The sequence below is a fragment of the Massilia sp. DJPM01 genome, assembly GCF_030348125.1.
GTDB lineage: Bacteria > Pseudomonadota > Gammaproteobacteria > Burkholderiales > Burkholderiaceae_D > Telluria_A > Telluria_A frigida.
In genome coordinates, this window is the sequence record NZ_JAQOZV010000042.1 from 1 (window position 1) to 56669 (window position 56669).

The window sequence follows — 56669 nt, forward strand, 5'->3', positions numbered from 1 at the left end:
ATGACTTGGAACAGGCGATTTCAGTAAGCGGCCGACGCGCCCACCTTCCATTGGCGCTTAGCGCTGTGTAGAGTTTGCGAACGGTAGCAGCGAATCGATCTTACTGTTCGGGCAGGTAGGAAGTTTTTCGAGAGTGTCGGCCAGCCAGCGTGCAGGATCGAGACCATTGAGTTTGGCGGTAGCGAACAGGCTCTGGATAGCGGCGGCGCGGCGGCCGGCCCGCTCGGAACCGGCAAACAGCCAGTTCTTCTTGCCGATGGCAATGGGGCGTATCGCGTTCTCGACCGGGTTATTGTCGATCGGCAGGCTGCCCGAGCCGGCATAGCGCTGCAGCGCTGGCCAGCGCTTGAGGGCGTGCTCGATGGCCTTGGCCGTGCCGCTGCCGACAGCGACGCTGCGCTGGGACGCCAGCAGCCAAGCATGCAGGTCGACCAGGACTGGCCTGGCGTGCTGCTCACGCAATGCGGCCCGCTGTGGTGGCGGCATACCCGCAGCCTGTTGCTCGACAGCGTATAGCTGCCCAATGCGCCGCAGCGCGTCTGCTGCCACTGGGCTGCCACTGGCGGCATGCACGTCGAAGAATTTTCGTCGAATGTGGGCCAGGCAAGCGAGCTCGGTGGGGCCTGCCGTACACAGCGCCTTGTAGCCGACATAGTCGTCCACCATCAGATGCCCGCCCCAGTCTTGCAGGAAGGCGCGCGCATGGGCACCGGCACGGCTGGTTTGGTAGTCGAACACGACCATCGACGGCCCGTCGTCGAGCGCATTGGATCGGTAGGCCCACAGATAGGCGTACTTGGTCTTGCCGCTGCCGGGATCGAGCTGGCGCACTGGTGTTTCGTCGGCATGCAGGCAACTTCGTTCCCGGAGTAATTCCGCTAGCCGGTCAGCCAGCGGCTGCAAAGCCACGCCGATGCGCCCGATCCACTCGCCCAGTGTGGAGCGGGCCAGCGGCACACCGTCGCGCGCCGCGATCTGCTCGATGCGATACAGCGGCAAATGATCAAGATACTTGCACACCGCGATCCAGGCCAGCAGCCCAACGGCGGCCATGCCGCCGTCAATGACAGCAGGCGGGATCGGCGCCGCCGTCACCGTCTCGCACGGTCGGCCCGCATACTGCGGGTGGATATGGCGATGCACGAAGAAGCGTGCAGGTTCCACGTCCAGCTGTTCGCTGATGTCCTCGCCAATCTTGACCAGGTCGGCGCCGCATTGGCCACACTGGCACGGCTCAGGCTCATGGCGGTGCTCGATACGCTCGAGATGCGTTGGCAGCGGCTGGCGGCCGGCGCGCTTGCGCTGCCGTTTCACAGGCGCCTGCGCTTCCAGCTCCTCGTCGATGGCTGCAAGATCCGTATCGACCGTTTCCTCAAACAGCAGCAGGCGCTGTTCGCCGACGAGTGCTTCGCTAGCCTTGCCGAAGCGAACTCGCTTGTAGTAGGCCAGCTCGTGCGTTAGCGCGGTGATCTTGAAATCTTTCTCAGCCAGCACAGCATAGCGCTGCGCCAGCTTGGCCTGCTGCTGCGCGAACAGCGCCTGCACTCTCGCCATGGCGGCAGGGGCGATGTTCAGATCGGCAAGTTCGTTGAGCAGGTCCATGGCTCAGTAGTTTACAGAGCATGGGCAATGTTTACAAGCGAAACAGTTTACGTCCTTACAGGCGCCACTGCGCTGGTGCCGGTGCCGACAGGCGCTGCCAGTCCACGCCAGCGACCAGCCATTGCCATTGTTCGACGCTCATCTGCCAGCAGGCGTCGTCAAGTTGAGGCCAGACGAACTGGCCACGGTGCAGGCGGCGCAGGCACATCCAGACGCCAGTGCCATCCCAGCAGACCATCTTCAGGCGTGTACGACGGCGGTTGGCGAACACATACGCTGTGCCATCGCAGGGTGGCCGCCCCAGCGCCTGCTGCACATGCAAGGACAGTCCATCGATTCCGGTGCGCATGTCCACCGCCGCCGTCGCCAGCCAGATTGCATCGGCCGACAGTTGCATCAGAGCGCCTTCTTCAATTCGGCCAGCCAGTTGGCTGGTACATCGCTGGGCAGCGTCAAGGTCCAGCCCCGCTCGCTGCGCAGGCTGATCGCCAGCGCCGGAGCAGCCACCGACGTTACCCGCACTGGTAGCAGCGCCGGCACCGCTTGCTCGGCTGTCAATCGCCGGACCCAATAACCGACCTGGCGTACCGGGAAACCCTGCTCGATGGCATAAGCACGCTGAGACAGGCCGCTTGCCTGCAACTGCGCTATGCGCTCCTGCCACACCTGCTCGCGCTCCGTGTTTTTCACTGTCGTCCTCCAAAAAATTCGAGGAGTGCAGTGTGGCCGGGTCAATCAGGAATTCATAGGTGGAGGCGCTGGCCGCTTACCCCGAAATAACACGTACCTATGTTTGGTGGCCGGTACAAACCTTTTTTGCTTGATCCCAGGACAGAGCGCAGAAGATTTTGAAGTTAGCCGGAACGTCGCGTTCTCCATGCGCAGTCAGCCCGGCGCTATAGATCGAATGCGCGGGAGCCGTCGTCCTACGACCTGGCGGGCGCGTTGTGGCGACGTTCGTCGCCTTTGATAGGCGCTCAGAGCCTCGCGCGTGCGAGATCGATTACAAGCGTCGGCGTCCTGAGGCGGCCTTTGCGGCGAAGGCTTGAGATTGCACCCGTCGTGTCGTACATCAGTTGGTAATGATAGTAATTGATCTGTTCGAGAATCGCGCCACCGAGCAAAAAACCCGTCCAGATGAGATCTGCATGATTGACACCCCTAACTATTGCCATAGTTAGCGCTAGCGACATACCTATTAGAAGCACTATGTTCGACCACTTGAAGGTACTGTATAACGAATGGAAGTAAGGCGGCAGTGGTTTCCTTTCAGTGAGTGCTACCAATTTTAAGTGCCAATACCAAGCACCTTGAAACAAAAGATAACTCACCAATAACATAGCAGGCACCCTCAGCTCCCATCCCACTGGCTCCGACGATTTTTGCCACAGGTACAAGAAAATTGCAGGGAAGGCGAAAGCAAAAGCGGCCTCCATACGCCTAAGGAACTTCATACGATCGCTGATACTTGGCATCTGTCTACCCTAAAATATTATACTTTAGCATTCTGGCCGGATATGGCACAGTTCAGTTTAAATTCTCAGGAGGCCATTCGCCCGCCACGGCCTCAGCCTACAAAAAATTGAGCCATAGCGACTACGGTTATCGATGCCGCTGGAATCGTAGGATGCGTTATGTAATTTGTTGACTACACAGGAGCTCCGAATGCACGTGGAAAGTCGAGTCACAATCTCTGTGTCACCCGAGAAAATATTCGAGATTTATGCGGATGTCCCTAACTGGAAAACTTGGGACCCAGATACCAAAGAGGCGTCGATTGACGGGCCATTCCAGACAGGGAGCAAAGGCAAAATCACTCCGCCGAAAGGAATCTCTGTCCCCATGAATTTCATCTCGGTGGTTCCCAACAAGTCGTTCACTGTCGACTCGCAGATTCCACTCTTCCGTATGGTTTTTGAGCACGAGCTCAACGTCACTGCTGCCGGTACCGAAGTCGTTCATAGAGTTACTTTTTCCGGGGCATTGTCTTTTCTGCTGGGCCGTATCGTCGGCAATCCGTTGCGTACTGGGCTTCCAATCACCTTGGCATCCCTCAAGCGACTAGCGGAGACTGGCAGCGTTGCTGACTAACCGGCGGCAGGAGCCGACGTTCTTCGGCCAGTGGCCGCTGTTGGCCGAACTCGATCATGCGCTGACAGCGTCAATTAGTACCTTTCCAAGGCTTTAGGAGACGTGAACTTCTCGCTTCTCCAGGCCATATGTAGAGGCAGTACAGGTCATCCGCAGGTTCGCATTCCGCCGTAATTGTATGAACTCCGCTTACCAAGTAAAGGAAACGGTAACTGCCGGGCGCGATTTCAAATCGTGACGCGTCAGGAAAATATTCCGTGCACCCCATCACCACGAGTTTGCCAGTTGGCACCGTAAATGCCCCTTCCACGGCATGGTCATACCCCTCAAGCAAAGCGGCCGGTTCTACACCGAGTACATGGACTGCGACGGAAACATCCACGTTTCGTAGCGTCCCTAGGCAAATCGCGGTCTCGCCTACTGCAATCATGTGGTTGAGAGCTTCCTTCGTCCAAATTGAGCCGAAGTCGTCCTCAGAATTTTCATCCTGCACAATAAATTGAAAGTAATCAGCAAAAATACTGAATCGATGGACACTTGGCATATCTTTTACTTCCTCACTTGTGTTCCGTAGAACAGCTAGCAGAGATGTAGGGTATCTCCACTGGCCGCTCTTGGCCGATCTCTGCCTCAAAGCGGAGCTTGCACCAAACTCAAGCTGCCCGTCGTGCGATTACAGTAGAAAAGCGCTTGATGGTGGACCTTGGTGCGTCGAAATCATCGACTGAATCAACTAGTATTCCCCAACCAGTGAAGGCCCTTCTCAGCTCACCCGGCTTAAACAAGTAGTAGGACTGTGCGTCGAACATGTCAAGAAAAGTGGTGCCCTCTACGAGCACATTGATTGCTGCGACCCCACCCGGTCGCACGCTCGTCATAAGCTGCGTCAGCTGCGACAACGCTGTGTTTTCGTCGAGGAACATTAACAGCCCAATCGAGACGACAGTATCGTAAGTGCCATCAATACGGAAAGTTCTGAGATCAGCCTCGACAGCGGTAAGCGGCAAGCCCTGTTCAGCAGCCAACTTTTGTAGGTACGAGATCGCAGTAGGCGCCGCGTCCAACGCCAATACGCGACAACCGCCTTTCGCTGCTACGATTCCAAGATTTCCAAGACCGCAACCGTAGTCAAGTACGTCGCCAAACAAGTAAGGTTGGGCCATTAACTCGAAAGGATTGAGCTGCTTCTCCCCCTCGCGTACCTGCACAGAAAATTGTTGGTCAAAAAAATCTACGCTCGTGTTCATCGGTTTTAGATAAGAGTCATGGGTTCTGGGTGTGCTCGCAAGGCACGAACAGGTGAATCTTCAAGGTCCGCTCCTGGCCGGCAACTGCCGATTGTACTCGACAGTTGCCTTGCGCTCGGACCTCGGCCGCTGCCGCCACTCGACGAACGTCCGCAAGCCCGCAAGCCCGCCAGGTTAGGACACTTTAACCAACTTTGAACTAAACCGGACCAGGTCAATATCCAATCGAGACAAGAAAACTGGGATACAAACCGTTCAGTCATCACCCAGCGTATCGAGCGTTGTCCGAAGCCCCCTGCCGGATTCAGCAAAGTCGTCACCAGCGTCGGCACCATTCCGATACTGCCTGGAGGGCTTTTCTGGCTTGCGGTGCATAGCCAGCACGATGAGGGCCCCGATTGCTGGAACGAACCAAGCCAACACCAACTGCGCCACTTTCTGGCCACGCTCTGAATACGGATCGCGTATGACGACCGACGTTGCCCAAAGCGATACCACGACATACGTCCCTATGATCAGCGAAACCAACAATGTAATCACTAACTCTCCCAAGTTGCGAAATCCTGGTAACGGTAACAGTCCTGGCTCCCGGCGCGTCGGTCAGTGGCGGCTCCTGGCCGATAGCGAACATCCGGAACGGCTCAGTGTACGCGGTTGTTGCTTTCACGGCAACGGCAAGGTTTTGTCAGGCGCTCTAACTTAGCGCTATCGGAAACCGGCCTCTGCCTTTGCACAGTTCCAGGACATTCGAGGAGTTTCCTTGAAACCGGACGCTACGCGGGAACGACCGTGGTTTTTCGTAGTGCCTCAACATCGCTGCGCAACTGCGCCGCCAGTTCATCGGCCTGCGCCTTGTCGAAATCCGCATGCATCCGCTTGCGCACCCCGAATTCATTGAGCATCACATGCTGGTCCGGCACCACGCCATGCTGCGCCAGGCACTGGCGCGCGCACGCGAGCGGACAGCCGTCGATGGCCAGCACCGGCCGCCCCGAACGCGCCAGCTTGACCAGCGGCGCCACGCCGCCGCCCACGCCGGCAATGCACGACATTTCGGCCGCCCCGCTGCGGTCGAGCGCAAGCGCCAGATGGTTGGCCATCTGCGCCGCGCTCGAACACCCGGAACACGAATACACCAGCGGCAGCGCCGCCCGGTCGGCATCCATCATCATTCTCCTTTAGTTTGCCGACGCACGCCTCCAGCGCGCCGGCAGCAGGCGCTCCGGGTCGAACAGCGCGACATCGATCGCATCGAGCGTGTTCTTCACCAGCAGCCCCAGTTCGGTATCGCCTTCCATGCTCAGGCGGCGGGCGAAAAACAAGGTGTCCGGATCTTCGCGCCGCTGCGCCAGCAGCAGGAAGTCGCGCGCGCTGGCGCCGATCGACAGGTCCGCTTTATCGGCCCCCGACAGGGCCACGAAGCGCGATCCGCGCCAGCTCACGTCGAAGCGCACGCCGGCGTCGGTGACGCCGATACTGATCGAGCGCCCTTCCAGCGCGGCGCGCACGTCGCCCGGCAGCTGCGGCCCGAGCACGCGGGTCAAGGCGGCGGCGAACAGCAGCGAGCCGGGAAAACGCGGCAGGCGCCCCAGCGCCCGGGCCAGCGGCTTTGGCAAGATCGGATACACATGTGCTTTCATGCCGCCTCCCGCTTGTCGAACGCCATGCCCGGCTTGCCATGCCAGTAGCCGTCGCAGGGCGGCGCCGGCATCAGCGGCGCCAGGCCGGCCAGCGCCTGCGCTGTGTCGATCCGGCCCTGGCGCGCCTGGTCGAACAGCGCGAGCACGGCATCGGTATGCTGGGCCTGGGGACTGATGCGCATCACATCGACGCCCATCGCCTGCATGTCGGCCATCTCGCCGAGCAGGTTGTACACCAGGTGCGACTGGATCTGGGTGCCATTGAGGATCAGGAAGGTGTCGGCGTCGCGCGTGCGCAGCTCCAGGCCGTCCGGATGCGCCATGCAGCTAAACTGGCAGTCGTCCTTGCCCAGGTTGCGGTGGCGCGCCGTGAAGCAGCGCGCCGAAAACGCCAGCGGCATGCGGCCATACGCGAACACCTCGGTTTCCAGTCGCGCCGGACGGCTTTGCTGCATCACCGCCAGCGCCGCGCGTCCCATTTCGAGCGGCATGACCCAGCGCCGCGCGCCCAGCTGCGCCATCATGGCCACGCTGTCTTCGTTGTACAGGTTCAGGTGCGGGCCGGCCACGAACGGCAGTTCGCCCTCGAGGCAATGCACGGCGCCGATATCGTTCGCTTCGACCGCGAAGCGGCCGTTCGAGGTCAGCTTGCGCAGGGTGGTCAGATCGCTGCCCGATTCGAGCAGGGCCTGGGTCGACAGCACCACCTCCTTGCCGGCGTCGGCCAGCATGGCGGCCAGCGCCAGCCAGTCGGGCATGCGCAGCTCGTGGCGGCGCGAGCACACCGTTTCGCCCAGGTAGACGATATCGACCGGGCTGGCCGCCACCGACTCGTAGAACGCCATCATCGTATCGCGCGGCCAGTAGTACAACACCGGTCCGAGTGCCAGTTTCATCATCGTGCCTCCCTTATTTCCATGAGCGGTGGTAGGCGCCCAGCGTATGCTGCTGCCCCTCTGCCACCTTGTTCAGATCGGCCATCCAGGCCTGCCTGGCCGAAAAACGCTTCGGATTGGCGCGGTACTGGTCGATCGCCTCGCGCCACACGCGCGTTACCTGGGCCACGTAGGCCGGACTGCGCTGGCGCCCTTCGATCTTGATCGCGCTCACGCCCAGCTCGATCAGCCGGGGCAGCAATTCCAGGGTATTCAGGCTGGCCGGTTCCTCGATCGCGTAAAACTGTTCGCCGGCGACGTCGAAGCGGCCCTTGCACAGGGTCGGATAGTTGGCCTGTTCGCCATCGGCATAGCGGTCGATCAGCACCTCGTTCAGGCGCGCCTCCAGCCCGGCCGGGGTCTGTTGCCAGCGCACCGCCTTGGCCGGCGAGCACACGCCGTGGGTGTTGGGCGATTCGCCAGTGGCGTAGGACGACAGCGCGCAGCGCCCTTCGACCATCACGCACAGGCTGCCGAAGCCGAATACCTCGATCTCGACCGGGGTATTGCGCACCACCTGCTCCACCTGGGCCACCGACAGCACCCGTGGCAGCACCGCGCGCGCAATGCCGAAATGGCGGTGGAAGAAGTTGATGGCCTCGTAGTTGGTGGCCGAACCCTGCACCGACAGGTGCAGCCGCAGCGCCGGATAGCGCTCGGCGGCGTAGCGCATCAGGCCCGGGTCGGCCAGGATCACGGCATCGATGCCGGCGCCGGCGGCGCGGTCGATGGCGCGCCGCCACAGCGCGCCGGCGGCCGGCTGCGGATAGGTGTTCAGCGCAAGCAGGACCTTGCGCCCGCGCGCATGGCTGTAGGCGATGCCCTGTTCGATCGCGGCCTCGTCGAAGTTCAGGCCCGCGAAATTGCGCGCGTTGGTAGCGTCGCGAAAGCCGAGGTAGACGCAATCGGCGCCGTTGTCCACGGCCGCCTTGAGGGCCGGCAGGCTGCCGGCCGGGCACACCAGCTCGAACGGCGTGGCGCCGTCGGAAGAATTTGACATCATAGTTATTCGTCGTAAGGTGGGGACTGCACTGTAGCCCGACGGCACTCCGAAAATCTTTGACGTGCATCAAGGATTTCCGGCATGCGATGCGGCGACAATGGCGCCATCCACAAACAGCAGGAGGAAACGATGGACACTATCGGCAGCTATCTCGAAGCCGACCATGTGCGTTGCGACGCGCTGTTCGCCGACGCCCGCCAGGCCGTGCGCGTCGGCCTGTGGCGCGAGGCGGGCCGCGCCCTGGCCACCTTCCGCCACGCGCTCGAACGGCATCTGCTGATCGAGGAGCGCATCGTTTTCCCGGCCTTCGAAAACGCCGTCGGCACGACCAGCGCGCCCACCGCGGCGATGCGCAGCGAGCACCTGCGCATTCGCGGCGTGGTGCAGCGCCTGGCCAACGCGCTGACCGAGCGCGATACCGAAGCCTTCCTGATTCACGCCGACACCTTGGGCATCGTGCTGTACCAGCACAGCGAAAAAGAAGAAGGCGTGCTCTATCCGATGATCGAACGCGTGCTTGCGGCCAGCTGCCACAGGCTGGTGGAGGCCATGCAGGCGTTCGGCGCGATGGACGAACTGGCCAGCGCCGCATGAACGCCGCCACGCCCATCCTGCACCAGCTCGACGTGCGCGGCCTGGAGCCGCCCGAGCCGATGGAACGCGTGCTCGAAGCGCTCGACAGCCTGCCGGATGGCGACCATCTGTGCATGCTGATCGAGCGCGAACCGCGCCCGCTGTACCGCATCCTGGCGCACAACGGCTATGGCTACAACACCACCGTGCTGCCCGACTTCCTGTACCAAGTGCGGATCTGGCGCCGCGCGCCGGAGCCGGACGCCTGACCCATGCAGCGCACCCTCTCGCTCGAACAGTCGCCGCCGCTCGGCGCGGTGCTGCGCTACTTCCTCGCCACGCCCATCTTCGCGCTGCTGGCCGGCGCGCTGCTGCTGTGGCAGGGTGCGCCGGCGCTGGCTTCGCGCTGGTCGCCGCCCACCCTGGCGCTGACCCACCTGCTGACCCTCGGCGCGCTGGGCATGACCATGGCCGGGGCGCTGATCCAGATCCTGCCCGTGGTGGCCGGCGTCACCCTGCCGCGCGCGCGTCTGCTCGCGCCCGGCGTGCACGCGCTGCTCGCCGCCGGCATCGTGGCGCTGGCCGCCGCCTTCCTGCTCACCCGGCCATGGCTGTTCCAGCTGGCGCTGGTCCTGCTGCTGCCCGGCTTCGCGTGGCTGATCGGCGCACTGACGCTGGCCTTGTGGCAGATGCCGCCACCGGGCGCGCTGCCGATGACGGCCACCGTCAGGCTGGCCCTGGGCAGCCTGGTCGTCACGGTTTGCCTGGGCGCCCTGCTGGCGGGCGCCTTCGCCTGGCCGGCGGCGCCCGCGCCGCTGCCGCTGATGCTGGCCACCGACGTGCACGCGCTGTGGGGCGTGTTCGGCTGGGCCGGCATGCTGCTGGTCGGGGTATCGTTCCAGGTGGTGCCGATGTTCCAGGTGACGCCGCTGTACGACGCGCCGCTGCCGCGCGTGCTGGGCGTGACCATCTTCCTGCTGCTGGTGACGTGGACCGTGAGCGCCACGGCGCTGCGCGCGCGCCTGCCCTGGATCGACACGCTGGCCGGCGCGCTGCTGCTGGGCGCCTACGCGCTGTTCGCGCTGGCCACGCTGCGCCTGCTGGCGCGCCGCAAACGTCCGCAGGCCGACGCCATGACCCTGTTCTGGCGCCTGGCGATGGCCTGCATGCTGGCCTGCGCGGCGCTGTGGGCGGCGCCAGCCCAACTGGCGGGCGAAGGCCGCAGCCTCGCGCTGGGCGTGCTGGCACTGGTCGGCTTCCTGTACTCGACCATCAATGGCATGCTGTACAAGATCGTGCCCTTCCTGCTCTGGCGCGACATGCAGGAGCGCGCCGCCGACGGCCAGCGCGTGCCGCCCATCAAGGCACTGGTCGCCGACCGGCAAGCGCAGCGCCAGTTCTGGCTGCACGCGGCGGCGCTGGCCCTGCTGGTGGCGGCCTGCTGGTGGCCGGACCTCCTGGCGCGGCCGGCTGCCGGCGCGATGTGCCTGTCGGCCGCCTGGCTGTTGCTAAACCTGGCGCTGGGAGTGCGGCGCGCCCGCACGGCGCTGCGCTGCGGGGTGGCGCCCGCTGCCTTGGACGCGCGCCCGGCGCTGCGCCGGCGCGCTGAATAATTAACATACAGCAATTAACCCCGCGTGTGCACTGGCACTTCCGGGTTACACACTTAATTTTCCCTGATTTAAGAACCGTGCAGCAACACGTCCGAATGGAAATGTTATATCTTGACGCGTGGCGCCGAGGTCCCCCCGCGCCGTCCAACCACGTGGTATCAATGCTTGAATCAACTTTGCTTTCCGGCGCAGCTGTCGCCGCCCATCCCGACATTCTGTACGGGCTTGCGGAACCCTCCCTGCTCAAACACGAAATCCTTGCCGACCTGCTCGAAGCGAGTGCGCGCCGCACCCCGGCCCAGGTCGCGCTGATCTATCAGGAACGCAGCCTCACTTACGCCGAACTGGACCATCTGGCCGATATCGGCGCCTCGCGCCTGATCGGCCTGGGCGTGCGTCCCGGCCGTATTGTCGGGCTGTGGATGATGCGCGGCATCGAACTGCTGGTGGCGCAAGCCGCCATCGCCAAGGCCGGCGCCGCCTGGCTGCCGGTCGACCAGGATACCCCCGTCGAGCGCCTGCAAGTGTGCGTGGACGACGCCAGCGCCATCGGCGTGGTCACCAGCGCGGCATTTGCCGCCCAGCTGGCCGGCGGCGCCACCCCCGCCTGGTGCGCGGAAACCTTGCTCTCCCCGCTGGCGCCGGGCGAAAGCGTGCAGCGGCGCGGCGCGGTGTCGCCCGACCAGCCCGCCTACGTCATCTATACCTCCGGCTCGACCGGCAAGCCGAAAGGCATCCTGATTTCCCAGCGCAGCATCTGTCACTTCTTGCGCAGTGAAAACGCGGTGCTGGGCGTGCGCGCCGACGACCGCGTGTACCAGGGCTTTTCGGTGGCGTTCGACATGTCGTTCGAGGAAATCTGGATTTCCTACCTGGTCGGCGCCACGCTCTGGATCGGCCCCAAGGACATCGCGGGCGATCCGGAAACCTTGCCGCGCATGCTGGCGGCGAACCGGGTCAGCGTGCTGCACGCGGTGCCGACCCTGCTGGCCCTGTTCAGCGAAGATGTGCAGACCTTGCGCCTGATTAACCTCGGCGGCGAAATGTGCCCCGAATCCGTGGTCGAGCGCTGGGCCAGCCCGGGCCGCCAGATCTTCAACACCTATGGGCCGACCGAGGCCACCGTCTCGTGCAGCCTGGCACGCCTGGAACCGGGGCGCGCAATCACCATCGGCACGCCGCTGCCCAATTACGGTCTGCTGGTGATCGGCACCGAAGGCCCGCTGCTGGCCTTGCAGCCGCGCGGCACCACGGGCGAGCTGTGCATCACCGGCCCGGGCCTGGCGGCCGGCTACCTGGGTCGGCCTGACTTGACTGACGAGAAATTCCTCGCCAATCCCTGGACCAGCGGGCCGCACGACGCGCGCCTGTACCGCACCGGCGACCTGGCACGCATCGCTGCCGATGGCGAAGTGCAATGCCTGGGCCGCACCGACGACCAGGTGAAAATTCGTGGCTTCCGGGTGGAACTGGGCGAAATCGAAGCCGTGCTGGCCCAGCAGGCCGGCGTGGGCACGGCCGCGGTGCTGCTGCGCAAGGACGATGGCATCGACCAGCTGGTCGCCTATCTGGTCGCGGCCAGCGGCGCCAGCGACGGCGCGATTTCCGGCGCCACCCTGCGCCGCGCGCTGTCGGAACACGTGCCGGCCTACATGGTCCCGAGCCGCTACGAAGCGCTGCCGCTGATGCCGCGCTTAACGTCGGGCAAGATCGACCGCAAGGCGCTCAAGGCCATGCCGCTGGCCGCGCCCAGCGGCGCCGCCGATGGCTCGGACCAGCCCGAAACGGTAGCCGAAGCCGCGCTGTTCAAGGCGCTGGCCACCCTGTTCCCGGGCCAGCCGATCCGGCGCGAGGCCGACTTTTTTGCCGACCTGGGCGGCCACTCGCTACTGGCCGCGCGCCTGGCCTCGGCCTTGCGCACCGATCCCGCCTTCGCCCACGTCACCGTGCGCGATATTTACCAGCAACGCCAGCTCGGCAAGATCGCCATCGCCCTGGCCGACGCGCCCGCCGCCGGCGCCGCCGAACAAGACTGGACGGCCCCCTCGGCCACCCGGCGCTGGATCTGCGCGGCCGGCCAGGCGCTCGCCATTCCACCCATGGTCACCCTGCGCATGGCGCAATGGCTGGCGCCTTTCTTTACCTATCACTTCTTCACCGGCGAAGCGGGCGACTCGGTGGCGCTGGCCGTGACCGCCTCGATCGGCGTGTTCCTGTTCGCCACGCTGATGGAATTTGTCATCGCCATCGCCGGCAAGTGGCTCATCGCAGGGCGCCTGAAAGCCGGTTCCTATCCCCTGTGGGGCTGGACCTATTACCGCTGGTGGCTGGCCGACCGGCTGGTCGAATCGGCGCCGGTGTACCTGCTGAGCGGCTCATCGCTATACGTGTGGTGGCTGCGGGCACTCGGCGCGCGCGTCGGCAACGAGGTGCTGGTCGGTTCCATGACCCTGCGCGCGCCGGACTTGCTCGACATCGCCGATGGCGTGAGCATCGGCAACGCCGTCAACCTCGAAAACGCCCGGGTCGACCGCGGCCGCCTGCTGCTGGGCGCCATTTCGCTGGGCAAAAACGCGTCCGTGGCCTCCTACGCCGTCATGGAAGGCAACACCGCCATTGGCGCGCTCGGCCACCTCGAAGGCCAGGCCGCCATGGCCGATGGCAGCCGGGTGCCGGAAGCGCGCGTATGGGGCGGCTCGCCCGCGCGCGACCAGGGCGCGTTCGTGTCCAGCCTGCCGCCACGGCCACAGGTCAGCCGCGCGCGCCTGGCCGGCGAAGCCGTGTTCTTCGTGCTCGGCATCTTGCTGGTCACCACCGTGTTCTTCATGCCGGTCTTCCCGAGCTTCGTGCTGATCGACTGGCTCGATGAAATGGCAGTCATGCCCTGGCTGCAAGGCAAGCAGGTCACGACCCAGCTGGTGCGCTACTTCCTGCTGGCGTTTCCCGCCAGTGCCGTGCTGATCGTGCTGACGGCGCTGGTGTCGGCCGCGATCCGCTGGGGTGGACTGCCGCGCCTGCAACCGGGGCGCTCTGCGGTCCATAGCAATATTTACTGTGCCAAATGGCTGGTCAGCCATATCCAGGAATCCAGCCTGAACGTGCTGCACGGCATCTACGCCACCGTGTTCGCGCCCTTCTGGTATCGCCTGCTGGGCGCCAAGGTCGGGCGCGATGCCGAGATTTCGACCGCGCTCGGCGTGGTGCCCGACATGCTGACCCTGGGCGACGAAACCTTCATCGCCGATGCCGTCATGCTGGGCGACGAACATATCGATGGCGGCTGGATGACCATGCAAGCGACGGTCATCTCGCACCGCAGCTTCGTCGGCAATGGCAGCTACATTCCGGATGGCACCATCCTGCCGGAACGGGTACTGGTCGGCGTGCATACCCATGCACCCGAGAACGATCGCATGCAAAGCGGCGACACCTGGCTCGGATCGCCGGCAATCCACCTGCCGGCGCGCGAACAGGTGAGCGGCTATCCCGAATGGCTGACCTACCGGCCATCGGCGCTGCGCCGCATCGGACGCACGCTGGTGGAAACGTTCCGCATCGTCGCCCCGCATGCGCTGGTGATCGCGGTCGGCTACACCGTCGTGCTCGACGTCATGCCGGAAGCGGCCGCCGGCCAGTGGAGCGACGTCATCGCCGACCTGGCGCTGGCCGGGCTGGGGTACGGCATCGGCAATTATTTGTTCGTACTCACGCTCAAATGGCTGCTGCTGGGCCACTACCGCAAGCGTTCCGCGCCGATGTGGACCCCGTTCGTATGGCTGTCGGAAGGCGTGACCAATCTGTACGAAGGCATTGCCGTGCCCAATTTCATGCGCTATCTGCGCGGCACGCCGTGGTTGCCGGTGGCGTTCAGCTTATTGGGATGCAAGATGGGGCGTGGCGTGTACCTGGACACGACCGACATTACCGAGTTCGACTGCGTATCGATCGGCGATTACAGCGAGCTCAACGCATTCGCCTGTCCCCAGACCCATTTGTTTGAAGACCGGGTAATGAAAATCGACCACGTGGAGATTGGCAGCAAGGTAACGATGGGACCGCGCAGTTCCGTGCTCTACAGCGCCAAGGTCGGCGACAATGCCCGCCTGGGGCCCCTGACCCTGGTGATGAAGGGGGAACACATTCCCGCCGGCACCAGCTGGGCCGGCTGCCCGGCGGCACCGGCCCGGCACTGACCGGACGCCCCGTAAAGCAAAATTGCCCAACCGGGGTCTGAGCCCGGTTGGGCAATTTTGCTGATCGGCAAGGGAATGGAGGTCAGCCGGCAACCCGCTTGACCATGCTGGCCACCAGCGCATCGGCCAGCTCCATCACGACGGCATGGCGCTTGCGCGCTTCCGAACGCTTTTTCGACTGGATCTGTTCCATGTCGGGTTCCCGCACCGGCTCGCAGGCCAGCCCGAAATCGCCGTCGGGCCGGGGTTCGGCGCCGAGCTCGTTCCACATCTGGTCGTAATCGGCCAGCACCTTGCCACGCCGGATCGCCCCGTGCACCACGCGGTTGGCATTCCCAACCAGCCGCACGCGGCCGCAGCCGAAGGCGTGGCCCAGCTGGCGCACCAGGGTCACCAGCAAATGCTTGGGCCGCACGCCATGCAACTCGCGCGTGGCGTTGCGGATCGCTTCCAGCCCATCGCCGCCTTTCGGCCCCTGGATGCAGCCGATGCAGACAATCGTCTCGCCCTCTTCTTCCGCGAACGTGAAGGCCAGCGAGAATACCGGGGTGCCGGCGTCGCACAGTTGCAGCACCAGCTCGCCTTCGCGTTCCATGGTGGACACGGCGCGCAACTGTAACTCGTAGATGGTGCCGGTCTTGCCCTCGACCGCGCCGAGCGGCACGCCGGCGCGCGCGGCGGCGACGATCATCGGCCCCAGCCCGCGGCTGAACACGAAGCCGTAATGGGCCGCCAGCACGCGCAAGCGCGCTTCGGCGCACAGCACATTGCTCATGTACGGGCGATAAATCTTGTAAAGCAGCTTGGGGGTGTCGCGCACCAGGTCGGAAAACACCGGATGGGCGTTGAGCACGCGCAGCCATTGGCCCGTGACGCGGCGGTTCAGGAGCGCGCGCGCATGCAGCTTGAGCCGTTCACGCCAGTATTGCGAGGCGGGCAAGCCGACCGGTACGCCGGAGCGTATCGTGATCGACGGGGTCCGGATAAACGTCTCCAGCCCCCCTGCGAAAGGGCCTTCTTGAAAATTCATTACTCAACTCCGGCTGACAATCTGAACGGTGCAACAGTTCTAAGCAGCACTATTGCAAACAATTGCTCATTGTAAATTAAAATATCCGGAGTAAATACATTTTATTTCCTGTCGGAAGAATAAAGGCATGCTAATGAGTAATCCGGCGCGCATTGCTTGTCATAAAGCGTTGTTTGTTGCAGGCACCGGCATGCAGGCCACATCCTGGCCCTGCGAGGGGGAATGAATTCGGGTTGAAATTGATACCAATTAAATATTTCCGTATTGCATTTCAAGTAAAATACCCGCTTTATCCGACTGGCTGGCAGGCATGCACCCCCACACCGACATCGTTCCGCTGCCGCCGTACACGCGCCTGTTCGGCCCCGTCACGCAGGCACGCGTCATCCGTTTGTTCGTGGTCTACCTGGCCCTGCTTGGCGCCGGAACGGCATTGCTGTTCCTGGCGCACCAGGACAGCCTGCGCATCTTCGGCATGGGATTGATTTTTCCCGGGGGCGGATTCCTGGCCCATGCCGACATCTGCACCCGAGATGGCATCGGCCACCTGCTGGCTGCCCTGGCTGGCATGGCCGCATTCGGCGTGTCGCTGCTGGTCTGGTTCGGTACCGGCAACATCCTGGCGCCGCCCCTGGCCTGGCTGGGACTGGCCATCGGCGCCGCCACCATGCGCCACGGCGCGCTGCGCTCGTCCACCATCGAGATGGTCTACGCCGGCCTGGCGCTGGCGCTGGGCGCCACTGCCATCGCCATGAGCGCCTGGTTCGCGCTGGCGCGCCGTCAACGGCGGATCGACAATGCCTACCTGGCGAGCCAGTGCGGCCAGTTGGCCGTGATCTTCAACGCCGCCGGCGACGCCGCCGACGCGCCCGAGATGTCGCTCGACCACCTCCAGCGCCTGCGCTTTGCGCTCGACCGCGCCCTGCAGCCGCTCGACCAGTTCAACGGCTTCGAGAAAATCGACCAGTTTCAAACCGCCGCCACCCGCTATCAACTGAACTTTTTGGCCTACGGCGTGGCGCTGACCCAGGCGCGTTTCACGCCCGCCTTTCGCGGCTACATGCACACGGCCCAGATCGCGCTGCTCGATAAACAGGCGCAGCACCAGGTCTGGTCGTACTGGGGCCTGGAAAACCTGTGGGGCAACCTGCACGCCGATCCCGACCCGGTGGCGCGCGAAAACATCATGTACACCGGCTTCGTCGCGCTGCAAATGGCGCTGTTCAGTGCCAGCACGGGACGGCGCGACTTTTCCGAAGCGGGCCGTTTTACCCTCACCCACCCGTCCGGCAAGCGCTACGTGCATGATGCCGGCGCGCTGCTGCGGCGCCTTGAACATGAATACACGGCCTCGCCGTTTTACCTGATTGCGTGCGAACCGAATTGGGTTTACCCGCTTTGCAATACCATCGGCGCCAGCGCGATCATGGCGTTCGACGCCCAGCACCGCGAGCAGCGCTGGGCCGGCCGCGCGCAGGACTTCCGCCACCATCTGGAAGCCGAATTCCTGGACGGTTTCGGGCGCTACGTCCCCTGCAAATCGGCCCGTACCGGCCTGGCCCTGCCAGCCATTGGCGGTGTGATGCCGCTGGCGATGCCCTGCTTTTTCCTCAACACGATCGCGCCCGACCTGGCACGGCGCCAGTGGCTGCTGCTGCGCCGCCAGCTGTTCGACCGCAATGGCGCGTTGCGCCGCCGCGCCTTCTGGCCTATCGATACCGGCAACTACGGCTTCTCGCGCGCCAGCGCCTACAGCGCCACCGCGCTGGCAGCGGCGGAACTGGGCGACAGCGCGGTCAACCGCGCCTGCATGGAAGCGCTGGAAATGGAATGCCCGAGTGTACTCAAGGATGGCGTGATCCACCGCCGCAAGGCGTCGGTCTGGGCGCATGGCGTGGAACTGATGGCGCGCGCCGGCACCCGCGACGGCTTCCGCCAACTGATCCAGGCGCCGCCGGCGCTCGCGGGACCGCAACTGGACGGCCTGGCCTACCCCGCCATCCTGGTCGCCAGCGCCCACGCCGATGGCGATGGCCTGCGCGCCGTGCTGTACGCCGACGGCGTCCACGCCATCGGCTTGAGCGGCCTGCGGCCGAACGCGCAGTACCTTGCCAACGACATCGCGATGACGGCCGACGCCGGCGGCGCGGCACGCTTCAACCTGACCCTGGGCGGGCGCACCAGCCTGCACGTGCGCGCGCAAGGAGGCGGATAATGGCTTGCTGCGTGCTGCTCGCCGCTGTGATCGGTGGCGTCATCGGATTAACATCATGGCTGACCGTGGCTGCGCGGCGGCCGGGCCAGGCCCAGGACTGGCGCTTGATCAACCCTACGGACCAACCATGAACGAGACTAAAAACGTCGGCACGCCGCAGCCTTTTTCGCTGGCGGCGCGCTCCAAGAGCTTCGGCTACGCCATCGCGGGCATCGTGTTCATGCTCAAGACCCAGCACAACGCGTGGCTGCACCTGATCGCGAGCGTGACCGTGGCCGGGCTGGCGTTCTATTTCAAGGTCAGCGCGTCCGACTGGCGCTGGCTGGTGGTGGCGATGGTGGCCGTGTGGGTGGCCGAGACCATCAACACGGCGGTCGAATATGTGTGCGACGTGGTCTCGCCGGGCTACGCGATCGCCGTCAAGCATGCCAAGGACATCGCGGCCGGCGGCGTGCTGATTGCCGCCGTTGGGGCGGTGCTGATCGGCGCGCTCACCTTCTGGCCGTATTGCTGGCGCTAGGCGGCGCGCCGCTTTTACGCCTGGCGCTGGGCGGCGTCGCGCCGCTCGCTGTAGCGGTCGACCAGATAATCGCTGCGCTCGCGCACCAGCAGCGTGAACTTGAACAGCTCTTCCATCACATCGACCACGCGGTCGTAAAACGGCGACGGCTTCATGCGCCCGGCCTCGTCGAACTGCTCGTACGCTTTCGGCACCGACGACTGGTTCGGAATGGTCACCATGCGCATCCAGCGGCCGAGCAGGCGCAGGGTGTTGACGGTATTGAACGACTGCGAGCCGCCCGACACCTGCATCACCGCCAGCGTGCGGCCCTGGGTGGGCCGGGTGGAGCCCACTTCGAGCGGAATCCAGTCGATCTGGTTTTTCATCACGGAGGTGATCGCGCCATGCCGCTCAGGGCTGCACCATACCTGCCCTTCCGACCAGAGCGACAAGGCGCGCAATTCGGCCACCTTGGGATGGGTGGCCGCTTCGCTGTCGGTCACCGGCAGGCCGTGCGGGTCGAAGATGCGCACCTCGGCGCCCATGTGCGCCAGGATGCGTGCAGCTTCTTCGGTGAGGAAGCGGCTGAACGAGCGCTCACGCAGGGAGCCGTACAGCAGCAGGATGCGCGGCGGATGGTCGAAGCGCACCGGCGCCGCCAGCTTGTCCCGGGTTGGCAGGTCGAACTGCGCTTCGCTCAGGTTGGGCAAGGTCATGTCCATTCAGGCTTCCTTGCGCGGCAGGATGTCGAGTACCAGGTCGCCGGGGCGGCACAGGCGCACGCCCAGCGGCGTGACCACGAACGGGCGGTTGATCAGGGTTGGATGGGCCACCATGGCGTCGAGCAGGACCTCGTCGCCAACGGCCGGATCGGCCAGGCCAAGGTCGGCGTATTCCTGTTCCTTGCTGCGCATGGCGTCGCGCAGGCCGAGCCCCGCGCGTGCGATCAGGTCCGCCAGCACGGCGCGCGTGGGCGGTTCGGCAAGGTAGTCGACGACATGCGGCTCGGCGCCGCTGGCAAGGATCAGTTCAAGCGCGCGGCGCGAATTGCTGCAGCGCGCATTGTGGTAAATGGTGATGGTCATTGAAGTGTCTCGGGAAGTGTCGGGGGAATGCGCGGCGCGCCGCCGCGTTGCGTGCCGATACCGGCTGCTGCGACATTTCCATCATAATCGAAACATGCATGCGGATCAAGCCGGCAAGGCGGCGGGTGCGAGTCCCGTAGTTGCGCAGCGGCCGTTGCCCTTCACCCTAGTGCGCAAAGTATTGTCCATCTGCACATTCACAAGCAACGTAGCGGAAGCCATAGACACTGCCTTCCGGCGAGACGTTGCATGGGAGCATTAGACATGGGCTACTTTCCTTGTCCTGGCTATCCAGATGGCAGGCGCCATAGCGCTGAAGTTTGCGAGGAATGCCAGGGCGGCGAGGAAAAGCCAGTGCCGTTCCAGGTTGGCCAGACGCACAGCTTCACTCCTGCGACTGCCGATCTGTCTATCTGTCTATCTGTCTATCTGTCTATCTGTCTAACTGTCTATCTGTCTAACTGTCTAACAGCGTAACGCCCCTGTTGTACTGTGCAGCGATTCTAAGCCACTGATTTGCGGGCTTTCAGCGCCTGGCGGCTCATTTACGGAAAGAATCGGGGATCGTAAATCCAGCGCTTTATCGTGGTTGCGGTAATCGCTGCCGCGTCGCGGTGCCGAGGATTGATCAGCACATTGTATTCGTCAGGCACGATCACGGAAGGCACCAGCAGCAAGGCGGTGGTGCCGGACGCGACCCACCCGTCTCCCGCATTCCTCGCGCTCAGGCCGGCCGGAATTGCGTCCCATCCCCCTGGCAAAGGGGCGAGTACCTGGCGAGCTTCCCATACAATTTCAGGTATGTCGATCCGCACAAGATAGCGATTGAAAGGCAGCCCCCCGTTGCTCAGGTAATGCACCGTTTCGATGGTAGCCAAGGCGATATTGGAGGCACTGTAGACCAGAGGTGTACCTTTGCTGTTCCAGCGTCCGCCCGATATTTTCGCGCCGGTACCGCTCAGGTCATCGGCGGTGTAGGTGGGCGCCTCGACCGCGATACGCCAGACAGCCACGGTCATGCGTATGCCCCGCTCTGGCTCATCGAGAGTAATTCGGCCACCAGCTTCTGGCCCTCGAACGTGTCCATGTAGCTGGCCGGGGTCGCGCCGGCCAGCGCCGGCAGCGGTTTGGACAGCCAGTTCGACACCCAGCGCGCGGCGTCGAAGCCCGAGGGGTCGCCAGACTGTTCGACCATGGTCTGCACCATACCGATCAGCGTTTCAACGCCGAGCACCCGTTCCGACTCGTCCTTGGAAAGCACCGTCGCGTCCTTTTCCTTGCGGCTGATCGTGGCGCGGGACAGGCCAAGGCTCGACAGCAGACTCTCCTTGCTCATGCCCATGCGCAAGGACAAATTGCCAATGATCGACGCGTCAATGCCCTGCCGGATCACTGCGATTCGTTCCTGGGGATCAAGACGGTAGAGCTGCGTGCCCATCATCGTAACCGGACGCTTGGACCTTGCTTTCGCTCCGACGAACGTACCGCTAACAGCTGACCGCGCCACCTTGCCAGCGGTAGGTCCGGCCGGTGCCGTTAGTTCTTCTTCTACTTTGGAACTTGACATGATTGCCTCCTTTGAGACAATAGTATAGATCAAATGAGGCAAATCGCAAGCGCCGTGCGCAAGGTCCTTGCGTGGGTTTTCCTATCCTCTACGGGAAAATGCTGGAGCCAATTGCCAATGGGAAAACCAAGACCGATGCACTCAGGTCGGCGGGCAACAGCCGCCTCTTCCCGGATCCGGTGGGCGGTCGCGACGCAATCCAAGTTAGCATTTAATGCGCAGCTAGAAGATTTATTTTCAATATGGACATAAAAACCATGACATCAATTTAGAAGCGCGGCGGCAGTGTGAATTTTTGCTTCCACTGCTCGCCATCTCCGTTCTGACCACATTGTTTCAAGACTTCGCCGCCCGACCGTCAACCGCATCGGCAAGCGCGATGAAGTCGACATGCTGCTCCATCACCTTGAGCGCATCACCAAGCTTGTTCAGCTTGGCTTTGCGTTCCTGGTCGGCAAACAGGCTCGTCTTGACCATGAAATTCGGTCAGCAACGTGGAGTCGCTATGATGCCACGGTTGGGCCGGTTTTTCGAGGTACCCCTATCAGGATGTATGTATTCGCGGCGCTCGTCAGACCTGACGGGCTGCCCGCGTCCGCGCCGGGTTTTCGGCGTCGGACTTACTGTTGTTACTCTAAAATTACTTCTATGACTTGCACTCCTCCGATGATTTTAGGTGGATTCTTTTTTGAATAACCCGCCCCCCCCCTGTGTCAGACTACTTGTCGGGTGTGTTTTTGAACAAAGTTATGTCCTGATCTTGATCGTTGTAGTGGGGTTCGCGGTTCGTTTTTTTGCTTTATCTTTAACATCGTTTCCGGGCGTGGGGGACGGGTGTTACGGGTGGAGCGCAGCGGAACCCGTTCCCTCAAGACGTCGGGTTTGGGATGTTTTTTCGAGCAGGACGGATGCCGATGCTGGGCTCGCGGCCCGGCAACGGAACTAGTTATCGCCTCTAATTTTTCAATTTATAGAGGCACCAATGACATCAAAGTATCCCGAAGCATTTATCGAGCAAGCCTTGGTCAAAGCGTATTCACGTGGCCACCGGTCGATCAAGTCGGTCGCGGAAGACCTGAATGTGAATTACCACACGTTAAAATATTGGATGAAGAATAAAGTTGTGACCAATAAGGACGCGCCGACCACGCGCGAGAAGCGCCCCCAGGACTGGACTGCCGCAGAGCAGTTTGCCGCGTTGCGGGCAACCGGTGGATTATCCGATGAGGCTTTGCAGGCATGGTGCCGCGGGCACGGGATATTCCCCCATCACCTGACCAGCTGGGAGGCGGCCTTCTGCGCCGAAGTAAAAGAGCCCGCAACGGGCGTGCGCGAAATGCGCACATTGAAGGACAAGGTTGCCAAACTTGAGCGCGAGATTGTGCGCAAGAATAGCGCGTTGGCGGAGGCGGCCGCGTTGCTGATTCTGCAAAAAAAGTTCCGCGCGCTGTGGGAGGACGAGGAGTGATGACCGCCCTCCCGCAGCGCGACCAGGTAATGGCCTTGGTGGCCGAGGCGGTCGGTGCCGGAGCGAGCCAGTGGCGTGCCTGCGAGGTAATTGCGCTGAGCGAGCGGACCTTGCAGCGCTGGCAGAACGATAAGGCTGAAGGTGCTTGTGATCGTCGACCTGCCCGGGTGCAGTCGCCCAAGAACCGCCTAAGCGAGCTGGAACGTCAGCGCGTTCTGGAGATCGCCAATTCGCCCGAATTCGGCCACCTCCCGCCAAGCCAGATCGTGCCACGATTGGTCGACCAGGGCGAGTATGTCGCCTCGGAATCGACCTTCTATCGTGTGCTAAAGGCCGAGAACCAGCTCAAGCACCGTGGTGCTGAAAAGCCTGCGAAACCTCGCCACAAGCCGCGTGCGCTGGCGGCAACGGCACCGGGTCAACTGTTTAGCTGGGACATCACCTATTTGCCGACGCCGGTCATGGGCATCTACTTCTATCTGTACCTCTTCATGGACATCTACAGCCGCCCCGGTTCACACCGCAGGATGGTCTCCCCAAGCCAGGAAACGGGGCCGTGTGAGCTGGGCCACTTATAGGCGCATTCAAAGTAGTCGCGGCGGCCTTTGACCGGCCGCATCGCGACAACCGGCTGCCGCGCGTGGTGCATCGCTCCTTTTTGGCAGGCAGAAATCGGGTCGGCCGCATAACGATCTGGATTAAGGAAGCCGGTGTAATACCACCAGCCCAGCGTTCCCTCTGGCAGGCCGTTCTCCGCACGCGCAATGCCGTGCATCACAAGCAGCAGTATCAGGGCGGAAGGTAGGAGACGAATAGGTGACGGACACAGGCTGGCATTGGGCATCGGCATTGGTTTTCCTGTCCTCTACGGGGAGAATGCTGGAGGCAATCGCCAGCGGAAAAACAAAGAATACCGACTTCAATAGTCAAAACATTGCCTTGGGTCAATTATTATCCGCACCCGCCTATTACAGATCATCCTTACAAGAAAGGCATCCAGGATCAGATAGCTTAGAACAGCCCCACCGGATCAAGCCTGCGGTCCCGACTGACGATCACGACCTCGTTTCGATCGACAGCTTTGCCGCCACCGCCAACGTTATATGGCATCGGCACGGTGTACATATCGATAGCGGCAACGATCGCCGGATGTCAAGATGGTCATTTAAACTAAGGATTGCTGTGCCCTTTAAAGTAGCCATGATGCTTGCTTTGTCCGCTCGACCTTTCCGCCAAAGGCATGCAACCGCACATAAAAGAATCGAACCACGCGCTGAATGTCCATGAGCGCTTCAGGTGACGTTTCTTGCTGCCGCTTGAACGCTTCGCGGCTCGCCAAAGCATGCCGAAAGCGCGAACAAATTTATCCGGCATCGAGCAAGCCCTGTTCGCGGATGAAGGCCACCACCGCCGCCACGCCTTCGCCGCTGCGCAGGTTGGTGAAAATGAAGGGCCGCTCGCCGCGCTGGCGTTGCGCATCGTGCGCCATGATGTCGAGATTGGCCCCCACATGCGGCGCCAGGTCGGTCTTGTTGATGATCAGCAGATCCGAGCGGGTGATGCCCGGCCCGCCCTTGCGCGGTATCTTTTCGCCGCCGGCCACGTCGATCACGTACAGGGTCAGGTCCGACAGTTCGGGGCTGAAGGTGGCCGCCAGGTTGTCGCCGCCGGACTCGATCAGGATCAGATCCAGCTCGGGAAAATCGGCCTGCATGCGCGCGATGGCTTCCAGGTTGATCGATGCATCCTCGCGGATCGCCGTGTGCGGGCAGCCGCCGGTTTCCACGCCCATCAGGCGTTCGGCCGGCAGCGCGCCGGCGCGCAGCAGGATCTCCATGTCTTCGCGCGTGTAGATGTCGTTGGTGATGACCGCCATGTCGAACTGGTCGCGCATGCTTTTGCAAAGCATTTCGCACAGTGCCGTCTTGCCGGAACCAACCGGGCCGCCAATGCCGACCCGCAGGGGATTTGATGTCATGCCGTCTCTCTCTTCCTTGAAAATCATGATCGGTACAATCTGCCGTGCTGGGCCTCGTGCCGCATCGACAGCATGGACAGGCCGGGCGACCAGTTCGACAGGGCATCGTCGTCCAGCGTTTGCGCGCGCCGCGCCGCCTGTTCGATGTGCGGGCGCAGCGACAGCAGCATGCGCTGGCCGGCCACCTGCCCCAGCGGAACCGACTTGACGCACACCAGCACCTGGTTTTCAACCCACGAAAACAGCATCGCCAGCAGCGCTTCCTCGTGCGGGATGGCGAGCGCGTCGACCGCGCAGGCAAAGGCCGTCGGCAGCGCCACCTCGGGCCCCAGCGCAGCCACCTCGGCCACACCCAGCTCCGCGATCAGGCGCGTGAGCGAATAGCCCATCTGGATGGTTTCGGCGCGAAACTCGGCGCTGTCGCGCGAGGCCAGGAAGCGCTCGCTCCACAGCGCCACCGAGGCGTCGTCGTGCGCCTCGAAGGCCTTGAGCAGGCGCCAGAACAGGGGCGCATCCCACTGCGCGACCACCTCGTCGAGGTGGCGCGCGATCCATGCGCGGGCGCTGTCGGCGTCCGTGACCAGGCCCGCCTCCAGCGCCGCTTCCAGCCCTTGCGAGTAGCTGTAGCCGCCAATCGGCAGCGCCGGGCTGGCAAACTGCAGCAGGTGCAGCAGCGCGCTGGCGTTCATGCCGGTGCCGGATCGCTGGGCCGGTGTATCTTCTGGCGCAGCGGGACCGGCGCCAGCAGATGGCCCTCATGGCCGTGGCTGTGCCCTCCACCCGCATATGCGCCCGCCTCCGGCTCGAACGGCGCGTTCTCCTGCACCACGCGCGCGCCCAGGCCCTCGGCCATCTCCCTGAGTACCGGGTCGACCCGGATGCGCAGGAAGCCGTCGCCGATCTGCGCCTGCGTATGCCGGTTCCCCAGGTGGAAAGCGCAGCGCGCCATGATCAGGGGCGTGCCGCAATGGACCACGTAGGTCGGCTCGCTGGCGGCGACCACGCGCACCACGCGCTGTTCGGCGCCCGTCAGCAGTTCGCCGTCGCGCAGCACCGTGCCGCGCACCATGAACAGCGCCACCTCCTCGCCCGACGCGAGGCGCGCGCGCAGGCGGCATTTTTCGCGCTGGTCGTAGGCCAGCACCAGTTCATCGTCGACGCGCCCGGCGTGCGCCAGCTTGGTGTGCAATGTCATCATCGTAAAGCCTCTCAGAACAGGAAATAGCGCTGCGCCATCGGCAGCACGGCCGCCGCCTCGCAGACCAGCAACTGGCCGTCGGCGCGCACTTCATAGGTTTCGGGATCGACTTCCATGTGCGGCGTGGCGCCGTTATGGATCATGTCGCGCTTGCGCAGGTGGCGCATGCCGTGCACGGGAATGAGCGTTTTGGTCAAACCGAGTTGCGCGCCGATGCCGGCGTCGTAGGCGGCCTGCGAGACGAAGGTGAACGATTTTTTCAGGCCGCCGCCAAAGGCGCCGAACATCATGCGGTAGTGCACCGGCTGCGGCGTGGGAATCGAGGCGTTCGGGTCGCCCATCTGGGCCGCCGCGATCATGCCGCCCTTGAGGATCAGCGAGGGCTTGACGCCGAAAAAAGCCGGCTTCCACAGCACGATGTCGGCGATCTTGCCCACCTCGAGCGAGCCGACCGCGTGCGACACGCCGTGCGTGATGGCCGGGTTGATGGTGTACTTGGCGATGTAGCGCTTGACGCGGAAATTGTCGCTGCGCGCCGAATCTGGCGCGAGCGCCCCGCGCTGCAGCTTCATCTTGTGGGCGGTCTGCCAGGTGCGCATGATCACCTCGCCCACCCGGCCCATGGCCTGCGAGTCGGATGACATCATCGAAATCGCGCCCAGGTCGTGCAGGATGTCCTCGGCGGCTATCGTCTCGCGCCGGATGCGCGACTCGGCGAACGCCACGTCTTCCGCAATGGCCGGGTCGAGGTGGTGGCATACCATCAGCATGTCGAGGTGCTCGTCGAGCGTGTTGACGGTGAACGGGCGGGTCGGATTGGTCGACGAGGGCAGCACGTTGTCCTGCCCGACGGCAGCGATGATGTCCGGCGCATGGCCGCCGCCCGCGCCTTCGGTATGGAAGGTATGGATGGTGCGGTCCTTGAAGGCGGCCAGCGTGGTCTCCAGGAAGCCGCCTTCGTTGAGGGTATCGGAATGCAGCGCCACCTGCACATCCATGCGCTCGGCCACCGCCAGGCAGTTGTCGATGGCGGCCGGGGTGCTGCCCCAGTCTTCGTGCAGTTTCAGGCCGATGGCACCGGCCAGCACCTGTTCCTCCAGCGGTCCTGGCAGGCTCACGTTCCCCTTGCCCATGAAGCCCAGGTTCATCGGAAAGGCGTCGGCCGCGCCCAGCATCGAGTGCAAGTGCCAGGGACCGGGCGTGCAGGTGGTGGCCGCGGTGCCGGTCGCCGGCCCCGTGCCGCCGCCGATCATGGTGGTGATCCCGCTCATCAAGGCTTCTTCGATCTGCTGCGGACAGATGAAGTGAATGTGCGTATCGACCCCGCCGGCGGTGACGATCAGGCCTTCGCCGGCGATGATTTCAGTGGCCCCGCCGATGGCCATGGTCACGCCGGGCTGCACATCCGGGTTGCCGGCCTTGCCGATAGCGGCGATCAGGCCGTTTTTCAGGCCGATATCGGCCTTGACGATGCCCCAGTGGTCGACGATGACGGCGTTGGTGATGACGGTATCCATCACGCCTGCGTGCAGCCGCTGCGACTGGCCCATCCCATCGCGGATGGTTTTACCGCCGCCGAACTTGACCTCCTCTCCATACATGGCGTAATCGCGTTCGATCTCGATGAACAGGTCGGTGTCGGCAAGGCGGATGCGGTCGCCCGTGGTGGGGCCGAACATGTCGGCGTAGGCGCGGCGGCTGATCGAGGGCATGCTAGTTGCCTCCGTGCGGCGGCAGTTCGCCCATCACCAGGCCGTTGAAGCCGAACACCATGCGCTCGCCGCCCAGGGCCACCAGTTCCACGGTGCGCTGCTGGCCGGGCTCGAAACGCACGGCGGTGCCGGAGGCGATATTGAGGCGCATGCCGAGCGCCGCGCTGCGCGCGAACCGCAGCGCGGTATTGACCTCGAAAAAGTGGAAGTGCGAGCCGACCTGGATCGGCCGGTCGCCGCTGTTTGCCACCACCACGGTGCGGGTGGCGCGGCCAGCGTTGATTTCAATGTCGCCGTCGGCCAGCAGGTATTCGCCGGGTATCATGCTCATGTCGGCCCTCAGGGAATTGGGTTGTGGACGGTCACGAGCTTGCTGCCGTCCGGGAAAGTCGCCTCGACCTGGATATCCGGGATCATCTCGGCGATGCCGTCCATGACGTCGGCGCGGGTCAGGATGGCGGCGCCCCCGGACATCAGCTGGGCGACGGTCTTGCCGTCGCGCGCGCCCTCCATGATGGCCGCGCTGATCAGGGCCACCGCTTCCGGATAATTGAGTTTGAGGCCGCGCGCCATGCGCCGTTCGGCCAGCAAGGCGGCGGTGAAGATCAGCAGCTTGTCTTTTTCGCGCGGGGTCAGGTCCATGGATTGTGCTCTCTTGTCTAGGTATTCCAGATGCGCGGCAGCGGCGCGGCGCACCCGAGCAGGTGCGGACGCAATAACTGCCACACGCTGAAGATGGCGCGGCGCGCGCTTTCGCTGTCGTTGCCCAGGTAGCGCGCGACGAACACCGATTTGATTTGCGTGATGGCTAGCGCCGGATCGAGCGCGCGCATGGCGTCGATCAACGCACCGCCGGCCGGCTTGCCCACGCCGACCAGGGTGGCGCAGACGCTGGCGCCGTTCAGGCCCAGGGGGCTGTGCATGGCCGCGCTGCCGCCGTGCAGCGCGCCCTGCTCCCACCACAGCAGCTTGCCGCCACGGCGGATCTGGGTGTGCTGGCTGATGGTGCCGTTATCAAAAGTCTCGCCCGAGGCGCGCCGGCCGAAACACAGGATGTCGCAGCCGATGTAGCTGGCGTCCGCCGCCAGCTCGACCCGCTGTTCCAGCGCCACGCGGGCGCCGTTGAAGAAAATCGCTTCCTGCGGCATCCATTCGACCGCCGCGCCGGCGCCGGCGTCGATCAGCACCTCCTGGCGCGAAACCTTGCCGTTGGCGCGATACCATTTGGCGGCGCCGGGCGAGGTGAGAAAGGCGTGGGTCGCGGCACCCGCGCCGATGCCGACCGACAGCCGGTCGCCGCCCACCACGCCGCCGGGCGGATGCACGATGATGGCGTGGCAAATGCGCGGACCTTCCGGATACAGCGGCTTTTGCACGCGCAGCGGCCCGCTGTGGACACGCTCCATCAGGCGCGTGGTGCCCGCATCGCCGGCGAAGCGCAGCCGCAGGCTGGCGTGCCATGCACTGTGGGTAGGATCGGTCTGGTGGCAATCTCGCATACCTGCCTAAAGAGCAGGATGCGTGCCAGCGCGCGAGGCACGCTCACGGTGCGGCGCGCCCGCGAACGGTGACCAGGCGCACCGCCACGGCGCATGCGCACCGGATCGGTGCGTACGGCGTGTCGTCAGAACTTGACGGCCATCGACACCGACACCACATCGCGGTCGACCTGGGTGTTGTAGACGCCACCCCAGACCGGCTGGTACGCCACCTCGGCCACGTAGCGCTTGAACAATTCCATGCGCAGGCCCACGTTCATGGTGCGGCGACCCTCGTTGAGAAGAAAATCGTACGACCATCCCTTCACTTCATGCTGCAGCTGCGCCCATGCGTGCAGGTTCAGCCCTTTCACCACCTGCGCCATGCGCGCGTCCACCCGCACCCGGTAGGCATGGGCGCTCGGACTCACATAGCCGTCGGCGCTGCACTGGCGGGCAGCATTGCTGCTGGTGACCGGGCAGGCGCCGTTAACGGGGCCATTGCCATACTGGTCGGCGCGGCCGTAACGGCGCACCGACGGATCGGGCAGTCCGGCCACGCGCTTGAGCACCACTTCGCCCAGCGTGCTGATGGCAATCCCGGCCACCAGCGGCCAGTCCTGCTGCACCCCGGCCTGCAACTGATAGGTGCGATAGCGGTCGTAGGCGTGATACAGCGCGCCTGGCGCGAGCGCATCGACCTCCTTGCGCAGCAAGGTAACGACAGCGGGATTGACAAAGGCCGGCAAGAAATCCCCGGGCGGCAGCTGGATCGGCTGCTTGGGGCGGTAGGTCAGCTCCCCGAACAGGCTGCCGTGCGCGCGCCGGTGCGCGAGCGTCAGCGAGGTCATGGCGATGCCGCCCACGTACTCGGTGAAGTAGCGCATGTTCTTGCCATCCGGGTCGCCCGCGATCAAGCCGGCGCCGGTCCGCTGCGCCTTGCGCGCGCCCGGCAGCGGGCTGCGGTTGGTGTAGCGCGCATGGTACAGGCCCACGTCCAGCGCCAGCGGCACCGACTTCCAGGTCAGGGCGGCGCCATACTGGCCGTCGCCGGCGGGGGCCGGATCGTCCATGCGCTTGACGAACGCGCCGCGCGCCAGGCGCGCCCGGTCGCTAATCGGCATCGGCCCGGTGAGGGCATGGTCGCAGCCTTGCGCAACGTAGTCGGTAGTGGCCCAGAAGGTACCGCACAGGTCCACCGCCGATGGCCGGAAGCGGGTCTGGTAAAAGCCTTCGACCCCGACACCGTTGTCCGCCTCGGCGCGCGCGAACAGCATGGGCGCCGGCACCAGGGCTTCCTGCGGCACGGCGTCGGGGCGGCGCCGGGCCGGGAAGTCGACCGCATTGATCGCGGACAGGCCACCGGGAAAACCGCTGCGTTCACCCCACGCGAGCGACTGCTGTCCAAGACGCCCGAGCACGCGCACGCCATCGGCCTGCACGCTGTGCTGAACAAAGACATCGCCCAGCGCCACGCCCGAAAAGCGCGACAGGCGCGCGCCACCGGCATCGTCGAGCGGCTGCCCGGCGGTGTAGCCGTTGATGCTGTTGCCCCAGGCACGAGGATGGCCGCTCAAGGCGAAATCGTGCCAGGCCTTGACCCGCAGCAGCGCACTGAAGCCGCCCTCGCGCGCCGTCAGGTCGAGATAGCCCTTGAGCGCGCGCGAGACGGCATCGCCGCGCCGGAAGTTCAGGTTGGCGTCGTCGCTGTTCTGGCCCCCGCTGGCGACCCCGGACAGGCCCACCTCCGACGCGTTGTACGGAACCAGCAAGTGCGGCGCCGACTCCTCGGTACGGAAGCTCGCGCCGAAGCCGATCCGCCCGCTGGCCTGGGTCTCGAGTGCGAAGGCCGGCGTTCCGGCTAGGGCGGCAAGGGTGAAAACGGCGTGAACGTGCCGACGCCTGGTTTGATGCATGTGGGGTGCCTGTGAAGTTGCGGGGCTTGCGCCAGAATACTTACTTTTAGTTACAATTGTAATTTACCACGGGTGATCGCCGCTTGTCACGGGCTCAAGCACCCCAGACATCGGCCTCGGTGAAACCCAGTTCAGCGAAGTCCGGCGCCCGGTCTTCGCTCTCGCCACGGCTGTAGAATTCATCGAACTGCGGCGGTTCGACGCCGGTCCCGGCGAGCATGGCGTGCACCTGGCCACGATGGTGGATCTGGTGCTGGAACAGGTGCGCCAGCAGGCGCGCGGGCGTGTCGAGTTTGAGCCCGTCGTCGCGCAGGATGCCGACGTCGCACGCGAGCGTGGCCTCGTCGAGCTGGAGGCAATAGGCGATCAGGCGCTGGTCGCTCAGTTTTTGCGCGGCCCACAATGCGGCGCAGGTGGCAAACGGTTCTTCCGGCTCGAAGAACGCCTCGCAGTAATCGGGATGGGGCTGGTCGCCGCGCGCCGCGCGTTCGATGGCGTCGATATAAAACCAGTCGGCCGTCAGCTTGTGATTGAGCGTCATTTTGATCGACGGGAAAAAACTGGTGCGCGTGGCCAGTTCAAACTCCGCCTGCGGCAGTTCGGCGCAGGCGCGCAGCAGGCGGTGATTGGCCCAGGCATTGTTGTAGGCCTGGGCGATCAGGTAGCGCAAGAATTGGTTCATGATTTTGACGATTGCTAGTGGAAGTGGAAGTGGAAGACGGGGGACGCGATCAGGCGGGTGCGCCGTACAGGACCTCGGCGCGCTGGAACAGGATCCAGGAGGTGGCGATATATTTGTCGCCGCTGCGCGCCACGTGGCCCTTGTGCGAATGGGTGAAGCCGGCCGGCGCGATGATCAGGCGCCCCTGGCGCGCGTCGATCTTGCGCTTCTGATAGTAGAACTCCGTCTCGCCGCCCTCTTCCACGTCGTTCAGGTAGAACTGGAACAGCAATGCGCGGTGCAGGCTCTCGCAGCTGGCGTTCTGCGGATAGATCTCGGAATGCCAGTGATGGTAGCCGCCGCTGGCCCGCACGTATTTTTGCACGTTGATCTGGCCGGCGCGGTACATCATGCGCATCAGCTCATCGATGTGGGCGGTGCCGCACTCGTCGAAATTCTCCGGCGACAGCACCACCGGTTCGCCGGTCACCGGATGGATCACCTGCGGCGACAGTGCGCCGATCAGCATCATGCGGTACTTGTTCAAATAGGCGCACAGATGCTCGCGCAGCGCCTCCATCAGGATACCCGCCACGTCCTGCCATTCCTCGTGCGCGGAAATGGTCAGGTCGTAGCTATCCTTCCTGGCCGTGTCGACGCCGTTGCCGGTCTTGCCGCGCGCGACCTTGCCGCTGGCGTCGAAGCGCGCAATGATGGCCGCGCACTGTTCGCTGCTCAGGGCATTGTCGTAAATCTCGATGAAGTCGTCCAAGGTCGGTCTCCGGATCCGGTTTTTCTGATACCGGCATAGTACACAAGGCGCACCGCCGGGTCACTAGCAGGTTTGCACGGCGACGTTCCATTTCAGTCCGTACGGCAGGGTACGCGGGCCGAAGACGAAGTGCAGCACCCGGCGCCGGCTCTGCCCGAGCGCCTTGGACGACGCATGCAGCAGCAGCGGGCGCATCACCAGCACCCCACCGATACCGGCGATGCATGCAACAGCCGGGGTGACAGCGCGCGCGGCCGCCACGCCGGCGGCTGCGATCACGCCCGCGCGGTGCGAGCCCGGCACCACGACCAGCGGGCCGTCGTCCGCGCCGCACGGGTCCAGGTGCAGGCGCACGGCCACCAGCTCCTCCAGCAGTGCCGGCGGCGCCTGTACGAATATGGCGCCTTCCTTGACTGACCAGCCGCGCAAGGCGGGGGCGTCGACCCGCGCCGCCACCGGAATACTCAGGTCCTGGTGCATCGGCACCAGCCAGTTGCGGCCCGCCGACTTTTCAAAGTAGGTGCACTGCACCGCCAGCGCATCGGGGTCCAGGCAAGCGCCCAGCGCGGGATCGGCACGCAGGCGCGCGGCCAGCGCGGCGCACCACGGTTGCGACAGCAGGCAGCGCGTGCCGCCCGACGCCGCGGCGGCCGGCTGCGCCAGTTCGCCCAGCTCCGCACAATCGCCCGCCGACAGCACGGCGGGCACCAGTGCGTAGCCGAGTCGGTCGAAATGCGACTTCATTTGAGCGCCAGCGCGTCCGACGCCATCGCCGCGCTCAGGAAAATCCTGCCATTCATCGCGCCAATCAGGTCGCTCGCTTTCAGGCGGTCCATCACCGGCCCCTTGACTTCGGCCAGATGCAAGCCGATGCCGCGCTGGCGCAGCGCCAGATTCAGTTCGCCCAGGCCGAACAGGGCCGAGGTATCGATCGAGCTGACCGCCGTCATCACCAGCACCAGGTGGCGCGTGGCGGGATGCAGCGCCAGTTCTTCCTCGATGCGCGCGTTGACCGCTTCCACATTGCCGAAAAAGAGATTGGCGTCGATGCGCAGCATCAGCACGTCGGGCACGGTGCCGGCGGGATAACGTTCGATATTGCGGAAATGCTCGGTGCCGGCGATCCGCCCCAGGACCGCGATATGCGGGCGGCTGGCGCGCCAGATCAGGGTGCCGAGCGAGAGTAGCACGCCGAGAACGACGCCATAGTCCACACCCAGCGCGATCACGCCGCCCGCCGTCGCCAGCAGGGCCAGCGCGTCGCCGCGGTCGTAGCGCCACGCGGTACGCAAGGTGTCCAGCTCCAGCATGCCCAGCACCGCGACGATGATGGTGGCGGCCAGCGCGGGTAGCGGCAGCAGCGCCAGCCAGCCGGTCGGCGCGACCAGCGCCAGTGCCAGCAGCACGCCGGTGATGATGCTCGCCAGCGGCGTGTTGGCGCCGGCGGCGAAATTCACCCCCGAACGCGACAGGCTGCCGGTGACCGGCAGGCCGCCCGTGAGCGCGCTGCCGATGTTGGCCACGCCCAGGCCGATCAGCTCCATATTACTTTGCAGTTTTTCCTGGCGCTTGAGGGCGAGCGTTTGGGCGGCCGACATCCCCAGCAAAAAGATCATGAACCCGATCAGCAGGGCCGGTTGCAGCAGCGCGCGCCAGTGGGCGCCGGAGGTGGCCAGGTTCAGGCCAGGCAGGCCGGAGGCGACTTCGCCGGTGCATTGCACGCCCAGCGCCGGCAAGTCCATGACGGCCGACAGCAGCGTGGCGCCGAGCACCACCAGCATGGGAGCGAGGCGCGCGCCGATATCGGCCGCGCCGGCCGGCAAGCCGGCGCGGCGCAGCAGCGCAGCGAGGTAGTATTTTGCAAGCAGCAGCAAGACGATCGCCCCGCCACCGAGCATGGCGCTCGGCACGTGCACCTGCGGCAGCGCGCCTCCGGCCAGCACCTTCAACTGTCCAAAGGCGATCACGATCGCGGCGCCGATGGTGAAACCGCTCATGACCGGACGCGAGAAAAAATTGGCCACGTAGCCGAGCCGCAGCAGGCCGCACAGCAGCAGCACCGCGCCGGAAGCGAGTGCCAGTTGGGCGGCGAGCACGCTATACAGGCCGGAGCCGGGTGCGGCGAGCGGCGCCAGGGCGGCCGCCGTCATGAGCGAAATGATCGCCATCGGGCCGACCGACTGGGTCATGCTCGATCCGAACAGCGCGTACAGAATGGGAGGGAGAATGCTGGCGTAGATGCCGGCCACGGGCGGCAGGCCGGCCACCAGGGCGTACGCCATCCCCTGCGGGATCATCATGAGGGCGACGACGATGCCGGCGCTGATATCACCGGGCAGCGACACGCGCTGGTAGTTTCTTAACCAATGCAGCATGCCCACTTGATCTGTCTATCCTTTGCGCCGGTGATGGCGGATTATACCCTCCGTCGCGCGCGCGCGTTCGTCGCTCCCGCGCAGGCGACGGACCTTACGACATCGCCAGCTCCACGCAGTTGCGTCCCGCGCGCTTGGCGCGGCCCAGCGCCGCGGCGACCCGCTGCATCAGCGCATCGGCGCTTTCCTGGTCCGCCAGTTGGCCCACGCCGAGCGAAATGGTGAGGCGGTCGCAGCCCGCGATATCGGTCTGCGCCACCGCCACGCGGATCTTTTCAGCGATCTTGAGCGCGTCGATCGCACTGGTATGCGGCACGATGATCAGAAACTCCTCGCCGCCCGAGCGTACCAGCACATCGCTGGCACGCAGCACCGACTGGGTCACTTCCGCCACCGTGCGCAGCGCGGCGTCGCCCACCGGATGGCCGAACTGGTCGTTGATGGCCTTGAAGCGGTCGATGTCGAAACCGATCAGCGCCACCGGCACCTTGTAGCGGCGGGCGCGCTTGATTTCGAGTTCGAGCAGGTGCTCGCCGTGGCGCCGGTTGGCCACCCCGGTCAGCGCATCGACCGTGGCCAGGTGCGTCACCCGTCCCAGCAAAGCTTCGTTCTCGCGGCTCATCGCGGCCATGCGCAGGCCAAAGCCGGCCAGCTGGGCGAGCGCCATGAACGAATCGAGTTCCGCGCAGCTGAACTGGCGCGCACGCCCGAACATCAGGCACAGCGATCCGGCCAGCGCGCTCCCCGGCGCAGACCCCAGCGGCAGCCCGATGACCATCTCGACGCCCTTGTCGACCAGGGACAGCGCCAGTTCCGGCTCGCCCGCCTTGGCCGGCGCGTCGAGCAGGGCCATCTCGTTGCTGCACGCGGCGACCAGGCCCGGAAAAGCATGCCGCAGCGGCGATTGCAGCAGCCTGTCGCTGCGGTGAAGCACGCGCGCCAGATTCAGGCCGGTGGGCGAATACTGCGCTTCGAGCTGCAGGTCGCCCGGTGCGTCCATGCGAAACAGCGAGGCGTGCACGGCGCCGGAAACGTCGCACAGCGCCACGCAAATCTGCTCGGCCACGTTGGTGATGTCGTCCACATCGAGCAGCGCCCGCTGCATGCGGGTGCGCAGCGCCAGCAGCGCGCGCAGGTCGTCGGCGGGCGTGCCGGAGGTGGTGGGCGCGTCCAGTTGGGCCGTGATCGCGGCGCGCAGGTCGGTATCGTCGAGCGGCGCGATGGCGTAGGCCAGCGGACCGGCTTTCATCAGCGCGGGCAGCCAGCCGGCGCTGATGAAGGGGCACAGCAGCAGCACCGGCGCACCGGCGCGGCGCGCGATCAGTTCGGCGATCGCGTCAAGATCGAAGCTGCTGTCAAACCGTTCGAGATCGATGATGAGCAGGTCGACCCGCTCCTGCCCCAGCAGGAGCGTGGCCTGCTCGGTGCCGTCGGCAATGAACAGGCGCGCGAACATGTCGGCGTACATGCCCTGGAAATCGACCCGACGCTGTCCTACCGGATTCAGAAAAAGTCCAATCTGCTGCGCCATCGGGTCTCCTTGAGCACGAAATCATGCGGGATAAATACGCAGTGGCAACATACCTTGCGTCTGCCCGCCTCACAGTTTGCCATAAAGCACCAAAGCGGCAAACATCAACGCGTGTGCAGTGTGCGCGGGCGCACCGTCAGCCCTGCGCCCCGGTCGGATACTGCCTGTTTGAAGGGAGCAAGCACCATGGCAAATACGGATCAGAACGGACTGAATTTACAAGTCGAGGCGGTCGCCGCCAAGCAGCGCGCGATCCAGGGCAGGCAGGATCAGAGAGACGCCTCGGCCAGCAAGGAAGAAGGCAAGGAAGCGGTGCAGACCGGCGGCCCGGTGCAGCCGGCGCCGCCGCTGCCGTCGCAGCACCTGGTCAAGCCGGGCATCGAAGCGTCGATGGAACTCAAACCGCGCTTCATGGCCGAAGGCTACAAGGGCAGCGGCAAGCTGCAAGGGCAAACCGCCATCATCACCGGCGGCGACTCGGGCATCGGACGCGCAGTGGCCGTGCTGTTCGCGCGCGAAGGCGCCGACGTGGCCATTTTTTACCTGAACGAGCATGAAGACGCGGAAGAAACCAAGCGCTGCATCGAGGCCGAAGGCCGGCGCTGCGTCATGGTGGCGGGCGATGTCAAGGACATGGCATTCTGCAAGGAGGCCGTCGACAAGGTCGTCGCGCAATTCGGGCGCCTCGATGTGCTGGTCAATAACGCGGCCTTCCAGGAACATGCGGCGTCGTTGCTGGACCTGACCGAAGAGCGCTTCGACGAAACCATGCGCACGAATATATACGGCTACTTCCACATGGCCAAAGCCGCCCTGCCCCATCTGAAGCGGGGCGCGGCCATCATCAATACCGGCTCGGTCACCGGCTTGCAGGGTTCGGGCAAGCTGCTCGATTACTCGGCCACCAAGGGCGCGATCCACGCGTTCACGATGTCGCTGGCATCCAATCTGCTGGAACAGGGCATCCGCGTGAATGCGGTTGCGCCGGGGCCGGTATGGACGCCGCTTAATCCGGCCGACCAGCCGCCCGCGAAGATCGCCAAATTCGGGCAGGACACCGACATGCACCGTCCGGCGCAGCCGGAGGAGCTGTCGCCGGCGTATGTATTCCTGGCCTCGGCGGTGTGTTCGAGCTATATCACCGGCATCGTGTTGCCGGTCACAGGCAGCGTAGGCTAAGGAAAGGACCGGCATATGGGACGCAGTCTATGGAAAGGCGCCATCAGCTTCGGGCTGGTGCATATTCCGGTCGAGATGCATCCGGCGGTGCGCGACAACGCGCTCGACCTGACCATGCTCGACCGCCGCGACTTCTCGCCGGTCGGCTTCAAGCGATATAACAAGGGGAACAACAAGGAAGTCGCCTGGGACGATATCGTCAAGGGCTACGAGTACGGCGACGGTGAATACGTGGTGCTGTCCGAGGAAGACCTGCGCCGCGCGAACCCCGAGGCGACCGGCACCATCGACATCCTGGCGTTCGTGGACGCCGGCACGGTGCCGCTGCTGTACTACGAGCAGCCCTACTATCTGGTGCCCGGCAAGGGCGGCGACAAGGTGTATGCGCTGCTGCGCGAAACCTTGCGCAAGGTCGGCAAGATCGGCATCGCCACGGTGATCATCCGCGTCAAGCAGCACTTGGCGGCGCTGGTGTGCGAGGGCGACACGATCGTGCTCAACACGCTGCGCTACAGCGACGAGATCCGTCCCACCGATGAACTCAAGATCCCGACCGCCAAATCGAAGACCGCCGCCATCACGGACAAGGAGTTGAAGATGGCGATGGCGCTCGTCGAAGGCATGAGCGAGGACTGGGAACCGGAGCAGTACCACGACACCTACCGCGAGGACATCCTGGCGCTGGTCGAAAAGAAGGTCAAGGCCAGACAGACCAAGACCATCACCATGCCGGAGAAGGAAAAGGCGCCGGCCGGCAAAGGCAACGTCATCGACCTGGTGGCACTGCTTCAGCAAAGCCTGGGCAAGAAGCCTGGCAAGGGCAAGGCGGCCAACGACGACGAGGACGATGCCGACGACGAGGAAGCGCCCCCAGTCAAGCCGCGCAAGTCGGCATCGAAAACCACCGCGACCAAGACGGTAGCCAAGAGCGCCGCAAAAACAGCCGCGAAACCGGCCGCCAAACCGAAGGCGGCGCCGGCCAAGGCGGCGCCGGCACGGCGCAAGGCCGCGTGAGCTGGCAGGAGACGCATGGAAGAGATCTTTACTTTACTTGAGTGGCCGGCGATGGCGATCAGCCTTGCCGCCGCATGGTGGATGGGGTCCAAAAAACCGGGGAAACGCATCGTCGCGTTCTGGATGCTCATCGTCGGTAACCTGATGTGGATCGCCTGGGGCTGGGGCGAAGCAGCGTACGCCCTCATCGCACTCAACGCCGGCCTGTTGGCCCTGAACGTGCGCGGGATTCGCAAGAACGAGAATGTTTGAGCCCCCGACATGGGCGATGTTCATGTGATAATGTTGATCGCTTCGCAGTGTAGCTGCCAACGTTTAACAGGACATCACCATGAAATTTGCCACTTTGGCGGTTACCGCCCTGCTCGCGCTGAGCGCCGGCGCGGCACTCGCCGACGTCACCGAGCAGGATGCCATTCAAGCCCAGGTTGCGGGAGCAATGGCGTCGGCCGACTATGCCCTCGCAAAGTGCCCCAAGCTGGGCGTCGACAAGGAACGCTTGGCCGAACAGATCAAAAAATCCGGCAAAACGGCGGAACAACTGCGCGCCACTGAGGAATACGCCGATCAACGCAACGTGGTCGAGACCATGGCAAAAGGTGAAAAAGGCTATATGGTGTGCATGCTGCTCTCCCGCGCGCATGGCGGATATGGTCGCGGTATCGTCGTCGAGAAGGAATAGCTGGCGATTGCCATAGACTATCATTGAGATATATTTAATTGCCTTTGACTAAATAGTTGACTCAACTACACTCCTCACATCGAATCACCACTGAGGAGTTGCAAGCATGAGCCAAGACCAACAGATCACCACCGCTTCCGGCATTCCGGTCGCCGACAACCAGAACTCCATCAGCGCCGGTCCACGCGGCCCCTTGCTGCTGCAGGACTTCCACCTGATCGAAAAGCTCCAGCACTTCAACCGCGAGCGCATTCCCGAGCGCGTGGTGCACGCCAAAGGTTCTGGCGCCTACGGCACCTTCACCGTCACGCACGACATCGGCCACCTCACCAAAGCGAAACTGTTCAGCGACATCGGCAAGCAAACCGCGACCTTCGCCCGCTTCTCCACCGTTGGCGGTGAGCGCGGCAGCGCCGACACCGAACGCGATCCGCGCGGTTTCGCCCTGCGCTTCTACACGGAAGAAGGCAACTGGGACCTGGTCGGCAATAACACGCCGATGTTCTTCATCAAGGACCCGATCAAGTTCCCCGACTTCGTCCACACCCAAAAGCGCTGCCCGCGCAGCAATCTCAAGTCGCCGACGATGATGTTCGACTTCTGGAGCAAGGCCCCGGAAAGCCTGCACCAGGTGACCATGCTGTTTTCCGACCGTGGCACCCCGGACGGCTACCGCCACATGGACGGTTTCGGCAGCCACACCTATAGCCTGATCAACGCCGCCGGCGAACGTGTCTACGTCAAATGGCACTTCAAGACGCGCCAGGGCATCAAGAACCTGTCCGCGACCGATGCCGCGCGCATCGCCGGCGAAGATCCGGACTACGCCCAGCGCGACCTGTTCGGCGCCATCGAACGCGGCGACTTCCCGCAGTGGGAAGTACGCCTCCAGGTAGCGACCGAGCAGCAACTGGACGACTGGGAAGCGCGCACTGGCTGGAACCCGTTCGACCTGACCAAGGTCTGGCCGCACCGCGACTTCCCGCTCCAGCCGGTCGGCATCTTCGAGCTCAATCGCAATCCCGACAATTACCACGCCGAAGTCGAACAGGTAGCGTTTTCGCCGGCCAACGCGGTGCCGGGCATGGGCTACTCGCCGGACAAGATGCTGCAAGGCCGCCTGTTCGCCTACCACGACGCCCAGTTGTACCGGGTCGGCACCAACCACCAGCACTTGCCTGTGAACGCGCCACGCTGCCCGATGCACAACCAGCAGCGCGACGGCACGATGGCGGTGCACAACGGCGGCGCCGCGCAGAACTACGCCACCGTCAACGCGGTGGGCAGCGCCCCGCGCGGCATGGGCCACGGCGAACCGGAACTGGGACTGCGCGGCGGCGCCGGCCGCTTCGACGGGCGCGGCATGGAAGACGACTACACCCAGGCCGGCAACCTGTTCCGCCTCCTCACGCCGCAGGAAAAGCTGAACCTGTGCGCCAACCTGGCCGGTCCTCTCAGCCAGGTAGACGACGAGATCCTGCAACGCCAACTGGCGCACTTCGACAAGGCCGACACTGCCTACGGCGCCGGCGTGCGGGCCGCGCTGAACATCAAGTAAGCGTGAAGCGCGTGGGCCGGCGGCCCGCGCGCGCAACGTCACTCCTTCTTGAAGCCCAGCTTCTTCATGGCGGCCGTCAGCGTTTTGGCGGCCTTCGCGTAGCCGGCCCACGGCGCGTTGCCGTGGTCCAGCCGCGTGTGCGCGTTATGCACGGTCCACTGGTCGCCCGACTTGAGTCCGGCCAGTTCATCCCACCCGACCGGCACCGAAATCCCCAGCCCCGGCCGCACCCGCGCCGACCACGCGCACGCGGTGGTGGCGCCACGTCCGTTGCGCAGGTAATCGATGAAGATCTTGCCAACCCGGTTTTTCGGCCCGCTCTTGAACGCAAAACGGTCCGGCAGCGTGGCCGCCAGATGGCGCACCACTTCCTGCGAAAAGTCCTTGACCGTATCCCAATCGAGGCCGCCCTTGAGCGGCACCACCACGTGCAAGCCCTTGCCGCCGCTGGTCTTCAGAAAACACGGCAGGCCCAGTTCGTCCAGAAACGCGTGCATCAGCTGCGCCGCTTCCTGGATGGCGGCCCAGTCGACGCCCTCGCCCGGGTCCAGGTCGAACACCATGCGGTTGGGCGTCTCGTAGCGTTTGCCGATGGCGTTCTGGGTGTGGAACTCCACCACGTTCCACTGCGCCGCCGATAAAATGCCGCCCACGCCGCCCACTTCCAGCATCGGCGGATGCTCGGGATCGAGCGCCGGGTCCATCTGCTTCACGCCGGGCAGCTTGCCCACTTCCGCATGCTTCTGGAAAAACAGCTCGCCGCCCACGCCGGCCGGCGCGCGCACCAGCGACACCGGCCGGCCCTTGAGGTGCTCCATCATCAGCGTGCCGACCAGCGCGTAATAGCGAATCAGGTCGATCTTGGTGGTGCCGCTTTGCGCGTCGATCACCCGCTCGCCGTGGGTGACCTTGAGCGTGGCCGGCAGCTTGCCTTCCGGTGCCACCGGTTCGGTCTTCCTGCTTGCGGCCCTGGCTTTGGTCTTGGCCGTCGTCGTCGTTTGCGTCTGCATCACATCCTCCACATGTCTGGCCACTTCGCGCCGGATTCCCTTGGCTGGCTTGTCGCTGCGCAGGCCCTGGAATACGGCATGGCGGATTGCCCCCGCGCTGGTCCACTCGGCAAAGCTGACCTCCGCGACCAGCGTGGGCTTGACCCAATGGTGCTTGCGGCCCGCGACCGCCTTGGGCGGGAACGGGCTCTCGCCGGTATCGAGGGCGCTTAATTTGTCTTTCAGGTCGCGCAGCACGGCCTGGGTAAAACCACTGCCGACATTGCCGGCGTACTGCAGCACACCATCCTTGTCGTAGGTCCCCAGCAGTAGCGCGCCGATGCCGGCGCGCGCGCCTTGCGGATCGGTATAGCCGCCGATGACGAATTCCTGGCGCTGGCCGCATTTAAGCTTGATCCAGTCGGGCGAGCGGCGCGTGACATAGCGCGAGTCGCGCCGCTTGCCGATCACCCCTTCCAGTCCCAGCTTGCAGGCGGCAACGACCAGTTCCCCGGGATCGGTGCCGAATTCGCTTGAGAACCGCACCGCCCCGGACGCCGTCTTTTCCAGCGCGGCACCGAGCAGCGCGCGGCGCGCTTCGAGCGGCACGTCGCGCAGGTCGTAGCCCTTGAAGTACGGCGCATCGAACAGGAAGTACACGATATCGGCGGTGTTCGCGCCATCGAAGGCCAGCTGCAACTGGCCGAAATCGGGCCGTCCGTTCTCGTCATGGACCACGATTTCGCCGTCGTACCAGCCGTCCGGCAGCTTGAGTTCGACCAGTTCCTTGTGCAGCGCTTCGAGCTTGTGGGTCCAGTCGTGGCCATTGCGGGTAAACAGCTGCACCTGTTTGCCGTCGACCCGGGCCAGCAAGCGATAGCCGTCGAACTTGACCTCGAAGATCCAGTCGGCCGGATCAGGCGGCGGCTGGTCGACCAGGGTCGCCAGTTGCGGCGACAGCGATGCGGGCAGGGCCGCCTTGAGCGCGCCCTCGGGCATGCCACGGCCGCCGGCCTTAGGCGCCGCCTTTGCCTTCGCTTTCACGGCTTTTAAGCCCGGCATCGGCAGCTTGCCGACGCTGTCGGGCATCTCGTCGACGACCGAGAACTCGGCGGCGGGCCTGGTGAAATCGTCCTTTTCCTTGATCAGCAGCCAGGGCTCCCGCTTTTCGCCCTTGCCCTTCATCCGCACCAGCACCCATTTTCCGTGCATTTTATGGCCGTGCATCTCGAACTTGAGGTTCCCGCTCTCGTAGCCCTTGCGCGCATCGTCGAGCGGCTGCCAGGTCCCTTTGTCCCAGATAATCACCTTGCCGGCACCGTACTGCTTTTCCGGGATCGTGCCCTCGAAGCTGGCGTACGAGATCGGATGATCCTCGACGTGCACCGCCATCCGCTTGTCCCTGGTGTCGTAGCTCGGCCCCTTGGGCACGGCCCAGCTTTTCATGGTGCCGTCCAGTTCCAGCCTGAAGTCGTAGTGCAGGCGGCTGGCCCAGTGCTTCTGGATCACGAAGGTCAGCGCGCCGGCCGCGGGTTCGCCGCCGTCGGCCGGTTCAGACGTGATCGAGAAATTGCGCTTGGACCGATAGACCTTCAGTGCATCCGCCATGACGGCGACCTCCGCTTGGTGGTTTTTTTTGCCGAGTCTAGAGCCAGGCAGGCCGCACGACTGTTCGCCAGCTAACTGAGCTGAATGTAAGTAGTTGTAAATCGCGTCAACTGATGCACAAGCGGCCGCGTTAGTGACTCTGTAGCACCCAAGAATTGCTCCACCATATAACCACACTGAGGAAACACCATGAAAAAAGTTATCGCATCGTTGATCGCCGGTCTGTTCGCTACCTCGGTTTTCGCCCAGGCTCCTGCCGCTCCCGCCGCACCAGTGGCCAAAGCAGAAGCGAAAGAAATGAAAGCGGTCGCCAAAGCCGACGCAAAAGAAGCCAAAGCCGATGCCAAAGCTGATGCAAAAGTAGAAAAAGCGCACGCTGAAGCCAAGTCCGACGTCGCTGTAGCCAACGCTGACGCCACCAAATCGAAGGCAAAAGCGCATTCGAAAGCGAAAAAAGCCAAAGCAGAAGCCAAAGCCGACAAAGCTGTCGACAATGCTGAAGCCAAAAAAGACGCAGCAATGAAGTAAGTTTCACCGGTAGTGAGAAGAAAAAGACAGCTTGCCTGTCTTTTTTTTCGTCCGCACGTTTGCGAATATTCTTTTTCAATGCCATAAAGAAACAATATTTCGACAAAAAACAGCGCGTTTTGCTTCCGTTCTAACCCCTTTTCACCCGCTGCTCCGTTTCACAGGCAATGCCGGTACGACCGGCCAACCGGAGCCTCCCATGTTGAACCGATTTTTAGGCGCGGCGCTGCTGTGCCTCGCCTGCCCCCTCACCCACGCATCGCGCACCATGTCCGAGCCACGGCCGGTACGCCTGATGCCAACCGAAGCAGCGGCCCAGCCGATCGAGCTGCGCCAGTTGACCGTCAGTGCCGTCATCAGCGGCAATATGGCCCAGACCACCGTGCGCATGGTGTTCTACAACCCGAACCCGCGCCAGCTCGAAGGCAATCTGCAATTCCCCCTGCTCGCGGGCCAGCAGATCAATGCCTTCGCCCTCGACATCGGCGGCAAGATGCGCCCTGCGGTTCCGGTCGAAAAAGAGCGTGGCCGCGCCGTATTCGAGGCAATCGTCCGGCGCGGGGTCGACCCGGCCCTGCTCGAAGTCACCGAGGGGAACAACTTCAAGCTGCGCGTGTATCCGATCATGGGGCGCAGTACACGCACGGTGGAACTGAGCTACGGCGAAGCCTTGTCCCAGCACGGTGGCCTGGCGACCTGGCGGCTGCCGCTCGAATACGGAAAAGTGCGCGACATGGACCTCACCGTCCGCGTGAACGGCGCCACCACGGCGCCGGTGGTGGACGGACTGGAACCCGGCTTGCAGTTCGAGCCGGATGCGGGCGCCTGGCAGGCACACATGCGGCGCCAGGACTTTACGGCCAGCGGAAATATCGTCATCCGGACCGCCGCCGGCAGCAAAACGCGCGTCTACACCGAGAAGCGCCTCGGCGAACGCTGGTTCCTGGCCGAGATCCCGGTTGCGCAAGTCATGGAACGGCGTACGCCACCGCGCATCATCGGCCTGCTGTGGGATAGCTCCGGATCGGCCGAGAAACGCGACATCAACGCCGAACTGGCCACCCTCGATCAGTACTTCCGCGCGCTGGGACAGGTGCAGGTGCGCCTGACGCGCTTGCGCGACCGCCCGGAAGCGCAGCAAGTGTTCGATATCCGGGGCGGCAACTGGAGCGCACTGCGGCGCGCACTGGAAAGCACCCGCTACGACGGCGCCAGCGCACTCAATGACTGGAAGCCGCAAGCGGATATCGACCAGTACCTGCTCATGAGCGACGGCCTGTCCAACTACGGACCGGCCAAGGCGCCCGTGCTGGCACCGCACCAGTCGCTGTTTGCCCTGACCTCGGCGCTGTCGGCCGATAGCGGCCGCCTGGCAGCGCTGGCCGAACGTCATCATGGCCAGTTCATCAGGATCGGGGAACGCGCAACGGACAGTATCGGTGCGCTGATCTTCGCTCCGGCGCGGGTCGAACACGTGGAGGCGACCGGCGCGACCGATATTCAAGCCGGCACCGGAACGGTCGAAGGCGGCATGCTGCGCATTACAGGACGCCTGCTGGCACCCGACGCCACCTTGTCCGTGACGCTGGCGAACGGCGCAAAGACCGACACCATCAAACTGCAGGTGGACGCCGGCGCGCCGCAGCATCCCCTGGCCGCACTGACCTGGGCGGCAATGCGCCTGCGCGCGCTCGAAGCGGACGCCGACCTGCATCGCGCCGAAATTGCCCGCATCGGACGCCGCTTCGGCATCCCGACCCGCGATACCTCGCTGATCGTGCTGGAGACGCTTGACGACTACGTGCGCTACGAGATCGAACCGCCGGCGGACGATCTTGACGCCTGGCGCAAGCGCAAGGAACTGCTCAACGCCGGTCGCGGCGCGGCGCGCTCGAAGCACCTTGACGAGGTAGTGAGGAATTTCCAGAACCGCACGGCCTGGTGGAACACCACCTTCCCGCGCGTGCCGGTGAAGGCCGCGCCCGTACTCATCCAGGAATATTCGCGGCCAGTTATGGCGGCGCCGGCACCAGCGCCTTCCGCGAAGATGGTGGCGGATGCGCCGGCCGGCTTCAACAGGTTCTCGTCGGCCGTGGATGAAAGAAGCAATTTCAAACCCGGGATGCTGGTGCTGCAGCACGAAACGATGGCCGGGCAAAGCGCTCCCGCGATTGGCATGGGACTGAAAAAATGGGTGCCGAACGCGCCCTACATCCAGCGCTTGCGCGAGGCCGATGCCGGCACCGTGTACGCCATCTATCTGGACCAGAAACCGGACTACGCCGACAGCAGCGCCTTTTACCTCGACGCCGCCGACATCCTGCTGGAGAAAGGCCAGCGCGACCTGGCGCTGCGGGTACTGTCCAACCTGGCCGAAATGGACCTGGAAAACCGCGCGGTGCTGCGCATTCTCGGCTATCGCCTGCTGCAGGCGAATGCGCCGCAACTTGCAGTGCCGGTATTCGAGAAGGTGCGGCGCCTGGCCGGTGAAGAACCGCAGTCCTGGCGCGACCTGGGCCTGGCGCTGGCGGCCACCGGCCGCACGCAGGAAGCGATCGATACGCTGTACGAGGTCGTCGAGCGCCCTTGGGACGGCCGCTTTCCGGATATCGAGACGATCGTCCTGGCTGAAATCAACGCCATTGTGGCGGCGTCGGCCAAGCCGCTGGACGTGCGCCGCATCGATCCGCGCCTGCGCGCCAACCTGCCGCTCGACTTGCGCGTGGTGCTGACCTGGGACGCCGACAACAGCGATATGGACTTGTGGGTGACGGCGCCGAACGGCGAAAAATCGAGCTACCAGCACCGCTTGACGAGCCAGGGCGCGCGCATGTCGAACGATTTCATGGGCGGCTATGGGCCGGAAGAGTTTTCGCTGCGCCGCGCCGCACCCGGCAAATACCGGATCGAGGCAAACTATTACGGCAACCGCCAGCAGCTGGTGGCGGGCGCGACGACCTTGCAGGTAAAGCTGTTTACGGCGTTCGGCACGCCGCGCCAGAAAGAGCAGTCGATCACGCTGCGCCTGAAGGAGCGCAGCGAAACGGTGTTTGTGGGAGAGTTCGAAGTCAAGCCGTGAAGAGCATCACCGCTTGATTGCCGCGATCCGGGCCAGCATCTCGTCTGGCACCGGATAGTCGGGATAGGCGACGCGGAACTTGGTCCACTCGGCCAGCGCGTCGCTTTTCAGGTCCGCCTTGAGCATCGCGTCGATCACCGACAGCCAGTCGCGCGCGCGCTTGGCATGCGCCGCTTCCTGGCCCGCGCGCCGTCCGAACGCCTCGTTTTCCTTGCGCACCGCCAGGCCTGGCGAAGCTGCATTGTCGGAGAACCGCTGGGTCGACGTCTCGGCGCTGCGCTTCGCGTCGACGGCCACGCGTTCCGACGGTGGAGCAGCCGCCGCTTTCATTGCCGGCAGGTCCGCCGCAATGTCTTTTTCTCCCCGCACGCGCGCCAATGCTGGCGCTGGCGCAGACGCATAGTTATCCTGCATTTGCTGTTTCGGCTCGGCAGCGGCGCTTGCCTTGGCTTCGTCCACGACAGGCGGCGGCGCGCTGGGCGTGGACAGCGCCGGCGCGGCGGCAACCGTCACTGGCGCCGATGGCGCTTCCGCCATCACTGGCGGTGGCGGTGGCGCGGCCATGGGCGCCGGCTCCGGCGCCATCGCCGCAGGCGGTTCGTGCCGCACCACCTGGGCTGCGGTCATCTCGCTTTCCATCCGTACGCCTCGCCCCTGGTACAACTGGTGTCCCAGCACGCCGGCGAGCACGCCCGCCGCAATCCCGGCCGGAATGCGCCAGCGCCGGCCCAGGCCCGGCGCCAGGCGTGGCGACGCGTCGCCGCCGGTGGCGTCGTTGGCCGCTGCCGGCCGCGCCTCTTGCGCCAGCCCCGCCTTCACATAACCAAGGATCGCCGCATCGAGCTGCGCGCCAGGTGCCGGCTGCGCCACCCCTTGCAGACGGCGCGACAGATCGTCTTCCCCACGCAGGAAGGCGTCGAACTCCTCGTCGCTCATGTCATCGTTGTTCACTCAGTCTCCCTTCGCGCAGTTTCCGCATGGCGTAGCGCAACCGGCTCTTGACCGTTTCCACCGGCGCTGCCACCAGGGCGGCGATGTCTTCGAGGCTCATGCCGCAAAACTGCTGCAATACCAGCGCCTCTTTCTGCTCGCTCGGCAAACTGGCCAGTGCCAGGTGCAGGCTGTCTTGCTGCTGCTTGTGTTCGAGCGCGACGTCGGGCGAAACCACATCCTGCGCCGCATCGGCCAGCGAGTCAAATACGTCGCGGCCATCCGTGCCGCTACCCAGTTCCGCCGCCAGCACCGGTTGCTGCTGGCGCAGCAGGTCGAGCAGGCGATTGCGGGCGATCTGGTAAAGATAGGTGCGGAACGCGGCCTCCGGCTGGTAGCGGCTGCGCGCATGATGCAGGTTGATCCAGCTGTCCTGCACGATCTCGTCGACCCAGTCCGCGCGCGGCGAACGCCAGGCGACGAAGCGGTACAGGCCCGCAGAGTGACGGCGATAGAGTTCCTCGAAGGCGAGCAGGTCGCCATCGCGGTAGCGCAGCATCAGCTGCTCGTCTGGTAAGGTGGCGGGCATGTGCGGCCATTGTATGGCCTGCCCTGTGAATACGCAATTGGCGCGGCATGAAAGCCGCGCCAATTGCGATGGTGGGAATCTTACCTGATGATTACCGGATCATTACTGCCAGCCGCCGCCCAGGGAGCGGATCAGCGCCACGGTGGTCGTGGCGCGGTCGCCGCGCAGCTTGACCGCGTTGCGTTCGACCGCAGCCAGGTTGCGCTGGGCATCGAGCAGGTCGAGATAGCTCGAACGGCCCGCCTGGTACAGCTTCTGCGCCAGGTCGGCCGAACGGCGCGCCGACACCACCGCCGCGTCGATCTGCTCGGTCTGGCCTGCCAAAATGCGCAGGCCGGCCAGGTTGTCTTCGACTTCGGCAAAGGCCACCAGCACGTTCTGGCGATACGTTGCAACCGACTCCTCCAGCACCGCTTCGCTGCGCGCGATATTGGCCTTGTTGCGGCCACCGTCGATGATCGGCATCGACAGCAGCGCGCCGAGCACCCATGAACGCGCGCTCCAGTTGAACAGATTGCCGCCGCTGCCTGACTCGGTACCCAGGCCGCCGGTCAGGCTCAGGGACGGATACATCGCCGTCTTGGCCACGCCGATGCGGGCGTTCGCGGCAATCATCGCGCGCTGGGCGGCGGTGATGTCGGGACGGCGCTCAAGCAGTGTCGATGGCAGCCCGGCCGGAATGGCCGGCAGCAGCGCCGATTCCGCCAGCGGGTTGACGTCGGCGCTGAACATGGCCGCCGGTTTCCCCAGCAGCACCGCCAGTGCGTGTTCATACTGCACGCGCTGACGCTGCAAGCCGATCGCCTCGGCCTTCACCGTCGACAGTTCGGTCCTGGCGCGGGCCAGGTCGAATTCGCCGATGTCGCCATTGTCGTAGCGGCTCTGGTTCACCTTCACGCTTTGCGCACGCAGGTCCACGGTGCGCGCCAGGGTCGCCAGTTCGGCGTCCGTTTCGCGCAGCTTGAAGTAAGTCTGCGCCACGTCGGCCTGCAAGGCCAGCAAGACCGACTTGTAGGTCGCCTCGGAAGCTTGCGCATCGGCTCGCGATGCGCTGACACTGGCGGCCACGCGGCCGAACAGATCGAGCTCGTAGCTTGCGCTCAGCCTGGCCTGGTACACATTGCCCGGTACGGCCGGCGCATCGTCGGCCAGGCCGCGCGATACGCCCGACGTACGGCTGCGCTGCGCACCCATGCCCGCCCCTACCTGGGGCGAACGGTCCGCCTCGGCGAGGCCGGCCAGCGCCCTGGCCTGTTTCACCCGCGCCGCAGCCACCGCCAGGCTGGCGTTGGCGTCGGTGGCTTCCTTGATCAAGGCGGTCAGGTTGGCGTCGTTAAACGCCAGCCACCACTCGCCGCGCGCCTGCCCTTCGGCCGGCTGCGCCACCTTCCAGCGGGTGCCGTCGGCCGCCTGCAACGGCTCGGACGACTCCTTGAAGCTCGACGGCATGTCGAGCGCCGGCGCTTTCAGTTCCGGCACGCTGGAACAGGCCACCAGCAGCAGCGCCGCCAGCAAGGGCGCGACGCGCCTGGTGATGGTTCTCGTCATATCAGTCATTACACTGCTCCTTCCAGATGCGCAGGCACTGCCACGCTTGATTTCTTTTCCATCTTCTTGGCGAAGGTACGCAGCAGCACGTAGAACACCGGCGTGAGGAACAGACCGAAGAAGGTCACGCCCAGCATGCCGCCGAACACCGCCACGCCCATCGCATGGCGCATTTCGGCGCCGGCGCCGCTCGAGAACACCAGTGGCACCACGCCCATGATGAACGCGATCGACGTCATCAGGATCGGACGCAGACGCAGGCGGCAAGCTTCCAGCGCAGCTTCGACGATGGTGCGGCCATGGTCTTCGAGTTCGCGGGCGAATTCGACGATCAGGATCGCATTCTTCGACGCCAGCCCGACCAGCACGAACAGCGCGATCTGGGTAAAGATGTTGTTGTCGCCACCGGTGAGCTTGACGCCAATGAGCGCACACAGGATCGACATCGGCACGATCAGGATCACGGCCAGCGGCAGGGTCCAGCTTTCGTACTGCGCGGCGAGCACCAGGAACACCAGCAGTACGCACAGCGGGAACACCAGCACCATCGTGTTACCCGACAAAATCTCCTGGTAGGTCAGTTCAGTCCATTCGTACGACACGCCTTTCGGCAGCACTTCGGCAACGATCTTCTCCAAGGCAGCCTGCGCCTGGCCGGACGAGACGCCGGGAGCCGGGCCGCCGTTCATGTCGGCCGACACGTAGGCGTTGTAGCGCTGCACGCGGTCAGGCCCATAGGTATCCTTGATGCGCATCAGCGACGACAGCGGAATCATCTCGCCCTTGTCGTTGCGGACCTTGAGCTGGGCAATTTGGTCGGCGTGCGAACGGAATGGCGCATCGGCCTGCACGCGCACCTGGTAAGTACGGCCAAACTGGTTAAAGTCGTTCACGTACAGCGAGCCCAGATTGATCTGCAAGGTCTGATAGATCGTCGTCAGCGGCACGCCGAGCTGCTTGGCCTTGACCTTGTCGACGTCCGCGAACAACTGCGGCACGTTGATCTGGAAGCTGGAGAACACGCCAGCGAGCTGCGGGTCCTGCCAGGCTTTCATCTGCACCGCCTGCGTCGCCTTGTACAACTCGTCGTAGCCGACGTTGCCGCGGTCCTCGATCATCATCTTGAAGCCGCCCACCGTGCCAAGGCCATTGACCGGCGGTGGCGGGAACACCATGATGAAGGCGTCCTGGATGGCACCCAGGCGTTTATTGACTTCCGCCGCGATCTCAGGACCCGACAGGCCCTTGCCGGTGCGCTCTTCGAACGACTTGAGCGTGACGAACACGATGCCGGCGTTAGGCGCATTGGTAAAGTCGTTGATCGACAGGCCAGGGAAGGCGATCGACGATTCCACGCCGGGAACCTTGGCCACGATGTCGGACATCTTGCGAATCACGGCATCGGTACGGTCCAGCGAGGCCGCATCGGGCAGCTGGGCAAAACCGACCAGGTACTGCTTGTCCTGGGCCGGTACGAAGCCGTTCGGCACCGCCTTGAACATGAACACGGCGGCCACGGCCAGCACGGCGTACACCATCAGCGAGATGCCCTTGCGTTTCAGGACGATGTTCACGCCACCTTCATACTTGGTCGATGCGCGGCCAAAGAAGCGGTTGAACCAGGCGAAGAAACGGCCGAACAGCTTGTCCATCACGCGCGTCAGTCGATCTTTCGGCGCATGGTGCGGCTTGAGCAAGGCGGCGGCAAGTGCCGGCGACAGGGTCAGCGAGCTGAATGCCGAAATCACGGTCGAAATAGCGATCGTCAGGGCGAACTGGCGATAGAACTGGCCCGACAGGCCGGCCACGAACGCAATCGGCACGAACACGGCGCACAATACCAGGGCGATGGCGATGATCGGACCGCTCACCTCTTTCATGGCCTGGACCGTCGCGTCGCGCGGGGTCAAGCCGGCTGCGATATTGCGTTCCACGTTTTCCACCACGACGATGGCGTCATCGACCACGATGCCGATGGCCAGCACAAGCCCGAACAGCGACAGCGTGTTGATCGAAAAGCCGAAGCCCAGCATCACCGCAAAGGTGCCGATGATCGATACCGGCACGGCCAGCAGCGGAATGATCGACGCGCGCCAGGTCTGCAGGAAGATGATCACGACCAGCACCACCAGTGCCACCGCTTCGAGCAGGGTATGGATCACCGATTTGATCGATGCGCGCACGAACTGGGTCGGGTCGTACTCCACGCTGAAGTCGACGCCCTCTGGGAAGTCTTTCTTCAGTTCGGCCATTTTGGCGCGTACGTCGGCCGACAGTTGCAGGGCATTGGCGCCCGGCGCTTCAAAAATACCGATGGCGGCGGCCGACTTGTTGTTCAGCAGAGCGCGCAGGGAGTAGGAATTCGACCCCAGCTCAAGCCGCGCCACATCCTTCAAGTGGGTAATGGCACCGTCGGAACCGGTGCGCACGATAATGTCGCCGAATTCCTCGACCGAGGTCAAACGGCCCTGTGTGTTGACGGTCAGCTGGAACTCGGCGCCTTTCGACGGCGAGGCGCCGATCACGCCGGCGGCTACCTGCACGTTCTGTTCGCGCACCGCGGCCACCACGTCGGACGCGGTCATGCCGCGCGCCGCCACCTTCTGCGGATCGAGCCAGATGCGCATGGCGTAGTCGCCCGCGCCGAACAGCTGGGTGTCGCCCATTCCCGGGATACGGGCCAGCTGGTCCTTCACGTTCAGCACCGCGTAGTTACGCAGGTAGACGTCGTCGTAGCGGCCCGTTGGCGAAACCAGGTGAACCACCATGGTCAGGTTGGGCGAGCTTTTCACGGCGGTCACGCCGATCTGGCGCACTTCCTCGGGCAGGCGCGGCAAGGCGCGCTGGATGCGGTTCTGCACCTGCGACTCGGCCTGTTCGACGTCGGTACCGACCTTGAACGTCACGGTCAGCATCAGCGAGCCGTCGGAGGTGTTCTGCGACGACATGTACAGCATGTTTTCGACGCCGTTGATCTGCTCTTCCAGCGGCGCGGCGACGGTTTCGGCGATCACTTTCGGGTTCGCGCCAGGATACTGCGCACGCACCACCACCGAAGGCGGCACCACGTCAGGGTATTCGGAGATCGGCAGTGCGAAGATCGACAGCAGGCCGGCCACGAATATGATGATCGACAGGACGGCCGCGAAAATCGGCCGGTCGATAAAGAATCGTGAAAAGTTCATGTGAATTATTCCTTGGTTTTAGCCGATGCGTCGGCGACCTTCAGCTCGGCCTTGGCTTCGGCGGCCTTCGGTTCGGCTGTTTTGGTGTCGTCCGCCTTTGCTTGCGGCGCTTTGCTGTCCTGGTCCATCGCCACGATCTGGGCCGTCACCGGCGCGCCGGGCTGCACGCGCTGCAGGCCGTTGACGACGATCTTTTCGCCCGGCTTGACGCCGCTGCGCACCACGCGCAGGCCGTCGATGGACGGGCCGAGCGTCACGGCGCGGTATTCGGCCTTGCTGTCGGCACCGATCACGTAGACGAATTTGCGGTTCTGGTCGGTGCCGATGGCGCGGTCGCTGATCAGCACCGTCTTCGCTTGCGTGCTGTCGCTGCCGCTCAACTGGACGCGTGCGAACAGGCCCGGGACGAGCGTGTTGTCGGTGTTGTCGAACATGGCGCGCATGCGCACGCTGCCGGTGGCCGAATCGAGGCGGTTGTCGACGAATTCGAGCTTGCCTTCATGCGGGAAGCCGCTTTCGTTGGCCAGCCCGATATTGACCGGCACCGTCGCGCCCTTCTGGGCCACACGGCCGACGCGCAGGTAGGTATCTTCGTCGCCGTCGAAGGTGGCGTAGATCGGATTGCTCGACACCACCGAGGTCAGGATCACGGCGCCATCGACCAGGTTACCAAGGGTGACTTCGGCTTTCGAGACGCGCCCGCCGATGGGCGCGTGCACATTGGTGTAGCTCAGGTTCAGGCGCGCCGCTTCGAGCGAGGCCTGGGCCGCGCGCACGTTGGCGTCGAGTTCCTTCAGGCCCGAAGCCTTTTCGTCGAACTCGCGCTGCGCGATCGCCTTGTCGGCCAGCAGGCGCTCGGCGCGGGCCAGTTCCAGCTTGGCCAGGTCGGCGCGCGCGCGGGCCGAGCTGACCGCCGCTTCGGCGCGGTTCGCCTCGGCCTGGTACGGACGCGGGTCGATCACGAACAGCACATCGCCCTTCTTGACGACGCTGCCCGGCTTGAAGTTCACCGAGGTGATGAAGCCATTCACGCGCGCCCGGATGTCGACCCGGTCCACCGCTTCCAGGCGGCCCGAAAACTCCTGGGTCTCGTTGACCGAGCGCTCGATCACGGTGGCGGCGGTGATCGGCGGCCCGGCCGGTGCTGCCGGCTGGGCCTTGCTGTTCGCGTCGTCGCAACCCGCCAGCGACAATGCCGCCAGCCCCGCCAGTGCCATCGCGGCGGCGAGCGGCCGGGCGAAGGTCATTAATCGATTAGTGGTTTTCATGTTGTTCCTCTTATTGATGAAAATATTTAATGAGTCAGGCGGTAAGCGAGGCTACAGCGCCCTGCGGTGTTGCGAAAAGGCGAAAAGGGTCCGTACGCTGCGCCGAGGATCTCTCAGCGCAGCTGCACGGGGGTAACTGGTGGTGTTACGGGTAACGCGTCGTATCAGGGTGGGCTGGGTGGGGCGTCCAGGCCATGTAAAAAATTGCCGATTTCATGCAGCGCAACGGCCTTGCAGGCACAGTCGTTGCGCGCGGCCGGGTCTTGCAGCGGCGCCGGCGCCATCCGCTTGACCGTGGTGGTGACGCCGCAGGTGGCCAGCTTGGCGCCATATTGTTCCGCCTCGTCGCGCAGGGGATCGTCTTCGGCCGACAGGATCAGGGCCGGCGGCAGGTTCTTGAGCCGGCTCGATTGCAGCGGCGACGCATACGGGTGCGTGCGGTCGGCGGCATTCGGCAGGTAGCCGCGGTAGCTCGCGGCCACGCCGGCCTGGCTGGGGTCCTGCGGAATTTCGCGCATCGAGCAGGTCGACAAGCCCGGGTCGAGCATCGGCATGATCAGGATCTGGCCGTGCAGCGCCGGGCCGCCGCGGTCGCGCGCGATCAGCGTGCAGACGGCGGCCAGGTTGGCGCCCGCTTCGATTCCCGACACCAGCAGGCGCTTGCCGCTCCATCCCAGCTTGGCCTTGTGTTTCTTGGCCCACACCAGCACCGCGTGCGCATCTTCGGCGGCGGCGGGAAACGGGCGCTCGGTCGCCAGGGTATAGCACGATGCCAGCACCAGGTTTTGGGTCGAGCAGCTGGCCAGGTGGCGCAGGAATTCGTCAGCTTCATCGAGGTCGCCGCCGACAAAGCCGCCGCTGTGGAAGAACACGATCAAGCCATCCTTCCTGGCGCCGGCGTCGCCGCCCGCATACAGACGCGCAGCCAGCGGGCCTTCGGCCCCCGCAACCTCCAGGTCGCGGATTTTCAGCTGCGCCGGCGCGTCCACCCGATTCATTCCGCCACTCCCGGCTCGTCATCGGACCTGGCCACCAGCGTGCTGCCGAACAGGTCATGTGCAAGTGCGTCAAAACCGACGCTTTCGGCGCTCGCCGCTTGCGGAAACTGGTCGGTCAGGGCGGTACCCGTCAGCGTCAGCATCGCCATCGCGAGCGTCGCGACCAACATGATTGCTTTTTGATAACGCATAAAAAGTTCCCCTTTCCTTCCCGTTGTCCTGACATCCTTTGATGCAGTACGGCCACTTTAAACTTGTTCTACAATCTGATAAAGAGGGCAACAGCGAATTGATTGTTCAGGATTCTGAACAATACGGAGGAATATGAATAAATTGCAAGCGATGGAAGTGTTTGTGCAGGTGGTCGACGCTGGGGGCTTCACGCGCGCGGCCGAGAACATGCAGCTGCCCAAGGCCACCGTCTCGACCCTGGTACAGGCGCTGGAACTGGCGCTCGCAGTCAAGTTGCTGCACCGCACCACGCGCCATGTCAGCGTGACCGCCGACGGCGCCGCCTATTACGAGCGCTGCCTGCGCATCCTGTCGGACGTGCGCGAAGCGGAGGAATCGCTCTCGCGCAACCGCGCCAATCCGAGCGGACGGCTGCGGGTCGATGTCTCGAGCGGCATCGCCAACGACCTCCTGATTCCCGCGCTGTCCGACTTTTTCCATCGCTACCCGGACATCCGCGTCGACCTCGGATGCAGCGACCGTCCGGTCGACCTGATCGAAGAAGGCGTCGATTGCGCCATCCGCGGCGGCAACCTGCCCGATTCGGCCCTGATCGCGCGCCGCGTCGGGGTCCTGCATTTCGTCACCTGCGCCACGCCCGCCTACCTGGACCAGCATGGGCGGCCCACGCATCCGAACGACCTGGCCAGCCACCGCTGCATCAACTATTTCTCCACCAAGACCGGCAAGACCTACGATTGGGACTTTGCGCGCGGCGACGAAGTGATCAACATCGCCGCGCCGGCCTGCCTGGCCGTGAACGACTCGACCGCGTATATGCGGGCCGGCATGCAGGGACTGGGACTGGTGCAGATGTCGAGCTTCATGGCCGAATCGATGGTCGCCGCCGGCACGCTGGAAATCGTCCTCGCCGACTGGACCAGCACCCCGCTGCCGA

Annotated in this window: 55 protein-coding genes (1 of these 55 running past the window's edge); 18 read left to right on the plus strand and 37 right to left on the minus strand. The window is 64.3% G+C overall.

Going from position 1 to position 56669, the window contains the following annotated elements; translation table 11 throughout:
- Positions 1-57 precede the first annotated feature (57 nt).
- Genes PO883_RS23350 through PO883_RS23360 form a run of 3 tightly spaced genes read right to left on the minus strand, consistent with a single transcriptional unit; the run spans position 58 to position 2292 of the window.
- Positions 58-1602 carry an IS66 family transposase gene (locus PO883_RS23350; protein ID WP_289311876.1) on the minus strand — a complete coding sequence of 515 codons (1545 nt, stop codon included), beginning with the start codon at positions 1600-1602 and terminating at the stop codon, positions 58-60.
- A 55-nt stretch (positions 1603-1657) separates the two neighbouring features.
- On the minus strand, positions 1658-1999 hold the full coding sequence (tnpB, locus tag PO883_RS23355) for an IS66 family insertion sequence element accessory protein TnpB (protein WP_289311877.1): 342 nt from the start codon (positions 1997-1999) through the stop codon (positions 1658-1660).
- Positions 1999-2292, minus strand: a complete 294-nt coding sequence (locus PO883_RS23360) for a hypothetical protein (protein WP_289311878.1) — start codon at positions 2290-2292, stop codon at positions 1999-2001. The genes tnpB and PO883_RS23360 overlap by 1 nt, the downstream gene beginning before the upstream one ends.
- A 975-nt stretch (positions 2293-3267) precedes the next feature.
- Between PO883_RS23360 and PO883_RS23365 the strand changes: the two genes are divergently transcribed.
- A complete protein-coding gene (locus PO883_RS23365) occupies positions 3268-3693 on the plus strand; it encodes an SRPBCC family protein (RefSeq protein ID WP_289311879.1) in 426 nt (141 codons plus the stop codon).
- Between the two features lie 70 nt (positions 3694-3763).
- Here PO883_RS23365 and PO883_RS23370 read toward each other — a convergent pair whose 3' ends face one another.
- The 7 genes from PO883_RS23370 to PO883_RS23400 all read right to left on the minus strand — a co-directional run bounded on the left by PO883_RS23370 (position 3764) and on the right by PO883_RS23400 (position 8518).
- A complete protein-coding gene (locus PO883_RS23370; protein WP_289311880.1) occupies positions 3764-4237 on the minus strand; it encodes a hypothetical protein in 474 nt (157 codons plus the stop codon).
- 109 nt (positions 4238-4346) lie between these two features.
- Positions 4347-4940 carry a methyltransferase domain-containing protein gene (locus tag PO883_RS23375; RefSeq protein ID WP_289311881.1) on the minus strand — a complete coding sequence of 198 codons (594 nt, stop codon included), beginning with the start codon at positions 4938-4940 and terminating at the stop codon, positions 4347-4349.
- A gap of 255 nt (positions 4941-5195) precedes the next feature.
- Positions 5196-5480 carry a hypothetical protein gene (locus tag PO883_RS23380; RefSeq protein ID WP_289311882.1) on the minus strand — a complete coding sequence of 95 codons (285 nt, stop codon included), beginning with the start codon at positions 5478-5480 and terminating at the stop codon, positions 5196-5198.
- A 233-nt stretch (positions 5481-5713) separates the two neighbouring features.
- On the minus strand, positions 5714-6106 hold the full coding sequence (locus PO883_RS23385) for a putative zinc-binding protein (protein ID WP_289311930.1): 393 nt from the start codon (positions 6104-6106) through the stop codon (positions 5714-5716).
- A 12-nt stretch (positions 6107-6118) separates the two neighbouring features.
- Positions 6119-6580 (minus strand): SCP2 domain-containing protein, encoded by a 462-nt coding sequence (locus tag PO883_RS23390; RefSeq protein WP_289311883.1) that lies wholly within the window; start codon positions 6578-6580, stop codon positions 6119-6121.
- Positions 6577-7476, minus strand: a complete 900-nt coding sequence (locus tag PO883_RS23395) for a U32 family peptidase (RefSeq protein WP_289311931.1) — start codon at positions 7474-7476, stop codon at positions 6577-6579. The genes PO883_RS23390 and PO883_RS23395 overlap by 4 nt, the downstream gene beginning before the upstream one ends.
- Positions 7477-7489: 13 nt before the next feature.
- Positions 7490-8518 carry a peptidase U32 family protein gene (locus PO883_RS23400; protein WP_308606050.1) on the minus strand — a complete coding sequence of 343 codons (1029 nt, stop codon included), beginning with the start codon at positions 8516-8518 and terminating at the stop codon, positions 7490-7492.
- An 81-nt stretch (positions 8519-8599) separates the two neighbouring features.
- Here PO883_RS23400 and PO883_RS23405 point away from each other — a divergent pair, with 81 nt between their 5' ends.
- The 4 genes from PO883_RS23405 (at position 8600) to PO883_RS23420 (ending at position 14897) form a co-directional block, all read left to right on the plus strand.
- Positions 8600-9112: a hemerythrin domain-containing protein gene (locus tag PO883_RS23405; protein WP_289311884.1), complete on the plus strand. Its 513-nt coding sequence runs from the start codon at positions 8600-8602 to the stop codon at positions 9110-9112.
- The gene (locus tag PO883_RS23410; RefSeq protein WP_167089071.1) at positions 9109-9360 is read left to right on the plus strand and encodes a DUF2249 domain-containing protein; all 252 of its coding nucleotides are present in this window, start codon (positions 9109-9111) and stop codon (positions 9358-9360) included. The genes PO883_RS23405 and PO883_RS23410 overlap by 4 nt, the downstream gene beginning before the upstream one ends.
- A 3-nt stretch (positions 9361-9363) precedes the next feature.
- On the plus strand, positions 9364-10704 hold the full coding sequence (locus PO883_RS23415) for a permease (RefSeq protein ID WP_289311885.1): 1341 nt from the start codon (positions 9364-9366) through the stop codon (positions 10702-10704).
- A gap of 161 nt (positions 10705-10865) precedes the next feature.
- Entirely contained in the window at positions 10866-14897 is a 4032-nt protein-coding gene (locus PO883_RS23420) for a Pls/PosA family non-ribosomal peptide synthetase (protein ID WP_289311886.1), read from the plus strand.
- Positions 14898-14979: 82 nt separating this feature from the next.
- Here PO883_RS23420 and PO883_RS23425 read toward each other — a convergent pair whose 3' ends face one another.
- Positions 14980-15927 (minus strand): VirK/YbjX family protein, encoded by a 948-nt coding sequence (locus tag PO883_RS23425; protein WP_289311887.1) that lies wholly within the window; start codon positions 15925-15927, stop codon positions 14980-14982.
- Between the two features lie 310 nt (positions 15928-16237).
- Here PO883_RS23425 and PO883_RS23430 point away from each other — a divergent pair, with 310 nt between their 5' ends.
- On the plus strand, positions 16238-18142 hold the full coding sequence (locus PO883_RS23430) for a hypothetical protein (protein ID WP_289311888.1): 1905 nt from the start codon (positions 16238-16240) through the stop codon (positions 18140-18142).
- Positions 18143-18269: 127 nt separating this feature from the next.
- On the plus strand, positions 18270-18662 hold the full coding sequence (locus PO883_RS23435) for a diacylglycerol kinase family protein (protein WP_167089060.1): 393 nt from the start codon (positions 18270-18272) through the stop codon (positions 18660-18662).
- A 14-nt stretch (positions 18663-18676) separates the two neighbouring features.
- Here PO883_RS23435 and arsH read toward each other — a convergent pair whose 3' ends face one another.
- The 5 genes from arsH to PO883_RS23460 form a co-directional block, all read right to left on the minus strand.
- Entirely contained in the window at positions 18677-19360 is a 684-nt protein-coding gene (gene arsH / locus PO883_RS23440; RefSeq protein ID WP_289311933.1) for an arsenical resistance protein ArsH, read from the minus strand.
- Positions 19361-19366: 6 nt separating this feature from the next.
- Positions 19367-19729 (minus strand): arsenate reductase (glutaredoxin), encoded by a 363-nt coding sequence (gene arsC / locus PO883_RS23445; RefSeq protein WP_289311889.1) that lies wholly within the window; start codon positions 19727-19729, stop codon positions 19367-19369.
- Positions 19730-20274: 545 nt separating this feature from the next.
- Positions 20275-20748, minus strand: coding sequence for an RES family NAD+ phosphorylase (locus PO883_RS23450; protein ID WP_289311890.1), 474 nt, complete (start codon positions 20746-20748; stop codon positions 20275-20277).
- Positions 20745-21296, minus strand: a complete 552-nt coding sequence (locus PO883_RS23455) for an MbcA/ParS/Xre antitoxin family protein (RefSeq protein ID WP_289311891.1) — start codon at positions 21294-21296, stop codon at positions 20745-20747. Before PO883_RS23455 ends, PO883_RS23450 begins: the two co-directional genes overlap by 4 nt.
- A gap of 336 nt (positions 21297-21632) precedes the next feature.
- The gene (locus PO883_RS23460) at positions 21633-21773 is read right to left on the minus strand and encodes a hypothetical protein (protein WP_289311892.1); all 141 of its coding nucleotides are present in this window, start codon (positions 21771-21773) and stop codon (positions 21633-21635) included.
- 505 nt (positions 21774-22278) lie between these two features.
- On the opposite strand from PO883_RS23460, the gene PO883_RS23465 reads away from it, so the two are divergent.
- The 3 genes from PO883_RS23465 to PO883_RS23475 all read left to right on the plus strand — a co-directional run bounded on the left by PO883_RS23465 (position 22279) and on the right by PO883_RS23475 (position 24051).
- Positions 22279-22764 (plus strand): transposase, encoded by a 486-nt coding sequence (locus tag PO883_RS23465; RefSeq protein WP_289311893.1) that lies wholly within the window; start codon positions 22279-22281, stop codon positions 22762-22764.
- Positions 22764-23342, plus strand: coding sequence for a helix-turn-helix domain-containing protein (locus tag PO883_RS23470; protein ID WP_289311894.1), 579 nt, complete (start codon positions 22764-22766; stop codon positions 23340-23342). Before PO883_RS23465 ends, PO883_RS23470 begins: the two co-directional genes overlap by 1 nt.
- Before the next feature lie 298 nt (positions 23343-23640).
- Positions 23641-24051 (plus strand): hypothetical protein, encoded by a 411-nt coding sequence (locus tag PO883_RS23475; protein ID WP_289311895.1) that lies wholly within the window; start codon positions 23641-23643, stop codon positions 24049-24051.
- Between the two features lie 76 nt (positions 24052-24127).
- Here the strand turns inward: PO883_RS23475 and ureG are convergent, their stop codons facing one another.
- The 13 genes from ureG to PO883_RS23540 all read right to left on the minus strand — a co-directional run bounded on the left by ureG (position 24128) and on the right by PO883_RS23540 (position 36385).
- Positions 24128-24742, minus strand: a complete 615-nt coding sequence (ureG, locus tag PO883_RS23480) for an urease accessory protein UreG (RefSeq protein ID WP_289311896.1) — start codon at positions 24740-24742, stop codon at positions 24128-24130.
- Positions 24743-24765: 23 nt separating this feature from the next.
- Positions 24766-25431 (minus strand): urease accessory protein UreF, encoded by a 666-nt coding sequence (locus tag PO883_RS23485; RefSeq protein WP_289311897.1) that lies wholly within the window; start codon positions 25429-25431, stop codon positions 24766-24768.
- Entirely contained in the window at positions 25428-25940 is a 513-nt protein-coding gene (gene ureE, locus PO883_RS23490; protein WP_289311898.1) for an urease accessory protein UreE, read from the minus strand. Before ureE ends, PO883_RS23485 begins: the two co-directional genes overlap by 4 nt.
- A gap of 11 nt (positions 25941-25951) precedes the next feature.
- On the minus strand, positions 25952-27652 hold the full coding sequence (gene ureC, locus PO883_RS23495) for an urease subunit alpha (protein ID WP_289311899.1): 1701 nt from the start codon (positions 27650-27652) through the stop codon (positions 25952-25954).
- 1 nt (position 27653) lies between these two features.
- Positions 27654-27977 carry an urease subunit beta gene (locus PO883_RS23500; protein WP_289311934.1) on the minus strand — a complete coding sequence of 108 codons (324 nt, stop codon included), beginning with the start codon at positions 27975-27977 and terminating at the stop codon, positions 27654-27656.
- Between the two features lie 14 nt (positions 27978-27991).
- A complete protein-coding gene (locus tag PO883_RS23505) occupies positions 27992-28294 on the minus strand; it encodes an urease subunit gamma (protein ID WP_289311900.1) in 303 nt (100 codons plus the stop codon).
- 17 nt (positions 28295-28311) lie between these two features.
- Positions 28312-29151, minus strand: a complete 840-nt coding sequence (locus PO883_RS23510) for an urease accessory protein UreD (RefSeq protein ID WP_289311901.1) — start codon at positions 29149-29151, stop codon at positions 28312-28314.
- A gap of 125 nt (positions 29152-29276) precedes the next feature.
- Positions 29277-31046 (minus strand): DUF1302 domain-containing protein, encoded by a 1770-nt coding sequence (locus PO883_RS23515; protein ID WP_289311902.1) that lies wholly within the window; start codon positions 31044-31046, stop codon positions 29277-29279.
- A gap of 94 nt (positions 31047-31140) precedes the next feature.
- On the minus strand, positions 31141-31728 hold the full coding sequence (locus tag PO883_RS23520; RefSeq protein WP_289311903.1) for a DinB family protein: 588 nt from the start codon (positions 31726-31728) through the stop codon (positions 31141-31143).
- Positions 31729-31777: 49 nt separating this feature from the next.
- The gene (locus tag PO883_RS23525) at positions 31778-32479 is read right to left on the minus strand and encodes a 2OG-Fe(II) oxygenase (protein WP_289311904.1); all 702 of its coding nucleotides are present in this window, start codon (positions 32477-32479) and stop codon (positions 31778-31780) included.
- A 63-nt stretch (positions 32480-32542) separates the two neighbouring features.
- On the minus strand, positions 32543-33223 hold the full coding sequence (locus PO883_RS23530; RefSeq protein WP_289311905.1) for a phytanoyl-CoA dioxygenase family protein: 681 nt from the start codon (positions 33221-33223) through the stop codon (positions 32543-32545).
- A complete protein-coding gene (locus tag PO883_RS23535; protein ID WP_289311906.1) occupies positions 33220-34854 on the minus strand; it encodes a SulP family inorganic anion transporter in 1635 nt (544 codons plus the stop codon). The genes PO883_RS23530 and PO883_RS23535 overlap by 4 nt, the downstream gene beginning before the upstream one ends.
- A 94-nt stretch (positions 34855-34948) precedes the next feature.
- Positions 34949-36385, minus strand: a complete 1437-nt coding sequence (locus PO883_RS23540) for a diguanylate cyclase (protein ID WP_289311907.1) — start codon at positions 36383-36385, stop codon at positions 34949-34951.
- Between the two features lie 186 nt (positions 36386-36571).
- Here PO883_RS23540 and PO883_RS23545 point away from each other — a divergent pair, with 186 nt between their 5' ends.
- The 5 genes from PO883_RS23545 to PO883_RS23565 all read left to right on the plus strand — a co-directional run bounded on the left by PO883_RS23545 (position 36572) and on the right by PO883_RS23565 (position 40818).
- Positions 36572-37564, plus strand: a complete 993-nt coding sequence (locus PO883_RS23545; protein ID WP_289311908.1) for an SDR family oxidoreductase — start codon at positions 36572-36574, stop codon at positions 37562-37564.
- Positions 37565-37579: 15 nt separating this feature from the next.
- A complete protein-coding gene (locus tag PO883_RS23550) occupies positions 37580-38578 on the plus strand; it encodes a Ku protein (protein WP_289311909.1) in 999 nt (332 codons plus the stop codon).
- 15 nt (positions 38579-38593) lie between these two features.
- A complete protein-coding gene (locus PO883_RS23555) occupies positions 38594-38830 on the plus strand; it encodes a hypothetical protein (protein ID WP_289311910.1) in 237 nt (78 codons plus the stop codon).
- A 79-nt stretch (positions 38831-38909) separates the two neighbouring features.
- A complete protein-coding gene (locus tag PO883_RS23560) occupies positions 38910-39260 on the plus strand; it encodes a hypothetical protein (RefSeq protein WP_289311911.1) in 351 nt (116 codons plus the stop codon).
- Positions 39261-39366: 106 nt separating this feature from the next.
- Entirely contained in the window at positions 39367-40818 is a 1452-nt protein-coding gene (locus PO883_RS23565; protein WP_289311912.1) for a catalase, read from the plus strand.
- Between the two features lie 38 nt (positions 40819-40856).
- On the opposite strand, the gene ligD is transcribed toward PO883_RS23565, so the two are convergent.
- The gene (ligD, locus tag PO883_RS23570; RefSeq protein ID WP_289311913.1) at positions 40857-43415 is read right to left on the minus strand and encodes a DNA ligase D; all 2559 of its coding nucleotides are present in this window, start codon (positions 43413-43415) and stop codon (positions 40857-40859) included.
- A 189-nt stretch (positions 43416-43604) separates the two neighbouring features.
- On the opposite strand from ligD, the gene PO883_RS23575 reads away from it, so the two are divergent.
- Positions 43605-43943, plus strand: coding sequence for a hypothetical protein (locus PO883_RS23575; RefSeq protein ID WP_289311914.1), 339 nt, complete (start codon positions 43605-43607; stop codon positions 43941-43943).
- Positions 43944-44142: 199 nt separating this feature from the next.
- Entirely contained in the window at positions 44143-47022 is a 2880-nt protein-coding gene (locus PO883_RS23580) for a VIT domain-containing protein (RefSeq protein ID WP_289311915.1), read from the plus strand.
- A 6-nt stretch (positions 47023-47028) separates the two neighbouring features.
- On the opposite strand, the gene PO883_RS23585 is transcribed toward PO883_RS23580, so the two are convergent.
- The 7 genes from PO883_RS23585 to PO883_RS23615 form a co-directional block, all read right to left on the minus strand.
- Positions 47029-47973 carry a hypothetical protein gene (locus PO883_RS23585; RefSeq protein ID WP_289311916.1) on the minus strand — a complete coding sequence of 315 codons (945 nt, stop codon included), beginning with the start codon at positions 47971-47973 and terminating at the stop codon, positions 47029-47031.
- A complete protein-coding gene (locus PO883_RS23590; RefSeq protein ID WP_289311917.1) occupies positions 47960-48541 on the minus strand; it encodes a sigma-70 family RNA polymerase sigma factor in 582 nt (193 codons plus the stop codon). Before PO883_RS23590 ends, PO883_RS23585 begins: the two co-directional genes overlap by 14 nt.
- 102 nt (positions 48542-48643) lie before the next feature.
- The gene (locus tag PO883_RS23595; RefSeq protein WP_289311935.1) at positions 48644-50089 is read right to left on the minus strand and encodes an efflux transporter outer membrane subunit; all 1446 of its coding nucleotides are present in this window, start codon (positions 50087-50089) and stop codon (positions 48644-48646) included.
- An 8-nt stretch (positions 50090-50097) separates the two neighbouring features.
- Positions 50098-53274, minus strand: a complete 3177-nt coding sequence (locus tag PO883_RS23600) for an efflux RND transporter permease subunit (protein ID WP_289311918.1) — start codon at positions 53272-53274, stop codon at positions 50098-50100.
- Between the two features lie 5 nt (positions 53275-53279).
- Positions 53280-54542, minus strand: coding sequence for an efflux RND transporter periplasmic adaptor subunit (locus PO883_RS23605; RefSeq protein ID WP_289311919.1), 1263 nt, complete (start codon positions 54540-54542; stop codon positions 53280-53282).
- Positions 54543-54706: 164 nt separating this feature from the next.
- On the minus strand, positions 54707-55540 hold the full coding sequence (locus PO883_RS23610; RefSeq protein ID WP_289311920.1) for an alpha/beta hydrolase: 834 nt from the start codon (positions 55538-55540) through the stop codon (positions 54707-54709).
- Positions 55537-55731 carry a hypothetical protein gene (locus PO883_RS23615; protein ID WP_167089022.1) on the minus strand — a complete coding sequence of 65 codons (195 nt, stop codon included), beginning with the start codon at positions 55729-55731 and terminating at the stop codon, positions 55537-55539. The genes PO883_RS23610 and PO883_RS23615 overlap by 4 nt, the downstream gene beginning before the upstream one ends.
- Positions 55732-55864: 133 nt before the next feature.
- Here PO883_RS23615 and PO883_RS23620 point away from each other — a divergent pair, with 133 nt between their 5' ends.
- Positions 55865-56669, plus strand: the 5' portion of a protein-coding gene (locus PO883_RS23620; protein ID WP_289311921.1) for a LysR family transcriptional regulator. 113 nt of this gene lie beyond the right edge of the window; only the first 805 of its 918 coding nucleotides appear in the window; it begins with the start codon at positions 55865-55867; the stop codon falls past the right edge of the window.

Coding starts and splice junctions, on each gene's coding strand:
- PO883_RS23465 (WP_289311893.1), top strand. CDS start 22,279: ATGACATCAAAGTATCCCGAAGCATTTATCGAGCAAGCCTTGGTCAAA.
- PO883_RS23510 (WP_289311901.1), bottom strand. CDS start 29,151: ATGCGAGATTGCCACCAGACCGATCCTACCCACAGTGCATGGCACGCC.
- PO883_RS23600 (WP_289311918.1), bottom strand. CDS start 53,274: ATGAACTTTTCACGATTCTTTATCGACCGGCCGATTTTCGCGGCCGTC.
- PO883_RS23505 (WP_289311900.1), bottom strand. CDS start 28,294: ATGGACCTGACCCCGCGCGAAAAAGACAAGCTGCTGATCTTCACCGCC.
- ureG (WP_289311896.1), bottom strand. CDS start 24,742: ATGACATCAAATCCCCTGCGGGTCGGCATTGGCGGCCCGGTTGGTTCC.
- PO883_RS23500 (WP_289311934.1), bottom strand. CDS start 27,977: ATGATACCCGGCGAATACCTGCTGGCCGACGGCGACATTGAAATCAAC.
- PO883_RS23540 (WP_289311907.1), bottom strand. CDS start 36,385: ATGGCGCAGCAGATTGGACTTTTTCTGAATCCGGTAGGACAGCGTCGG.
- PO883_RS23415 (WP_289311885.1), top strand. CDS start 9,364: ATGCAGCGCACCCTCTCGCTCGAACAGTCGCCGCCGCTCGGCGCGGTG.
- PO883_RS23375 (WP_289311881.1), bottom strand. CDS start 4,940: ATGAACACGAGCGTAGATTTTTTTGACCAACAATTTTCTGTGCAGGTA.
- ligD (WP_289311913.1), bottom strand. CDS start 43,415: ATGGCGGATGCACTGAAGGTCTATCGGTCCAAGCGCAATTTCTCGATC.
- PO883_RS23515 (WP_289311902.1), bottom strand. CDS start 31,046: ATGCATCAAACCAGGCGTCGGCACGTTCACGCCGTTTTCACCCTTGCC.
- PO883_RS23550 (WP_289311909.1), top strand. CDS start 37,580: ATGGGACGCAGTCTATGGAAAGGCGCCATCAGCTTCGGGCTGGTGCAT.
- PO883_RS23370 (WP_289311880.1), bottom strand. CDS start 4,237: ATGCCAAGTGTCCATCGATTCAGTATTTTTGCTGATTACTTTCAATTT.
- PO883_RS23580 (WP_289311915.1), top strand. CDS start 44,143: ATGTTGAACCGATTTTTAGGCGCGGCGCTGCTGTGCCTCGCCTGCCCC.
- PO883_RS23590 (WP_289311917.1), bottom strand. CDS start 48,541: ATGCCCGCCACCTTACCAGACGAGCAGCTGATGCTGCGCTACCGCGAT.
- PO883_RS23615 (WP_167089022.1), bottom strand. CDS start 55,731: ATGCGTTATCAAAAAGCAATCATGTTGGTCGCGACGCTCGCGATGGCG.
- PO883_RS23425 (WP_289311887.1), bottom strand. CDS start 15,927: ATGAATTTTCAAGAAGGCCCTTTCGCAGGGGGGCTGGAGACGTTTATC.
- PO883_RS23545 (WP_289311908.1), top strand. CDS start 36,572: ATGGCAAATACGGATCAGAACGGACTGAATTTACAAGTCGAGGCGGTC.
- PO883_RS23460 (WP_289311892.1), bottom strand. CDS start 21,773: ATGGTCAAGACGAGCCTGTTTGCCGACCAGGAACGCAAAGCCAAGCTG.
- PO883_RS23530 (WP_289311905.1), bottom strand. CDS start 33,223: ATGAAGTCGCATTTCGACCGACTCGGCTACGCACTGGTGCCCGCCGTG.
- PO883_RS23405 (WP_289311884.1), top strand. CDS start 8,600: ATGCGATGCGGCGACAATGGCGCCATCCACAAACAGCAGGAGGAAACG.
- PO883_RS23390 (WP_289311883.1), bottom strand. CDS start 6,580: ATGAAAGCACATGTGTATCCGATCTTGCCAAAGCCGCTGGCCCGGGCG.
- PO883_RS23410 (WP_167089071.1), top strand. CDS start 9,109: ATGAACGCCGCCACGCCCATCCTGCACCAGCTCGACGTGCGCGGCCTG.
- PO883_RS23595 (WP_289311935.1), bottom strand. CDS start 50,089: ATGACGAGAACCATCACCAGGCGCGTCGCGCCCTTGCTGGCGGCGCTG.
- arsC (WP_289311889.1), bottom strand. CDS start 19,729: ATGACCATCACCATTTACCACAATGCGCGCTGCAGCAATTCGCGCCGC.
- PO883_RS23535 (WP_289311906.1), bottom strand. CDS start 34,854: ATGCTGCATTGGTTAAGAAACTACCAGCGCGTGTCGCTGCCCGGTGAT.
- PO883_RS23470 (WP_289311894.1), top strand. CDS start 22,764: ATGACCGCCCTCCCGCAGCGCGACCAGGTAATGGCCTTGGTGGCCGAG.
- PO883_RS23475 (WP_289311895.1), top strand. CDS start 23,641: ATGCTGGAGGCAATCGCCAGCGGAAAAACAAAGAATACCGACTTCAAT.
- PO883_RS23485 (WP_289311897.1), bottom strand. CDS start 25,431: ATGAACGCCAGCGCGCTGCTGCACCTGCTGCAGTTTGCCAGCCCGGCG.
- PO883_RS23450 (WP_289311890.1), bottom strand. CDS start 20,748: ATGACCGTGGCTGTCTGGCGTATCGCGGTCGAGGCGCCCACCTACACC.
- PO883_RS23365 (WP_289311879.1), top strand. CDS start 3,268: ATGCACGTGGAAAGTCGAGTCACAATCTCTGTGTCACCCGAGAAAATA.
- arsH (WP_289311933.1), bottom strand. CDS start 19,360: ATGACCTTGCCCAACCTGAGCGAAGCGCAGTTCGACCTGCCAACCCGG.
- PO883_RS23435 (WP_167089060.1), top strand. CDS start 18,270: ATGAACGAGACTAAAAACGTCGGCACGCCGCAGCCTTTTTCGCTGGCG.
- PO883_RS23385 (WP_289311930.1), bottom strand. CDS start 6,106: ATGGATGCCGACCGGGCGGCGCTGCCGCTGGTGTATTCGTGTTCCGGG.
- PO883_RS23575 (WP_289311914.1), top strand. CDS start 43,605: ATGAAAAAAGTTATCGCATCGTTGATCGCCGGTCTGTTCGCTACCTCG.
- PO883_RS23605 (WP_289311919.1), bottom strand. CDS start 54,542: ATGAAAACCACTAATCGATTAATGACCTTCGCCCGGCCGCTCGCCGCC.
- tnpB (WP_289311877.1), bottom strand. CDS start 1,999: ATGCAACTGTCGGCCGATGCAATCTGGCTGGCGACGGCGGCGGTGGAC.
- PO883_RS23610 (WP_289311920.1), bottom strand. CDS start 55,540: ATGAATCGGGTGGACGCGCCGGCGCAGCTGAAAATCCGCGACCTGGAG.
- PO883_RS23555 (WP_289311910.1), top strand. CDS start 38,594: ATGGAAGAGATCTTTACTTTACTTGAGTGGCCGGCGATGGCGATCAGC.
- ureE (WP_289311898.1), bottom strand. CDS start 25,940: ATGATGACATTGCACACCAAGCTGGCGCACGCCGGGCGCGTCGACGAT.
- PO883_RS23395 (WP_289311931.1), bottom strand. CDS start 7,476: ATGAAACTGGCACTCGGACCGGTGTTGTACTACTGGCCGCGCGATACG.
- PO883_RS23455 (WP_289311891.1), bottom strand. CDS start 21,296: ATGTCAAGTTCCAAAGTAGAAGAAGAACTAACGGCACCGGCCGGACCT.
- ureC (WP_289311899.1), bottom strand. CDS start 27,652: ATGCCCTCGATCAGCCGCCGCGCCTACGCCGACATGTTCGGCCCCACC.
- PO883_RS23420 (WP_289311886.1), top strand. CDS start 10,866: ATGCTTGAATCAACTTTGCTTTCCGGCGCAGCTGTCGCCGCCCATCCC.
- PO883_RS23520 (WP_289311903.1), bottom strand. CDS start 31,728: ATGAACCAATTCTTGCGCTACCTGATCGCCCAGGCCTACAACAATGCC.
- PO883_RS23430 (WP_289311888.1), top strand. CDS start 16,238: ATGCACCCCCACACCGACATCGTTCCGCTGCCGCCGTACACGCGCCTG.
- PO883_RS23400 (WP_308606050.1), bottom strand. CDS start 8,518: ATGATGTCAAATTCTTCCGACGGCGCCACGCCGTTCGAGCTGGTGTGC.
- PO883_RS23350 (WP_289311876.1), bottom strand. CDS start 1,602: ATGGACCTGCTCAACGAACTTGCCGATCTGAACATCGCCCCTGCCGCC.
- PO883_RS23560 (WP_289311911.1), top strand. CDS start 38,910: ATGAAATTTGCCACTTTGGCGGTTACCGCCCTGCTCGCGCTGAGCGCC.
- PO883_RS23565 (WP_289311912.1), top strand. CDS start 39,367: ATGAGCCAAGACCAACAGATCACCACCGCTTCCGGCATTCCGGTCGCC.